The organism is Candidatus Microbacterium colombiense (assembly GCA_029203165.1).
Lineage (GTDB): Bacteria > Actinomycetota > Actinomycetes > Actinomycetales > Microbacteriaceae > Microbacterium > Microbacterium colombiense.
In genome coordinates this window covers 1-57,344 of record CP119308.1, presented here as the reverse complement: position 1 = coordinate 57,344, position 57,344 = coordinate 1, and the positions used below count along the sequence as shown (strand labels likewise).

Sequence of the window (57,344 nt, the reverse complement as noted above, 5' to 3'; positions counted from 1 at the left end):
GAACCAGCCCCAGCACTACTTCAACTGGGGCGAGGGTGTCGAGGAGGCCATCGGCACTCCCGGCGAGCGCTTCAACCCGCTGGGCGAGTTCGAGCGGGCCGGCGTGCCGATCACGATCTCGTCGGATGCTCCGGTCGCCGAGCCCATCCCGCTCGAGGCCATCCAGGCCGCGGTCACCCGTGTCACCCGGCGCGGGCACACGCTCGGCCCGGACGATCTGCGGATCTCGGCGCTCGCCGCCCTGCGCGCGCACACCATCGAGGGCGCGATCTCGATCGGCCGCGAAGACGACCTCGGTTCGCTCGAGGTCGGCAAGTACGCCGACTTCGCGGTGCTGTCAGACGACCCGCTCGCGGTGCCGGCGGAGGACATCTCCGCGATCAGCGTGCGCGAGACCTGGGTAGACGGGGAGCGCCGATACCGTGTCTGAGCCCCTGACGACGGAGTCCCTAGAGACGGAGCAGTACGCCGACACCGCAGGGCGGGCCGTGCTGGAGACCATCCGCGCCTACGGCGTGACGGCGGTCTTCGGCATCCCCGGCACACACAATCTCGAGCTCTACCGCCCGCTCGCAGGTCTCGGCATCCGCGCGGTGACGAATCGGCACGAGCAGGGTTCCGGGTACGGCGCCGACGGCTGGGCGCAGCAGACCGGCCTGCCCGGCGTGGTCATCACCACCTCCGGTCCGGGCCTGCAGAACGCCATGAGTGCGATCGGCACCGCGTTCTGCGAATCGCGGCCGATGATCGTGCTCTCGCCTGGCGTCCCGCTGGGCGCGGAGTTCGCCGATGTCGGCACGCTGCACGAGACGAAGGATGCGTCGGCCATGGTCGCCGCGATCGCCGAGTGGTCGCGGCGGGTCAGGACCGCCGCCGAGGCCGTGGAAGCCGTGCACGATGCGTTCACGCTGTTCCGCACCGGGCGCCCGCGCCCCGTGCACATCGAGATCCCGCTCGACGTGCTGGAGGCGCCCGCCGGGGTCCCCGCGGAGGAGCGCCGCGCGCGTGCGTTGCCAGCCCCAGCCCCCGGTGATGCCGGCGCGATCGCCGAGGCCGCGCGGCTGCTGACCGCGGCGCGGAACCCGGTGATCGTCGCCGGCGGCGGAGCCACGCGCGCATCCGCCGAGGTCACCGCACTCGCCGAGCGCCTCCGCGCCCCCGTGCTCACGACGCTCAACGGCAAGGGCACGGTGTCGGAGCAGCATCCGCTCTCGCTCGGGTCGAACCTGCGCCTCGGCGCCGCCCGCGCGATCGCGGAGGATGCCGACGCGCTGCTCGTGATCGGCTCGAAGCTCGGCGAGGCCGAGCTGTGGGCGCCGCGGCTCGAGGCGCGCGGGGCGGTCGTGCGCATCGACATCTCGGCCGCACAGCTCGACAAGAACCTCGCGTCGACCGTGGGGATCCGGGGCGATGCGACCGCGGTCACCGCCGCGCTGCTCTCCGCCCTCGGCGAAGAGCCCTCGCGGCAGGCGCACGACCTCGATGCCGCCCGCGCCGCGATCGACGAAGAGATGCGCGCTACCGCACCCGAGACCGTGGCGCTCGCCGAGATCATCGCCGAGGGACTGCCCGACGACGCGATCGTCGCGGGCGACTCCTCCCAGATCGTCTACATGGCGCTCGGAAGCGTGCTGCGACAGCGGCATCCACACTCCCTGCTCTACACGCCCACCTACGCGACCCTCGGCTACGGCCTGCCGGCCGCGATCGGTGCCCGCGTGGCGCAGACCGACCGCCCGGTCGTCACCGTGATCGGCGACGGTGCGCTCATGTTCTGCGTGAACGAGCTGGTCACGGCGGTCGAACAGCGTCTCGACGTGACGGTCGTGTGCGTCGACAACGGCGGCTACGCCGAGATCCGCCAGAACGAGATCGACCGCGGCATGCCGCCGATCGGCGTCGACCTCGTGCAGCCCGACTGGGCCGCCCTCGCCACGGCGTTCGGTGGCGTCGGTCGCCGGGTCGATCGACGCGACGACATCGCGTCGAGCATCCGCGACGCGATCGCCGAGGGCGGCGTGCAGCTCGTGCACATCCCCCAGACGGCGCTCTGACCTCCGATCTCCGCACGACAGAAGGACTGATGATGACTGACACCGTGGGCCCCATCGACGCCTCCGTGAACCCCCGCTACTCGGGGATCGCGACCTTCGCGCGACTGCCGCGCATCGAAGACGTGCCGCGTGCCGACATCGCCGTCGTCGGCATCCCCTTCGATTCCGGCGTGAGCTACCGGCCCGGCACCCGCTTCGGTCCGTCGCACGTGCGCGAGGCGTCGCGTCTGCTTCGCCCGTACAACCCGGCGCAGGACGTCTCGCCGTTCGCGATCGCGCAGGTGGTGGATGCCGGCGACATCCCCGTCAACCCCTTCGACCTGACCGAGGCGGTGACCGAGGTCGAGCGCGCGGCGCTGGCCCTCGGCGAGCAGGTGCAGCGCATCGTCACGATCGGCGGCGACCACACGGTCGCCCTCCCGCTCCTGCGCGCCATCGCGGCGAAGCACGGGCCGGTCGCGGTGCTGCACTTCGACGCGCACCTCGACACGTGGGACACCTACTTCGGCGCCCCGATCACGCACGGCACGCCCTTCCGCCGCGCCAGTGAGGAGGGTCTGATCGACCTCACCGCCAGCTGCCACGTGGGCACCCGCGGACCGCTGTACTCCAAGCAGGACCTGGAAGACGATGCGCGTCTCGGCTTCTCGATCGTGTCGAGCGAGTACATCGAGGAACACGGCGTCGAATCCGCGATCGAACGCATCCTGCAGCGCATCGGCGACAAGCCGCTGTACGTCTCGATCGACATCGACGTGCTCGACCCCGCGCACGCCCCAGGCACCGGAACCCCCGAGGCGGGAGGGCTCACGAGCCGCGAGCTGCTGCGCATCCTGCGGGCGCTGAGCGCGCAGAACATCGTGGGGGCCGACGTCGTGGAGGTCTCACCCGCCTACGACCACGCGCAGATGACCGGCATCGCTGCGAGCCACGTGGTGTACGAGCTGGTGACGCTGCTCGCCGCGCGCCTGGCTCGGTAGCGCGCCGCACCCCTGCTCCGACCGGAGCGGGTACGAACGCGGGCGGACGAATGGTCGGATGCCGCGGACGGCTGGTCGGGCGGCGGCATCCGCGCCCTGCGAGGCTGGGAGCATGACAACCACCGCTCCCATTCCGACGGCCGTTCCTTCACGCCCGGACCGCATCCGTTACGGAGCGCTCACCGTCCTGATGCTGATGGGCTTCCTGCTGGTGACGGCGGAGTTCCTGCCCAACGGCGTGCTCACCGAGATGGCGGAAGCACTCGATGTGACCCCGGGGCAGGCCGGTCAGACCGTGACCGTGACCGCCTTGGTCGGACTGATCGTCGCGCCGACCATCGGCCTGATGTTCCCGCGACTCGACCGCCGCTCGCTGCTGGTGTGGATGGCGCTCGCCGCCGCAGTATCGAACCTCATCGTGGCGGTCTCGCCGAACCTCATCATCATCCTGCTCGCGCGCTTCCTGCTGGGCGCGGCGATCAGCGCGTTCTGGGCGATGTCGATCACGGTCGCCGTGCGCCTGGCCGGACCCGAGAACCTGGGGCGCGGTGTCATGTTCACCTCGGCCGGTGTCTCGCTCGCCACGGTCGCCGGGGTGCCGCTGGGCGTGATGCTCAGCGAACTCGTCGACTGGCGCATGGTGTTCGCGATCGCCGGCGGATTGATGGTGCTGCTCGCCGTGGCGCTGCGGGCGCTGCTCCCGTCGGTGCCCGCCGCACAGGCGTCGAGTCTGCGCCTGCTGGTCGACACGGTGCGTCGCCCCGGCGCCGCGCTCGGACTGATCGGGCACGTCTTCGTGGTGCTCGGCCACTTCTCGGCCTACACGTACGTGCGGCTGGCGCTCGAGCGCATCCCCGATGTCGACGCCTCCACGATCGTCGTGCTGCTGGCGCTGTTCGGCCTCGGCGGTCTCGCCGGCAACATCACGATCGGTCTTGTGATCGACCGCACCTTCACGTTCTTCTCCGTCTTCGCGCCGCTCGTGATCGCCGCATCCGTGCTCTCGATGATCCTGTTCTCGGGGTCGATCATCGGCGTCGCCGTGGTGGTGCTGGTGTGGGGCTTCTTCTTCTCATCGTGGTTGATCGTCGCGAACACGTGGGTGGGGCACCGGATGCCGGATCGCCTCGAAGCCGGCGGAAGCCTGGTCGTCGTCGGATTCCAGGCGGCCATCATGATCGCGGCAGGGGTCGGGGGCGTGCTCGTCGACACGCTCAGCGTCGAACTCGTCTACGTCATCGGCGCGGTCTCGCTCGTGATCGGCGCCGTGCTGTTCGGAGCATCCAACCGCGTGCGGGCCTGACCCGTTCGCCGCGTCGTCGGGCTCCGCGTGCACAGTTTCGGAGCCCGGCGCCGGCGCGCCGGTGGATCGCCGAGTTCGGCCGCGTGTCGTCCGGGGGCTCCGAAGTCGTGCCCGGGCGGATGCCGAGGGGACGGATGCCGAGGGGCGGATGCCGAGGGGGCGGATGCCGCGGGCGGGTCAGGCGGGGACGGGCGCGCGGCGCCAGGATGACGGGGTCATGCCCGTGCGGCGCCGGAAGGCGCGGCTGAACCCCTCGTCCGAGGCGTAGCCCAGTTCGCGCGAGGTCTCCGACACCGACCGACCGGCTTCCAGCATCCGCTTCGCGGCGTCGATGCGCACTTCGGTCACGTAGTCGGCGGGGGAGCGGCCGACCGCGGTGCGAAAACGCTCGGCGAAGGCCGATCGCGACATCGCGCCGACGTTCGCGAGACGCTCGACGGTCCATTCGCGACCCGGCTGCTCGTGGATCGCGTCGACCACGCGGTCGAGGAACGGATCCTTCGACATCGACGGCCAGCCCGCGGGGGCGCACCCGTTCGCGGCCCACGCGCGGATCACCGAGAGCAGCACGGTCGTCGTCATCATGCGGCAGATGAGTGGATCGCCCTGGCGCACCGGGCAGGCGGCCGGATCGACCAGGCCCATGTTGGCGGCGAGTGCGGCGGCGGCGGGTTCGAGGGCGTCGAAGCCGGTCACCGTGATGACGTCGGGGAGCACGGCGCTCAGGCGCGAGGTCGCATCCGAGAGCACCAGGTCGAACACCAGCACGCTCGCGCCGGCATCCGCCTGGAGCAGGAACGGGGTGCCGCCGAGGGTGAGGAACGCGTCGCCGGTGACCAGACGGTCTGCTCCGGCGCTGACCGCGACCCGGCGCGACGTGCGATCGACATCGAGCGCGCACCCGGCGGCGAAGGGCGGATGCCCCTGCACGCTACCGCCCGTGACGTACACCAGAGTGGTGGCGCCCTCCGCGAGCGGGAGCAGGGCTCCGGCGCTCAGCGTCACGCGTCGCGCGATGCCGACCTGGAGGTCGACGGCGCTCAGCACCTGCGAGAGTGCGTCCGCGTTCACTGTCACCATTCCTTCGGAAACGCTGAGCGGTGGTCGGCTATTCCGGCGTCGACGGCGGGCGGCCGGATTCGGGGCCTGCGGCAGCCGCGGATACGCTGGAAGGACGCCACCCGAGGAGTCCCGTGTTCCGTTCACCCGACCGCCTGTTCCGCACTCTCGCGATCGCGGAGGCGATCACCTGGACCATCCTGATCGCCGCGATCATCGCCCGGGCGGTGGGAGCTCCGGGCATCGTCGTCACGATCGGCGGCGGCATCCACGGTTTCGTGTTCCTCGCCTATGCCGCGACCGCGGTGCTCGTGGCGCTGAACCAGCGGTGGCACATCGGTGTGGCGGCGCTCGCCGTGGTCAGCGCGGTCGTGCCGTACGCCACCATCCCGACCGAGATCTGGTTGCAGCGCACGCGCCGCCTCGAGGGGGAGTGGCGCCTCGACGCGACCGATGATCCGCGCGATCACCGCTGGTACGACCGGCTGATGCGCTGGTTCCTGCGACGCCCCTGGGTACTGGCGGTGCTGCTCGCGGTCGGCATCGTCGCGCTCTACGTGATCCTGCTGCTGGTGGGCCCGCCCGGCAAATGAGCCGGTCCCGGCGGCACGCTCTCAGGGCGTGACGACGACCGCGTTGTTCTCGACGACCTCGGCCAGCACCGCGTCGGCGTCGCCGTTCGTGCAGTCGATGATCACGTACAGCCCGACGCCGGTCGCGGTGAAGGCCCGTGTCGCGATGATCCAGGTGCGGTCGGCTTCGGCTCCCGAGACCTGCCGATTCTCGACCCCGCCGGTCCCGCCGACCTGGTAGCTGAACTCCCCGGTGGTCGCCAGCGGCGTGACCTCCGCCGTCGTCGAGTCCAGGAGGGCCGCGAGGATCGCGTCCGACGACGCGCTGTCATCGCCGGCGACGACTGGCACGTCAGAGGTGAGGCCCTGCCAGAACTGCGCCGTGCACGTGCCGTCGACCGTGCCGTAGATCCAGCCGCCGTTGCCGTCGTCGGGCGACACGGTCTCCCATCCGTCGGCGGTCATGAACCCGTCGCCCCACTCGATGTACGCCGTGCCCGGCAGCTCGGCGCCTGCGGCGAAGGTCAGCTCGGTGGGAAGCGTGCCGTCGGGCTCGTCGATCGGCGCATCGGATTCGGTCGGCGTCGGCTCCTCGGCCGCCGGCGGATCCGCCGGGATCTGCGCGTAGAGGCATCCGCTGAGCGGGATGACCGCCACCGCGACGAGCGCGGTCGCGGCGAGGCGGAGCAGCGGTCGGGCGGATCGAGGGCGCGTCATGCCGGTCAGCCTAGTCCTCGGGATGCCGCGTCTCGATGGGGAGTTCTGCCCTGGTCGGCGCCCGTCGGCGCGGCGCTGTCGACGCGGGGTCCGTACCGATCAGTGCGCGGTCGCGACACCCACGGTGTCGTGCACGATCACGGCCGCCACGCGTGCGCCCGCGCCTGCGGCGACGATCAGCTGCTGCGGTCCGGGGATCGCGGCGTCGCCCGCCGCGTAGAGGCCCGGCACGTCGGTGCGGCCGGAGCGATCGGTGACGAGGTTGCCGTCGCCGTCGATCGCGGGGTCGATGCCGTCGAGGAACGACAGCTCGGTCTGCCACTCCGGGCGCACGAAGCCCCCGTCGAGCGCGATCGTCGTGCCGTCTGACAGCCGTACGGCCTCCAGGTGCCCGCGTTCGCCCACCAGCTCGGTGATCGGATGCCGCTGCACCGACACCCCTGCCGCCTCGAGTGCCGTCTGCTCGGCCGTCGTCAGTGCGTCGGATCCGTTCGTGAAGACGGTGAGACTCTCCGTCCACCGGGCGATCAGGCGGGCGCGGTCGGCCAGGTCGTCGGACTCGCCGATCAGCGCCAGGCGGCGATCGCGCAGCTCCCACGCGTCACAGGCGGCGCAGCTGAACAGGCTGATGCCGTAGAAGCCGCGCAGATTGGGCACGTCGGGAAGGGTCTCGCGCAGTCCGGTCGCGACCAGGACGGCGCGCGCGGTGACCGTGTCGGAGGCCTCGCGGCGTCCGATGTCCGCGACGAAGACGGCATCCGGGGATGCGGCATCCGATGATGTCGCATCCGATGATCCGCCATCTGGGCGGCGCAGCGAGAAGACCCGGGTGCGGGTGCGCACCTCGATGTTCGGGTAGGCCGCGAGTTCCTCGCGGGCGAGGCGACGCAGCTCGTGGGGTGGGACGCCGTCGCGGGTGAGGAAGCCATGCGACAGAAGAGTGGCGGCGTTGCGTGGACGGTCGGCGTCGACGACGAGCACCCGCATCAGGGAGCGGCCGAGGTTGAGGGCGGCGGAGAGACCGGCGGGGCCTCCGCCGATGATCAGCACGTCGTAGGCCGTCTCGGTCATGCGCATCCTCCTGTGGGACGGAGGGCGTCGGCCCGATCGCGCCGCAGCGCCGATCGTGGCGACGCCGCCCGGCGAGACCAACGGGAGTAAGGCTCGCCTTACCCCTATCCTGCCAGTTCGTCGGCGAGGGTGGGCGCGGGGGCAGGGGCGGGCGCGGGCGGGCTGAACTCCGGCGTGTGCAGCGAGACGACATCGCCGACCACGATGACCGCCGGTGAGCGCACCTGGCGGGCGGCGGCGAGCGCCGTGATGGTCCTGAGCGTGCCGACGGTCACGCGCTGGCGCTCGCCGTATCCGTCCTCGATGATCGCGACGGGGCATTCGAGCCCGCGCCCACCGGCGGCGAGCACGGTGGCCGAGTGTCCGAGCGTGTTCACTCCCATCAGCAGCACGACCGTGTGGTCGCGCCCTCCGGCGAGTGCCGTGATCTGCTCGTGGCCGGTCACGACCGTGAACGCGGTGGCCACGCCGACGTGGGTGAGCGGGATGCCGGCGACCGCGGGCACCGAGATCGCGCTCGTGATGCCGGGCACGACGTCGACCCGTATGCCGGCGGCCTCGCAGAACAGTTGCTCCTCGCGCCCGCGGCCGAAGATGAACGGGTCGCCGCCCTTGAGCCGCGCGACGATCCTGCCGTCGCCGGCGAGCTGCACCAGCAGGGCGTTGATGGCGTCCTGCGGCACGGGGTGGTGGCCGGGCAGCTTGCCGACGTCGATCACCTCGGTCGACAGGTGGATGCCGTCGGCCTCGAGCTGCGCGAGCACGCGGCGGGCACCGAGCCGATCGGCCACGATGACATCGGCCTGCTGCAGGGCGCGGAGCCCGCGCAGGGTGAGGAGCCCCGCGTCGCCGGGGCCCGCGCCGATCAGGGTGACGCGGCCGGTCATGGATTCTCGAGGAGTGTGGAGGCTGGGGTGGTGGAGGCTGCGGTGGCCGGGTCTGGGGTGGCGGATGGGAACAGTGATGACTCCGCGGTCTCGTATCGTGCCACGACGAGGTCGACCAGCAGGTCGGGCACGACAGTGCCGTTGAGCAGGGGAAGGGTGAGGCTGCGACCGTCGGCGCGCAGTACCGCGAGATCGAAGAAGTACCCCCGCGCCAGGAGGTACGTCGAGACGACGGCGTGCGGGTGTGCGATGAGGGCTGTCGGCAGATCCGGCTCGCGGGCGGCGAGATAGGCCAGGTGCACCGGGCGGCCGATGCGGGCGCGCAGCATCTCGGCCATACCCTCGGCATCCGTCAGCGACCGCGGGTCGCGTGAGCCCGCGACCGCGAGGATCACGGGGCGGTCGGGGGCCGCGGCCAAGCGCTGGGCGAGTACGTCGGCGAGGCGCGGATCGGGTCCGAGCGGGTCGGCGACGACGGCATCCGGGCGGTCCGAGACCATGCCGTGCAGGTCGTGGTGCACGTGGAATCCCGACGACAGCAGCAGCGGCACCACCACGACCGGGCCGTCGATCGCGGCGAGGGCATCGACGGCATCCGGCTGCTGCACGTCGACGAACGCGCTGCGCACCTCGACGTCGGGCAGGCGCGCGGCGACGTGGGCGACCAGGTCGGCGATCGCGCGGGCGCCGGCCGCATCGTCGGTGCCGTGCGAGACGGCGAGGAGCGTGGGGCGGGCCATGGGGCTGACTGTAGGCGTCGTCTGTGACCGGCATGTTTCCGGCAGGTGAGGGGTTGATGCGGTCGGCGCGTCGTTCACAACTCCTCAGAAACAGGAGACGTCTCCCGGGGCACCCTCGAGTTTCCGGGGCCACCTGTCGCGGTGCGGATTTTCGGACACCGTTCTTGAGGAGTTATGAACGAAAATCAAAGTTGAGCCGATTCATATCAAGTTTGTTTGACAGTATCCGGACGTCGAGGTACAGTTGAGTCATCGCGACTCAGGTTTCCCTGGTCGCCGCAGGTTTCTGTACCGATCAACCGTCCTCAACAAAGGAGAAAACACATGGCACGTGCTGTGGGAATCGACCTCGGAACGACGAACTCCGTCGTCAGCGTCCTCGAGGGTGGCGAGCCGAAGGTCATCGCCAACGCCGAGGGCTTCCGCACGACCCCGTCTGTGGTCGCATTCACGAAGGACGGCGAGGTGCTCGTCGGTGAGACCGCGAAGCGCCAGGCCGTCACCAACGTCGACCGCACCATCTCGTCGGTCAAGCGTCACATGGGCACCGACTGGGGCTTCGACGTCGACGGCAAGAAGTGGACGCCGCAGGAGATCTCCGCGCGCATCCTCATGAAGCTCAAGCGCGACGCCGAGTCGTACCTCGGTGACACCGTCACCGACGCCGTCATCACGGTTCCCGCGTACTTCAACGACGCCGAGCGTCAGGCCACGAAGGAAGCCGGCGAGATCGCCGGTCTCAACGTGCTCCGCATCATCAACGAGCCGACCGCCGCAGCTCTCGCCTACGGCCTCGACCGCGGCAAGGAGGACGAGCTCATCCTCGTCTTCGACCTCGGTGGCGGAACGTTCGACGTCTCGCTGCTCGAGGTGGGCAAGGACGACGACTTCTCGACGATCCAGGTGCGCTCCACGGCCGGTGACAACCGCCTCGGTGGAGACGACTGGGACCAGCGTCTCGTCGACTTCCTGATCAAGCAGTTCAAGGAGACCACGGGCGTCGACGTCTCGGGTGACAAGATCGCCCTGCAGCGTCTGAAGGAAGCGGCCGAGCAGGCGAAGAAGGAGCTCTCGTCCTCGACGAGCACCAGCATCAACCTGCCCTACCTGTCGCTCACCGACTCGGGACCCGTGTCGCTCAGCGAGACGATCACCCGCGCGAAGTTCGAGGACCTCACCAAGGACCTGCTCGACCGCACCAAGAAGCCGTTCGAGGATGTCATCCGCGAAGCCGGCATCAAGGTGTCCGAGATCGACCACATCGTGCTCGTGGGTGGATCGACCCGTATGCCCGCCGTCGCCGAGCTCGTCAAGCGCGAGACCGGCAAGGACGCGAACAAGGGCGTCAACCCGGATGAGGTCGTCGCCGTCGGCGCCGCTCTCCAGGCCGGTGTCCTCAAGGGCGAGCGCAAGGACGTCCTTCTCATCGACGTCACCCCGCTGAGCCTCGGCATCGAGACCAAGGGCGGCATGATGACGAAGCTCATCGACCGCAACACCGCGATCCCGACCAAGCGCAGCGAGACCTTCACCACGGCCGACGACAACCAGCCGTCCGTCGCGATCCAGGTCTTCCAGGGCGAGCGCGAGTTCACCCGCGACAACAAGCCCCTGGGAACGTTCGAGCTGACCGGTATCGCGCCGGCTCCGCGCGGCATCCCGCAGGTCGAGGTCACCTTCGACATCGACGCGAACGGCATCGTGCACGTGTCCGCCAAGGACAAGGGCACCGGCAAGGAGCAGTCGATGACGATCACGGGTGGCTCCTCGCTGTCCAAGGACGACATCGAGCGAATGGTGCGCGAGGCCGAGGAGAACGCGGCCGAGGACAAGAAGCGCCGGGAGGCCGCCGAGATCCGCAACCAGGCCGAGACGCTCGCGTACTCGATCGACAAGCTGATCAAGGACAACGACGACAAGCTCCCCGCTGATGTGAAGGAGTCGGTCCAGGCCGATGTCGACGCCCTCAAGACGGCTCTCGCCGGCGAGGACGACGACGCCGTCAAGACCGCGTTCGACAAGCTCAACGAGTCGCAGGGCAAGCTGGGCGAAGCGATCTACGCGCAGTCGCAGGCGGATGCCGCAGCCGGCGCCCCCGCCGACGGCGAGGCCCCGACCGCCGATGACGCCTCCTCCGATGAGGACGTCATCGACGCCGAGGTCGTCGACGACGAAGAAGACAAGAAGTAATCATGGTTGAGAAGAACTTCGACGAGAATCCTGACAAGGATCGGGCCGAGGTTCACGGTGAGGGGTCGGATGCTCAGGCATCCGGCCCCGCGCCGCAGAACCAGGACTCCACCGAGGCCGCAGCCGCCGAGGGCTCTGACGACGACTTCACGGTCGACGACATCCTCGGCACCGCGCAGACGGGGGAGGCCGCTGCGGAGGACGCCGTGCTCGCCGACCTCGAGTCGACGCTGCTGAACGACCTCAAGCGTCTCCAGGCCGAGTACGCCAACTACCGTCGTCGCACCGAGGACCAGCGTCAGCTGGAGATCGAGCGCGCGAAGGGCGAGGCCGCGAAGGGTCTCGTGCCGGTGCTCGACGATCTCGACCGTGCCGCTCAGCACGGCGACCTCGTGGAGGGCACCCCCTTCGCGGCGATCGCCGACAAGGTGCGTGCGGTCGTGGAGCGTCTCGGTGTCGTCTCGTACGGCGAGAAGGGCGAGGAATTCGACCCGCAGCGCCACGAGGCGATCTTCCAGCAACCCACGCCGGGGGCCGACAAGACCACGGTGCTCGAGGTCGTCGAGGTGGGCTACCGCCTCGGTGATGTCGAGCTGCGTCCCGCGAAGGTCGTCGTCGCCGTCCCGGCCGAGTAGGCAGGGTGATCGATGGCTAGCCAGGATTGGTTCGACAAGGACTTCTACAAGACCCTCGGGGTCTCGAAGGACGTCAGCGGGGCCGACCTCAAGAAGGCCTACCGCAAGCTCGCGCGCAAGTACCACCCCGACTCCAATCAGGGTGATGCCAAGGCTGAGGCGACCTTCAAGGAGATCAGCGAGGCGTACTCGGTGCTCTCCGACACCGAGCAGCGCAAGGAGTACGACGAGATCCGCGCCATGGGCTCGGGCGCTCGCTTCACGGCGGGCGGCTCGGGCGCCGGCGGGTTCGAAGACGTCTTCAGCCGCTACGGCCAGAGTCGTGGCGCTCAGACCGCGGACTTCGAGGACATCTTCGCGATGTTCAACCAGGGTCAGGGCGGGGGCTTCGGCTCCGGTCGGTTCGGCCAGACCACGGGAGGATTCCGCGGCGCCGGCGGCCCGCAGCGCGGTGCTGACGTCACGGCACGCACCACGATCGACTTCGTCACCGCCGTGCAGGGCGAGACCATCTCGCTGCAGGGTGAGGACGGGCGTCCCTTCAAGGTGAAGATCCCTGCCGGTGTCGCCGATGGGCAGAAGATCCGTCTGCGCGGCCGCGGTCGTCCCTCGCCAGACGGCGGGGAGAGCGGCGACATCGTCGTGCAGATCGCGGTGCGGCCGCATCCGGTGTTCACCCGCGACGGACTGAACCTGCGCGTGACCGTTCCGGTGACCTTCACCGAGGCCACGCTCGGGGCGACGATCGAGGTGCCGACGCTCGGCGGCGATCCCGTGAAGCTGCGGGTCGCGCCGGGCACCCCCTCCGGTCGGGTGCTGCGGGTCAAGGGGCGTGGGGTCACGACCGCCAAGGGCACGGGCGATCTGCTCGCCGAGCTCCAGGTCGCGGTGCCGTCGCACCTCGACGACGCGGCGCGCGAGGCACTGGAGAAGTTCCAGGCGCTCGAACCGGCCGAGAATCCTCGTGCCGACCTGATGGCGAAGGCCCGTCGATGATGAGCCCACTGGGCGTAGGCGAATCCGCCGGGGTAGGACGTTTCCACGCGAAGCGGCCTACCCCGGCGGATTCGCCTACCTCCGTGATGGGGATGGGGGTGGACGGCGATGCCTGAGTTGGATGCCGACACCCCGGTGTTCGCGATCGCTGCGGCGGCCGAGCTCGCCGGCATGCACCCGCAGACCCTGCGCCAGTACGACCGCATCGGCCTGGTCGTGCCCGGTCGCACGTCGGGAGGATCGCGCCGGTACTCCCGCCGCAACATCGAACAACTGCGCGAGGTCGCCCAGCTCTCGTCGCAGGGCGTGAGCCTGCCCGCGATCGCGCGCCTGCTCGACCTCGAAGACGAGAACCGGATGCTGCGTCGCCGCGTTGCCGAGCTCGAATCGGCCGTGCGGGCCGAGCGCGAGAACCGTCCGGGCGTGCGCGTCTTCGCCGCCGGATCTGCGGGGGTCGTGCCGATGCCCGGTGGCCGTCGTCTTCGCCGGTCGACGGAGATCGTGCTGTGGAACCCGCGGGACGGCCGCTGAACCTCCGGCACCGCTCGGCCTGACCACGCATCAGCGCATGGTGTGTATCCTGTCAACAGTTAACAGGAGGTCGCCATGCCGCAGACGGTCACGCGAGGAGAATCGCTCGGAGCCCAGGTGGCCCGCGTGCTCAGACAGCGCATCGTGCGCGGTGAACTCGCGCCCGGCGCCCGCATCACCGAAGAGGCGCTCGCCGAGGAGTTCGCGGTGAGCCGCGGCCCGATCCGCGACGCCCTCACGCAGCTCAGCTTCGAGAAGCTCGTCGAGGTGCAGCGGCCGCGCGGCGTCTACATCGTCGGCCTCACACAGGACGACGTCGATCAGCTCTACAGCTTGCGCGGTGCGCTCGAGCAGCTCGCCCTCTCGCGGGCGATGCGCGTCGACGATGCCGCCCGCTGGGCGCCCATGGCTGCGGCCGTCGGGCGGATGGGGGCCGCGGCGGATGCCGGAGATCACACGGCCTTCGTCGCCGCCGACCTGGAGTTCCACTCGCAGATCTACGCTCTGGCCGATCATCCGCGTCTCGAGGGTGCGTGGGCGCAGTACCTCCCGACCTTCACCGCGCTGCTCGAGGTGACCATCAACCACGACGAGGACCTGCACGAGTCCTCCGGTGATCACGTGAAGCTCATGGGCGTGATGCGCAGCGGCACGCCCGAGCAGGCGGCCGAGGTGCTCACCGCCCACCTCGACGGTGCGCGCGAGCGGATGCTGAGTGAGATCTCAGACCGCCCCTGAGGTCTCTCGGGCAGGCGATCCGCCCAGTGTTGACTGTTAACAGTCAACACTGCTAACCTCACGATGTCGACAACACGGTCGACCCACGTAGAGGAGCAAAGATGCCCCGCAAGCGCATCACCCGGGCGGCCGCCGCGATCGCCGCCCTCGCAGCCACCGCTCTCATCGTCTCGGCCTGCACCAAGGTCGAAGAGGGCGAAGACGCAGGCTCGGCATTCCCCGAGAACGACATCCGCCTGATCATCCAGGCCAACCCCGGTGGTGGCTCCGACCTCTCGTCGCGTGCCCTCGCGACCGAGCTCGAGAAGATCCTCGGCGTCAGCATCATCCCCGAGAACATGCCCGGCGCCGCCGGCGCTCTCGCGATGGAGTACGTCGGCGCGCAGGACCCCGACGGCTACGTGATCGGCTTCGCACCGGTCGAGATCGCGATGCTGAACACCACGCAGGGCGCGAACGTGCTGCCGGAGGACTTCGACCTGCTCGGCCAGATCATGCTCGCCCCCGGCGTCATCACCGTCGGCGCGAACAGCGGCATCGAGTCGCTCGAAGACCTCGTCGCGCAGGCGAAGTCCGGTGCCGTCACGGTCGCCAACTCCGGCGCCGGCTCGATCTGGGAAGCCGCGACCATCGGTCTCGGCAACGCGACCGATGCGACCTTCACCCCGGTTCCCTACGACGGTGGAGCGACCGCGGTCGCCGCCGCGGCATCCGGCGAGACCGTCGCCGCGGTCTCCGGACTCGGCGAGGCTCTCGCGCAGGGCGAGGCCGTGCGCATCCTCGGCGTCATGAACGACGAGCGCCACCCCGACGCGGAAGACGTGCCCACGGTCGACGAGGCCATCGGCGAAGACGTCGTGTTCGGCGGCTGGGGCGGCATCTACGCCCCGAAGGGTCTGCCGGACGACGTGAAGAGCGAGCTCGAAGCGGCCGTCAAGGAAGCCGTCGAGTCCGACACGTACCAGACCTTCCAGAAGGATGCCGGAAACCTGGTCGTCTACCGCGACTCCGCCGAGTGGACCGGATTCGTCGACGAGCAGTTCACGCTGTTCAAGGATCTCCTGGGCTGAGCGGCCTGCGGGCCGGCCCTCCGGTCGGCCCGCAGCCCCGTCCCTCGAAGGAGGAGCATGATGTCCACCCCCGACACCTCGACCCCCGACACCTCGTCCGCCGACACCGCCGTCGCGGACGGCGACTACCAGGGCGCACCGGCCTCGCGCCCGCTGGAGATCGTCTTCGGCATCGTCGCCTTGGCGTTCTCCGCCGGCTACCTGTTCCTCACCACGCAGATCTCCCTGCGCCGTGAGGCCGCCCCCGGGCAGATCGACGCGCGCTTCTGGCCGATGGTGATCGCCGTCACCGCCGTCGTCATCGCCGTCGCGCTGCTCGCCATCGCGCTCACCCGGCCGGCCCCGACCCGCGAAGATCTCGAGCGCATCCAGCCGGGCGGCTACCTCCGCGTCATCGCCACGCTCGCCATCACCGGCGCCTTCATCGCCGTGTGGTCGCTCAGCACCGTCATCCTCTTCGGCTACCGCATCGAGGTCTTCCCGATCGCCGCCGCCGTGCTGATGGCCGCCCTCATGCTCCTCTACGGTCACCGCCGCTGGCTGAGCCTGATCATCTACTCCGCCTCCGTCACGGCGTTCGTCTACGTCGTGTTCGGGATGCTCCTGAGGATTCCCCTGTGAACGCGCTCATGGAGGGGCTGAACTCGCTCCTCGACATCTCGATCCTGCTCTACATGCTCGTCGGCCTCCTGCTCGGCTTCATGGTCGGCGCCTTCCCCGGCATCACCGCGACCATGGCGGTCGCCCTGGCCGCCGGATTCACGATGACTCTCGAGCCCGTCCAGGGCCTCGCGGTGCTGCTGACCATCTACGTCGCCGCGAATTTCGGGGACCGGGTGCCGTCGATCCTCATCAACACTCCGGGCACACCGGCGTCCATCGCCACGACGCTCGACGGCTATCCCATGGCCAAACAGGGCCGCGCCGGTCTGGCGCTCACGATCTCCGCGATCGTCTCGGCGGTCGGCATCCTCGCCTCGCTCGTGCTGTTCGCCGTCGCCGCCGTGCCGATCGCGAGCTTCGCCCGCGACTACTTCCGCTCGCCCGAGCTGTTCGCGCTCGTCGTGTTCGGCATCTCGATCATGATCGGCATCTCGTCGAAGTCGATGCTCAAGGGCATCCTGGCCGGACTCTTCGGCCTCATGCTCGGCACGGTCGGCACCTATGCCGCGACCGCGGACCAGCGCTTCACCTTCGGGGTGCTCGAGCTCGTCGAGGGTGTCAACTTCATCGCCGTGATCATCGGGCTCTTCGGCATCGCCGAGCTGTTCGACCAGCTGCTCACGTACCGCACCTCGAACGTGCGCCCCATCTCGAGCCTCGGCCGCTGGTGGCCGAACAGATCTGAACTGAAGCAGAGCGGCCGGGCCACCGCGGTCGGCGGCGCCGTCGGACTCGGCGTCGGACTCATCCCCGCGGCGGGCGGCGACATCGCCGGTCTCATCGGTTGGGAGCGGGCGCGCAAGGCGTCGAAGCACCCCGAGATGTTCGGCAAGGGCTCGATCGAGGGCGTCGCCGCCTCCGACACCGCCTCCAGCGCGACCCTCGGCGGATCGCTCACCACGACCATGGCGCTCGGCATCCCCGGGGACTCGGTGATGGCGGTCATGATCGGCTCGATGATCATCTGGGGCATCACGCCAGGCCCCACCCTGTTCACCAACCGCCCCGACCTGGTCGTCTCGATCGTGGGCATCATGCTCATCGCCACGATCCTGTCGCTGGGCCTGAGCCTGGTGCGCATGAAGGGCATGGTGAAGCTGCTCGATGTGCCGCAGCCGTACCTGTGGAGCGGCATCCTGATCTTCTGCATCATCGGCACCTACGCCACCTCGAACAGCCTCTCGACCGTCGTCACCATGCTGGTGTTCGGTGTCGTGGGTGTGCTGCTCAAGCGCATGCAGGTGCCGGCCGGTCCCGTGGTGCTCGGTCTTCTGCTCGGCCCGCTCGCCGAGGAGAACCTGGCCCGCACGCTCGCGATCCTCCCCACGCGTCCGTTCTTCGAGGTCGTCAGCCCGATCGCCATCGTGCTGCTCGCGCTTGCGGTGCTGTCGATCGTGATGCCGGCGATCCGCGCCGCCCGCAAGCCCCGCGCCCAGCGCGCCTCGCTCGAGGACTCGATCCTGCACGACGAGAGCATCGTGCAGATCGAGAAGGCGCACGATGAGCTCGCCGCACAGCCCGACCTGCTGACCTCCACGGTCCGCAACGTCGACACATCTGCCCGCGCGACCCGCAAGGCGCGCAAGAACTCCAAGGAGAACGAGAAGTGACCCGCTACGACATCCTGACCGCCGTCCCCACCGCGTTCCACCGCGACGGCACCCTCGACCTGGAGGGCTCACGGGCGATCTTCCGCTTCGTGGGGGAGTCGGGCAACGAGGGCGCCTTCATCCTCGGCACCACGGGGGAGTTCCCCGCGGTGGATGCCGTCGAGTTCTCCTCGATCGTCGAGGCGGCGCTCGCGGAGCTGGGGGATCGGATGCGCGTGATCGTGCACGTCGGCCAGCCCAGCACCTTCGAGGCCGTCCGCCTCACCCGCATCGCGCGGGAGCTGGGGGCGACCGAGTTCGCCGCCCTCACGCCGTACTACCTGAAGTCGACCGACGACTCGATCTTCGAGTACTACCGCGCGTTGTCCGAGGCCGTGGGTGACGGGCGGCTCTACGTCTACATCTATCCGGCGCGCAGCGGCAACCCGGTCTCGCCCGCGCTGCTCGTGCGCCTCTCCGCGCTGCCGAACATCGTCGGCGCCAAGGTCAGCGAACTGTCGCTCGACGAGATCGCGGCATACCGCGCCGTGGTGCCGGAGGACTTCGATCTGTACACGGGCGCCGACCGCGACCTGATCGCCGCGGTCGATGCGGGCGCGCAGGGCGTCGTGTCGGGTGTCTCGTCGGTCACCCCGAAGCCCTTCCGCGCCCTCGCGGATGCCGGTCGCACGGGCGATCAGGCCGCGATCGCGAGCGCGCAGGCCGCGGTCGACGCCGTCGTGTCACTGATCGGGGGAGACATGGCGCGCATGAAAGAGGCGTACCGCGTGCTCGACGTGGTCGACACCTACTGCCGCATGGCGATCGCCGAGCCGACGGATGCCGAGCGCACCGCCGTCGCCGAGGTCGTGGCCGCGCACCGCTGACACGCAGGAACGCCGGGGGGAATGACGAAGGGTGGTGCGGCTCGGCCGCACCACCCTTCGTCCTGTCGCGATGATCAGTCGCTGACCCTCTTCCAGACGCCGCATCCCGACGACGTGAACCCCTTGTCGTCGGGATAGATCCGCACGTACTGAGGGCCCGCCGCGGTCACGTAGTCGTTCTCGATGATCTCGTCGAACGTGCCACCGAAGCTCGACACGATCTCCCAGTAGCATCCGGACTTCGCCGTGGTGGTGAGGTACACGCCGGGTGCGAGGTGCATGCCCACCATGTAGGTGCCGTTGCCGGCGGTGCTGGCCATCGTGCCGACCAGCTTGGTCCAGCGGCCGCACTTCGCGTTGGTCATGAAGAACCGGTCGGTCTTCGAGATCGTCACGATCACGCGCCCCGTGGTGGAGCGGTAGTCGTTGGCGATGATGCCGCTGAAGCTGCTGCCGGCCGACGAGCGGCGTTCCCAGTAGCAGCCCGGCTGCGCGCTCGCGTAGTAGGTGCCGGCGGCGATGCCCGAGCCCACGCGGTAGGTTCCGGCCCGCGTGATCGAGGGAGCGGGGGCGGCGGTCTTCGCGGTGGCGGCGCTCGTGCTGCCGGTCGCCGCGTAGCCGGTGGCGCGCCCGGTCACCGTCACGGTGATCGACTTGTAGTAGTCGTTCGCCGTCAGGCGGTAGGTGCGCGCGGTGGCGCCGGGGATCGCGACCCCGTTGCGCTTCCACTGGTACGAGAACGACGCCTTCGGCGACCAGGCCGACAGGCTCGCGGTCAGCGTCGCGCCGACGCGCACGGTTCCCGTCACACGAGGGCGAGGGGCCTTGGTGAAGGGCTTGACCACGGCGGCGGTCGGGGCGCTCACGGCCTTGGTGGTGGTGTACCCGGCCGAGACCGCGGTCACCTCGAGGGTGATCCGCGTCTTCCAGTCCGCTGCCACGAGCTTGTAGGTCGAGGCGGTCGCACCGCGGATGGCGGCACCGTTGCGCAGCCAGCGGTAGGTGAACTTGGCCGACGGGCTCCAGGTGCCCGGTGATGCCTTGAGCGCGATTCCGACCTTCGCGGTTCCGACGATGGCGGGAGTGGGCGCGCTGCTGAAGGCGCCGCTGCCCACGACCGTCTCGACCGTGGTGGATTCCACGGAGATGTAGCCGTCACGGCTCGCGGTGACCGCGAGGGACAGCTTCTTGCCGAGGTCTGCCGTGCGGGGCGTGAAGGTGAGGCCGGTGCCGACCACCAGGCCATCGACGACCCAGGAGTAGGCGGCGGACGTCGCATCGGGATCGGTCACCGGTGCGACCACCGCGAGCTCGGTGCCCACGCGCACCACGCCGCTGATGGAGACGGCCTGGTTCAACACGAGGGTGCCGATGAGGGGCTGTGTCTCGCTCGGCACGGCGAGTTCGTCGTAGTCGGCGTGACGCGCGATCACGGTGACCCCGACGGTGCGACCGACATCGGCGGCCGAGAAGGTGAACGTCGGGCTGTCCTGCTCGGGGGCGGGGATGCCGTCGACCGTGAAGAGGTACGAGAGGGTGGTGCCGACCGGCCAGGTGCCTGCGTCGGCCGTCACGGGCTGCCCGGCGACCACGATGGTGGGCAGCAGCGGGATCACCGGCGACGGGAACGCGACGCCGTCCGCGGCCTGATCGCTCGTGCCGGTGCCGGTGTCGTCCGACACGATGACGGTGTCGTCTGCGAAGGCGGCGCCCCCCGCGACGGTGGACAGCGTCAGGCTGGCCACCGCGATGATGCTCACGGTGAGCGCGCGGAAATGGCGCGCTCGTTCCCCTCGGACTCGCGTCACGATCGATCTCCCCCAGATTGGTCGCCACGGAGTTCTTCGACCGCGGTCCGACACTGCGCAACGATGCGCTCTCCGCGCAGTATATCGATCGAACGGACAGATGCATCCGTCGGATCGGCGAGGAACGGGCACAGGAGATGGATATGTCGATTTCCTAGCGTGGGAGCAGGGAACGACCCTGCTCCGCGCCCGGCGCGCGGGTGTCCTGCCACGAAGGAAGAACTCCTCATGACGAACACCACAGCCCCCACTCCCGCCACGTCGCTCGGACTCCTCGTCCTGCGCGTCGTCGTCGGTGCCGTCTTCGCCGCACACGGTGCACAGAAGATCTTCGAGTTCACGATCCCCGGCACCGTCGGCAGCTTCGCCGACATGGGCGTGCCGATGGCCGAGATCGCCGCGCCCGTCGTCGCCTTCATCGAGCTGATCGGCGGCATCCTCCTGATCCTCGGATTCCTCACCCGGCCGGTGAGCATCCTGTTGGCGATCGACATGGCCGTCGCCCTCGTGCTCGTGCATCTCCCCGCCGGGCTCTGGGTCGGTGACGGCGGATACGAGTTCGTCGCCGTGCTCGGCGTCGTCGCCCTCGCGCTCGCCTTCACGGGTGCCGGACGCTTCTCGGTCGACGGAGCGTTCCTGCGTGGACGAGCACCGGCCTGGCTCAGCTGACACCCACCCGCGCGCCTATCGCGCGGACACGATTTCGGATGCCGCGGGGGACACCCCGCGGCATCCGTCGTTTGCGCGGGGTGTCGAGGGCGAACTCCGAAGCTGTGCCCGCACCGCGGTTCCGACGAGTGTTGCGGAAGGGAAACTGCGATGTCGCGCCATTGCGGCCTCCGACGCGTGTGTGACTTTCGCTTCCGCAAAGCAAAGCGTGCGAAAACACAAAAGGAGAAAGACTTTCTCCGAGCTTCCCTGTATTCCTGGTCTTTAATACGCAAATAAACCTAAACTGAGCGCAGCCGGCATCCGCCGCGGACTTTACAGCGAAGTAAGGGGATTGCAGATGAAGCTCAAGAGGAGCCTGGCAGGGGTGGCCACGGTCATCACTGCCCTCGGGGTCACCGCCTGTGCAGGTGGCGCCGCACCGGTCGCGTCGGGGAACGCATCCGGAGACACGATCACGTTCCGATCCTGGAGCCCGATCGAGCAGACGACGCGCCAGATGATCGACGCCTTCCAGGCCGAGAACGAGGGCTCGAAGATCGATGCCACGATCTTCAACTACCCGGAGTACCTCGTCGACCTGCAGAGCCGCGCCAGCTCGAACACCATGCCCGACGTGCTGGGTCTGCAGCCCGGAGCGCTCACGCAGCAGTACCGCGAGAACCTGATGCCGCTGCAGGACTGCGCCGCCGAGACCTGGGGCGACGACTGGCAGAGCAAGTTCTACCCGATCGGCATCGAGCAGGCCCGCATGGGCAACCCCGAGGGCGACGACAACTTCTACTCGCTGCCGATCCTCACCCAGACCGTCAACCTCTGGGCCAACTCGGAGATCTTCGACGACGCCGGCCTGAGCGTGCCGAAGACGTGGGACGAGCTCGTGCAGACCACGAAGGATCTCAGCGGCGGAGATGCCGCGCCGTTCCTGCTGCCGGCGAAGGACTCCTGGCTGCGCAACGTGGTCTTCCTGCAGATCGCCAACAACGTCTCGCCCGGCACCGTCTACGAAGCCGAGGCCGGTAGCAAGGACTGGACCGACCCCGCGATCGTGAAGGCCTTCGACTACTGGAGCAAGCTCTTCTCCGACGGCATCGCGCAGGACGGGGCGATCGGACTCGACGCCTACCCCTCGGCCGTGAACCAGTTCGAGGCCGGCAATGCGGCGATGATCCCGCTCGGTGCCTGGTGGATCCAGCAGTCCGACCCGACCAAGACCGACATCCCCCCGCTGTCCGAGGGCATGTCAGGCTACGAGCCCTTCCTGTTCCCGACCATCCCCGGAGGGGCTGCCGAGTCGCAGTTCGTCGGCGGCATCGACGTGAGCCTCGGCATCTCCAAGAACACCGCCAACCCCGACCTGGCATGCAAGGTGCTCACCGACTTCATCGCCGGTTCCGCGGCGCAGAAGCTCGTCAACACGATGAACGACGTGCCCGCCGTCACCGGACTCGCCCCCGAGAAGTTCACCAGCGAGAAGCAGGAGCAGATCTGGAACCTGTTCGTCGACGAGTGGCTGCCGCAGGTGAAGTGGTCGCGGTACTTCGAATCTCCCAAGCTCGATCAGGCGGTGGCCGACGCGCTCGCCGCGATCGCGACAGGGGATGCCACTCCGCAGGAAGCCGCGGAATCGGTGCAGGCTGTCCAGGACACCCTGTAACAACCGGATTCGTGCAGGGTTCGGGGCGTCATCCCCGAACCCTGCCTGAGAGGAGCGCGCATGAAGATCCTGACAAGAGAGAGGCTGGTGGGACTGGCCTTCCTGGCCCCGACTCTCATCCTCTTCGGCGTCTTCGTCGTCTATCCCATCTTCTACAACGTGCAGGCGAGCACGCTGCAGTGGGATGGTGTGAACGTCGGGACCGCCGTCGGGATCGACAACTACCTGGAGCTCTTCCAGGACCCGACGTTCCTCATCACCCTGCGCAACTCCGCCTTCTGGATCGTGCTGACGATCATTCCGCAGGGGGTGATCGGCTTCCTCCTCGCCGTGGCGCTGAACCAGGGACTGCGCGGCAGCACGATCTATCGGGCGATCTTCTTCATCCCGGCGATCCTCTCGCCGGTCGTGGTGGGCATCGTCTGGCAGCGCATCCTCGACCCGTTCAACGGGGTGCTCACGGAGATCGGCAAGGCGACCGGGCTCACCTTCCTCGGCGGCAACTATCTGGCCGACCCGCAGACGGCGATCTTCGCGGTGATCTTCGTGAACGTGTGGATGTGGACCGGGTTCTCGATGCTCTTCTACCTCGCCGGTTTGCAGCTGATCGACCCGAGCCTCATGGAGGCCGCGCGCATCGACGGCGCGAGCGGCTTCCAGACCATGGTGCGCATCACGTTCCCGCTGCTGAAGACGACGACACTCTCACTCGTGCTGCTCGGGATCATCGGCTCGCTCAAGACCTTCGAGCTCGTGTACGTGCTCACGCAGGGCGGTCCCAACCACGCCTCGGAGATGCTGCCGACCTTCGCGTTCCTCGAAGCGTTCCAGTTGCAGAACGTGGGCTACGCCTCGGCGATCAGCGTGGTGCTGCTCGTGATCGCGGTCGTGAGCTCGCTCTCGATGGTGCGGGTCTTCGGTGCCGGATTCATCACAGGAGACGAGAAATGACCGCGATGAACGAGACCCGCAACCTGATCGTCCCGAAGGAAGCGGCGAAGACCCGCTCGCGTCATGGCGCACCGGGCCGCCGCGTGGGCTGGCTGCACTTCGTGCTCGTGCCACTCTCCGTGCTCTGGCTGGTGCCGATCATCATGACCATCGGGCTGTCGATGATGCCGTCGAACAACCCGAGCACGCAGCTGTTCGGCATCTTCCCCGAAGAGTTCAGCCTCAAGAACTACCTGACGATCTGGGATCAGAATCCGATCCTGCTGCATCTCCTCAACAGCCTGCTGATCACCGTGCCCTCCGTGCTGCTCGTGTGCCTTCTCGGATCGATGACCGCCTTCGCACTGGCCCGGTTGCGGGTGCCGCTCAAGGCGCTCATCTTCGGCATCCTGATCCTGGCGTTGATCCTTCCGATGTCGAGCATCGTCGTGGCGACGTTCCGCATCCTGCAGTCGATGCAGCTGTACAACAACCTGCTCGGACTCGTGCTGGTGTACACCGCGCTCGGGCTGCCGTTCGCCGTGATCATCATCCGCACCTCGTACCTCGCGATCCCGCTCGAGACCTACGAGGCCGCGCGCCTCGACGGAGCGAGCGCGTGGCAGATCTTCTGGCGCATCTACCTGCCGTTGGGTAAACCGGCCCTCGCGGTGGTCGCGGTGTGGCAGACGATGATGAGCTGGAACGACTTCCTGCTGCCGCTCGTGACGCTCGGCGACAACGCGCTCAAGCCGCTCACCCTCGTGCCGCTCGCGTATCGCGGAATGTACCTCTCGCAACCAGGCGCACTCTTCGCGATCCTGGTGCTGATCTCGATCCCCGTCGTGCTGCTGTTCCTCTTCATCCAGAAGTATCTGGTGAACGGCCTCTCGGGGGCGATCAAATGAGCGTCATCGGGCTGGACCTCGGTACCAGCGGCGTGCGGGCTGTCGCGTTCGCGGTCGACGGCACGGTGCGCGGAGCGGCCTCGGCGCCGCTGACGCTGCTGCGCGACGGACACGGTCGGGTGGAGCTCGAGGCGGAGGAGATCATCCTCGCGGCAGAAGATGTGGTGCGTCGCGCCGCCCGCGAGGCACTCGCCGCGGGCGACCCCGTGCAGGCGATCGGCTTCAGCGTGCTCGGGGAGGCCGTCGTGCCGATCGATGCCGCCGGCGAGCCGCTCGCCCGCGTCGTCGTGAGCATGGACACCCGCGGCGCGCAGCCCGCCGCGCGCCTGGGGGAGGTGCTGGGCGACGGCCGCTTCACGGCGATCACCGGGCAGCCGCTGCACGGCATGTTCTCCCTCTTCAAGATCATGGCAGGCGACGACGCCTGGGCTGTCGCCTCCGGCTACCGCTGCGTCGGAGATCTGGTGGCCGAGCGGTGGAGCGGGATCGCCGCGATCGATCTCGGGCAGGCCGCCCGCACCGGCATCCTCGACGTCGAGCACGGCGAGTGGAGCACGGAGATCATCGATGCGGCCGCGGCATCCGCCCCCTGGGTACGGATCGACGCTCTGCCTGTGCCCGTCGCATCCGGCAGTGTGATCGGCGCGCTGACGGCGGATGCGGCGACGCGCCTCGGCATCGCCCAGGGGACGCCGCTCGTCGCCGGAACCCACGACCAGGCCGCTGCCTTCCTCGGCGCGGGAGGCGAGGCCGGCGTGCGTGCGGTGATCGCACTCGGCTCGAGTGACTGCCTCACGGTCGGCACCCCACGGCGACCCGACGGGCTCGGCTCCACCGGGTTCGCGAGCTATCGCGTCGACGACGATCTGTGGGTGACGCTCGCCGGCACCGCCGCGGGCGGGTGGGCGCTGGAATGGCTCGCCGGTCTGCTCGGGCGGGGCGTCGGCGAGGTGTTCGCGGCGCTCGCCGAGACGCCGCCCGCGCTGCTCGTGCTGCCGTACCTGGCCGGCTCCGGCACGCTCGACAACGACCCCTCCGCGCGCGGCACCATCCACGGACTGACGCTCGACACCACGGTGCCCGAACTCGCCCGCGCGGTGGTCGAGGCGGCGGGCTTCGAGTTCCACAAGATCATCGCCGCGTTCAGCGCGCACGGCGTCGACGTGCCCGACCTGCGCGTCACCGGAGCCGGGGCCGACAACACCGCAGCGCTCGCCGCGAGGGCGGCGGCGGCGGGCGCGCGGCTCACCCCCGTCGGACGCGATGCCTCCGCTCGCGGGGCCGCGATGCTCGCGCTCCGCGGGATCGGCGGGGACCCGCGCGCGCTCAGGCTCGAGCCCGGCATCCCGACGCCCGCCATCGATGAGTCCTTCGCCGACTGGTACTCCGGCCAGCGCTCCGCCTATGTCGCCCTGTACGAGGCGACGCGCGCCCTCAACCCGCACCTGACCTCACGACCTCAGCCACAACACGACCCCAGCCCTCACGACCCCAGCCACATCAGAAGGAGAACATGACATGACCGAGACCACGCTGCAGGTCGACTTCGATCTCGCCACCGCGAAGCAGGAGATCCTCGACTACTGCCTGCGATCGATGGAGTACGGCCTCAACTTCAACACGCAGGGCAACATCAGCATCCGCGTGCCCGGCGTCGAGGACCGATTCCTGATCACCCCGACCGACCTCGAGTACGACAAGATGACGGCCGACGACATCGTGCTGGTCAACGGCGACAGTGAGCTGATCGACGGGCGCCTCGGACCGTCCAGCGAGGTCACGGTGCACATGGCCGTGTACAAGCGCCGCCCCGACGTCAACGCGATCGTGCACTCCGAGCCCGTCTACTCCAACGTGTGGGGCGTCGTGGGATCGCCGATCCTGGGCACGCTGGTCAACATGGTGATCTACACCAAGGGCGACGTGCCGATCATGCCGTTCGAGCTCAGCAACAACACCGAGTTCGGCGAGCACATGTGCGACGCGATGGGCGACCTGAACGCCGTCGTCTGGGCGAACCACGGCCTGCTCACGGTCGGTCCGAATCTGCGCGACGCCTTCAAGACGAGCGTCGCCGTGGAGTCCGCTGCGAAGGTGCAGGCGTACGCCCGTGCCCTCACCGACACCCCGATCGTGCTCGACTACGACACGCTCGGCATCACCGAGTCGCTCTGAGGTCGGCCATGGCACTTCAGACACTGCGGGCCGCGCTCGCCGATGCGGAAGCCGGCGGATACGCCGTCGGCGCGTTCAACGTCTCGAGCATCGACCAGGCCATCGCGGTGCTGGATGCGGCCGAGGCGGAGAGATCGCCCGTGATCGTGCAGTCGATCGCCGGGATGTCGGCCTACGACGACGAGTCGCGCTGGTGGACGAGACTCCGCGGCATCGTCGAGGAGTACACCGATGTCCCGACCGTGCTGCATCTCGACCACGGGCGCACCTACGGCGACTGCGTGCGAGCGATCGACCACGGCTTCACGAGCGTCATGATCGACGCGAGCCGGGCGACCGACACCGACGAACCCGCGTCGTTCGATGACAACGTGGCCCTGACCCGTCGCGTCGTCGACACCGCGACCCCGGCCGGCGTGAGCGTCGAGGGAGAACTGGGCACGATCGGCGGGGCCGAGGCCGGAGTCAGCGGCATCCTCGAGGAGATCGTGTTCGCCGACCCCGATCAGGCGGTCGCGTTCGTCGGCCAGACCGGGGTCGACGCTCTCGCGGTGGCGGTCGGCACGAGCCACGGTTCGGTCAAGTTCACGGATGCCGCGGGCGGACAGCGCCTGCGCCTCGAACTCATCGCCGAGATCAAGAGTCGCCTGCCCGAGACGTTCCTGGTGCTGCACGGGTCGTCGTCCGTGCCGGCGGAGGCTGTGACCGTGATCAACGCGCATGGGGGAGAGGTGCGCCCGTCGTACGGCATCTCGCCCGAGCAGAAGTCGCACGGCGTCGCCGCCGGCATCCGCAAGATCAATCAGGGCACCGATTCGCACCTGGCGTGGAGTGCGGCGCTGCGGCGATTCCTGCAGGAGAACCCGGCCGTGGTCGAGCCCAGTGAGCAGCTGCGCCCGGCGATCGGCGGATTCCGCGACATGGTCGCGCTGCGCATGCACGAGTTCGGTTCGGCAGGGCGCGCGTGAGCCGTCGCCCGCTCTGATCCCGGTCAGGCGAGCTCGATCGTCAGACCGGCCTCTCGAAGCGCCTCCAGCTCGGCTGGGGGCGCTTCGATGCCTGTCACGAGGGTGTCGATGCGATCGAGCGGCGCGACCTGGATCATCTGGCTCTTGCCGATCTTGGAGCTGTCGGCGAGCACGATCCGTCGCGCGGCCGAGTCCAGGTAGCGCCGCTTCATCGTGACCTCGGGCAGGCTCGAGTTCGTGAAGCCGGTGACCGAGACGCCGTTGCATCCGATGAAGCACAGGTCGCTGTGCACCGATCCGAGGAACATGTCGCCGAGCGGATCGATCAGCGACCGCTGCTTGTAGCTCACGGTGCCCCCGGTGACCACGACCGTGATGTGGTGGGGCTCGGACACCCCGAGCTCGAGCGCGATCGTGAGCGAGTTCGTGAACACCACGACGCCGCGCAGATCCTCGCGCGCCCGCAGTGCGCGCGCGAGCGCGAGCGTGGTCGTGCCGGCATCGAGCAGGATCGCCATCTCGCTCTCGACGAGGGCCGCCGCCGCATTGCCGATGCGCCGCTTCTCGGTGACCGCGCGGGTGAGAGCGCGCTCGTAGTCGGGGGAATGCGCGGTCGACTTGATGCCCGACATCGCCCCGCCGTGCACGCGCTGGATGATGTTCTCCTCGGCGAGCAGATCGAGGTCGCTGCGCACCGTGACCTCGGAGACGCTGAGCGCACGGCTCAGCTCCTGCACGCGCGCGAACCCCTGGCGCTCGATGATCGAGACGATCTGCTCACGCCGCACCGCGGCGGGGACCGTCTGCGACCACTCTGGCATCCCCTCAGCGTAGTCCCGCGGTGGGTCAGTGCTCGGGATCCGCGCTCGGCAGATCCTCCGCTCGTCGGCCCCTTCCCCGGGCTCGCGCGACGGCGCCGTCCACGAACAGGCTCCCCGCCCAGATCGCGGCGACGAGTCCCGGGACGAGCGCGGTGAGGCGACCGGCCACGAGTCCGGCGACCGCGAATCCGACAAGGGCCAGGACCCCGACGAGGGACGCGACCAGCCACACGCGCGGATGGCGGTGACGGAACCCCACCACCGGAGGGTTGAAGGGATCGGGCATGCCGCCCATCCCGTCGCGGAACTGTTGTCGCACGGTGCGAGGGCGGATCACCTCCGGTTCGTCGTCGGGAGCCAGATCGTCTTCACTCAGCTCGAGGCACGTCGGGTCGAGGGCGAGGGTCTCGAACAGCTCCGCGAGGATGTTCGCGTGCGCCTCACGGCGGAACAATGCCCGCAGGCGGCTGGCCGCGACAGCGTCGAGGCGGAAGCGCGCGATCCAGGCGTCGGCATCACCGTTCGGCGGAATCACCTCCTCCAGCCATGCATGCACGAGAGCGCCGTCGATCGATTGACCGGGCTTGCTCGGGTCCACCCGCACCCACGGTCGCTGCCAGGTCACGAGATGCGCGCGGTTCCGGCGTGCGACGAACGAGGCGGCATGCTCCTGCCCGCGGCGCCACACCGCGATTCCGTCGGTCATCGCCCACAGCCCGAGTTCGAGAGCGCGGTCCCGGTCCGCATCGAGGTGCGGACGTAGCGCCCTCCCGCGCTCGCCGGCATCGACCGCGTCGAAGCTCATGTCGAAGTGTGCACCGACCAACGCGATCACGCCGGTGTCCTCCCGCGTGGTCCAGGCGATGGCGTCGAGCGGGGCCGTGGGCACCACGCCGGTCTCGGCGTCATCGGCGTCATCGGCGTCGTCGAACTCGTCGCCCATTTCGTCGTCGAACTCGGGAAGCGGTTCGTCGAGGTCGACCGGATCCACGTCGAACACGTCGCTGCCGACAGGCTCGCCATCGAGGCTCACCCCGTAGCCGAATCGCTCCGTCAATGCCGACACGACCGCCTCGATCGGGACTCGGTCCCAGGTGAGGGTGGGCGCGTACTCGTCGGGGACGGACAGAAGTGACGTGAGGCCGTCATACGGAATCAACGCGAGCGTGCCCGTGTCGAGCAGGGTGCGGTGCTGCACCGCCGCAGGAATGCGGAGGTGCAGGAGGAATCCGGCGAGCTCGTCCGTCTGGTCCGCGTCGGACGGGGGAAGCCGGAGCGTGAGCCACAGGACCCCGGGCGATGCGCGCATCCGCACATCGTATCGTCGCGATCCGGTCTCTCCACGCGCCGGCGGTGCCTCGGAGATCTGCGCTCTCTCGGATGCTTTCGGCCTCTTGCATCCGCAATCGTGCAGATCTCCGATCCAGGGCGGGAGGGGGTCGCCGGAACCGTCCCGAGTTCGTCCATCGAGTTTCAGGAATCAATTTTAGGTTACGTAACCATTTTCGCTTGACTCCGCTCAAACAGGAGGGTTACGGTAGCGAAATCGGTTTCACGAATCCCGTCGGAGAGATCGACTGCATCGTCGCAAAGAACTTGCTGCCCAAAGGAGTGAACAGTGAAGTTGAACCACGCACACCCGTCCCGCCGTGCACGCGCGCTGCGGATCACCGGCATCGCCGCCGTGGCCGCCATCGCGCTCGCCGGGTGCTCGGCATCCGGAGACGCGGGCGCCGGGGGAGACGCCGGCGGAGAACTCACGTTCTCGAACTGGCAGTTCCTCGAAGACGGCAAGGGCCCGATCATCTGGGATGCCGTCAAGGACTACACCGGCCCCAACGACAACATCGAGCTCACCAAGGTCGAGATCCCCTTCGCCAACTACGCCGACAAGCTCAGCACCGAGCTCGGCGCGGGCGGCGGGCCCGACGTGATGGTGCTGCAGGACAGCCAGTTCGCCTCGCTGGTGGATGCCGGAGTTCTGGAGCCGCTCGACGACATCGCCGACGAACTCGGCGACTCGCTCAACAACACCAACGAGGCGGGCTTCTTCCAGGACGGCCAGTACGGCTTCAACTGGGAGCGCCCGACCTACAACACGGTCATCTACAACAAGGACGTCTTCGCCGAGCTCGGCCTCGAGGTGCCGACCACGTTCGATGAGTTCCTCACCACGGCCGAGACGATCAAGAGCGAGCTCGGGATCGCCGGCTTCGCGGGCCGTCACCAGACCGCAGAGATCGACGGCTGGACGCTCGAGATGGCGAACTGGATCTACGGATTCGGCGGCGAGCTCAGCGACGGCAAGAAGCTGACCATCGACAAGGCCGAGAACGTCGAGGCCGTCGAGGCCTTCCTCGAGACGTTCGAGTCGGGTGTCGCGCCGATCGGCGATGACGCCTCCACCTTCCGCGCCAAGTTCGGTCAGGGGCAGGTCGGGATGATGTTCGAGAACTCGGGCGTCGCGACCACGATCACCAGCAACCCGGACAACGTCGTGAACGGCGAGAACATGGGCGCGGCCCCGCTTCCGCTCGCGAACGCCGGGTCGAACTCGCAGCTCATCATCGCCGTCAACGCGAACAGCAAGAACAAGGAAGCGGCGAAGGACTTCGTCCGCTGGGTGCTGGGCGAGGAAGGACAGACCGCGATCCGCGCCGGTCTCGGAGCCTCCGCCATGGCCACCGACGTCGAGCCCGACGCCGACTTCCTGGCGAAGAACCCGTGGGCCACGCAGTTCCTCGAGGCCGCCAAGACCTCGAAGTCGACGCTGGTCGAAGGCTTCGAGACCGAGAGCAAGCCGATCTGGCGCGAGGTGCTGACCGCGGTCGAGGATCTGCGGGTCAACGGCGGCGATGTGAAGAGCAAGCTCGCCGACGTGCAGAAGACGCTCGAAGCCGAACTCGGCTGACACCCCGAGGGGCGGGAACCCCCGTCCCGCCCCTCGACTCCCCGTACCTGAAAGGACCTGAGCATGGCCACCAGCACTCTCGAGGCGCCGCGATCGACGCCTCGCGCTGCGCCACCGAAGAAGCCGCGAGGCAGTGGAGCGGTCTCACGCTTCATCGAGCGCAACGGCGCCTACCTCTTCCTCTTCCCCGCGATCGTGTACCTCGCGATCTTCACCGTCTTCCCGCTCATTCGCGGACTCCTGCTCTCGTTCACCGCGACCAAGCTCGTGAACCCGGCCGGTGGCCGACCGGTCGGTGTCGAGAACTACGAATACCTGCTCTCGAGCGACAAGTTCTGGACCTCGGTCGCCACGACCCTGCTCTACACGCTGTTCACCGTGGTCTTCTCGGTGAGCATCGGCACCGCGGGCGCCCTGCTGCTGAACACCGCGTTCAAGGGGCGCGGCATCATCCGCGCGATCGCCACGATCCCGTGGGCCGTGCCGACCGTGGCCGCCGCCCTGATCTTCGTCTGGATCTACAACAACGAGCAGGGCATCCTCAACCGCACCACCTCCGCGCTCGGCATGGGCCAGCACGGCTGGTTGGTGGATCCGCAGTACGGACTGTTCGCCGTGACGCTCGCCACCGTGTGGAAGCTCACCCCGCTCGTGATGCTCGTCATGCTGAGCGCCCTGCAGAGCGTGCCGCAGGAGCTGCGCGAGGCGACCTGGGTCGACGGCGCCACGCGGTTCCAGTCCTTCCTCGCGGTCACCCTGCCGCACCTGATGCCCACCGTGCGCGTGATCACCCTGCTCATGACCATCTGGTCGATCCGCCGCTTCGAGATCATCTTCCTCATCACCGGCGGTGGTCCGCTGGATGTGACCAACACGCTCGTCGTCAACGTGTATCGCACCGCCTTCCAGGATCAGAACCTGGGTCGCGCGGCCGCGATCGGCGCCCTCGGGCTCGTGCTGTCGCTGTTGGTCACGGTCGTCTACTTCATCGTCGAGCAGATCCAGGAACGTCAGGAGAGCCAGCGATGACCACGGAACGCATCACCATCGATCTCCCGCGTCGCCGCGGGATCGCCGCCAGGGTCGGCAGCCTCGGCAAGGCCGCACTGATCACGCTGCTGGTCGTGTTCGCCGGCTTCCCCGTGTACTGGATGCTGTCGACCTCGCTCGGCACCGAGTCGTCGCTGTACGGCGGCAGCCAGCCGCTGGTCCCGGAGCTCCAGAACATCGGGCAGTGGGGCGGGTTCCTCGCCGACATCCCGATCTTCCGCTGGCTCGGTAACTCGTTCGTGATCGCGGCGGGCACCACGATCCTGAGCCTGGTGCTCGCGACCATGGCCGCGTACGCGCTCAGCCGCTACCGGTTCCACGGTCGCGGTGTCGCCGGATTCATCTTCTTCAGCACGCAGATGCTGCCCGAGGCGCTCATCATCGTGCCGCTGTACGCGATCTTCGCCGGCGCCGGGTTGCTGAACAGCCACTGGGGTCTCGTGCTCGCCGACACCGCGTTCGTGATGCCGGTCGCGATGTTCATCATCAAGAGCGGTATCGACAAGATCCCCTACGAGATCGAGGAGTCGGCCCGCATCGACGGATGCTCTCGCCTGCGCATCCTCACCACGATCGTGCTGCCGCTCATCATGCCGAGCATCGCGGCCGCCGCCGTCATCGCGTTCTTCGACGGCTGGAACGAGTTCATGTTCGCGAACACGTTCATCTCGTCGTCGGATCTGTGGCCGGCATCCGTGGGGCTGTCGTCGTTCCTCGGCCAGTTCTACACGCCCATGAACGTCGTGATGTTCTGTGCGCTGCTGTTCGCCCTCCCCGCGATCATCTTCTTCCTGTGGGCGCAGCGGGGCATCGTCTCCGGCCTCACCGCAGGATCCGTCAAGGGCTGACCGCCCTGCAATCTGGAGTATCCCCACACATGTCTGAAGTACTCGATCCGCTGTTCTCCGTGCGCGACAAGGTGGTCGTCGTGACCGGCGGCTTCGGCCAGATCGGCGCGGAGTTCGTCCGCTCGCTGCACGCACGCGGCGCACGCGTGGCCATCACCTCCCGCAGCGAGGTGGCCGACCCGGCCGCGCGGCTGGGGCTGGACGACCCTGAGGGCCGGCTGCTCGCGGTCGCGATGGACATCACCGACCAGGCGAGTGTGGATGCCGGCTTCGATCAGGTCATCGCGACCTGGGGCGTACCGACCGTGGTCGTGAACAACGCCGGGCTCGACACGCAGCCCAGCGCGCCGCCCGAGGTCTCCGGCCCCTTCGAGGAGTTCCCTGTCGAGGTGTTCCGCGAGGTCGTCGACACCAACCTCGTCGGCACCTTCCTCGTCACGCAGGCCGCGGGACGGCGGATGCGGGACGCCGGGGTCGGGGGATCGATCGTGAACGTGGGCTCGATCTACGGCATGGTCTCGCCGGTGCAGGACATCTACGCGTACAAAGCCGAGGACACCGGCATCCCGTTCATCAAGCCGGTCGCGTACTCCGCGGCCAAGTCGGGTCTGTACAACCTCACCCGGTACTGCGCCACCTACTGGGGGCGCGCCGGCATCCGCGTCAACACGCTCACTCCCTCCGGCGTGCGCCGTGACACGCAGGACGCGAAGTTCCAGGCGAACTACATCGAGCGCATGCCGATCGGCCGAATGGCGGAGGCCGACGAGTACAACGGCGCGCTGGTGTTCCTCGCCTCCGACGCCTCGGCGTACATGACCGGGTCGAACGTGGTCGTCGACGGAGGGTGGACCGCATGGTGAACTCCACGGGTTCCGTCCTCGGCGAGCGGCTGTTCACCGCTGCGGTCACCCCGATGCACGCAGACGAGAGCGTCGACCACACCGCGCTCTCCGCCATGCTCGACGGCGACATCCGCCGCGGAGTCGAAGGGCTCTACGTGTGCGGGTCATCGGGCGAGGGCGTGCTGCTCTCCGAGGCCGAGCGCATCGCCGTCGCCGAGACCGCGGTGGCGGCATCTGCCGGGCGCGTGCCCGTGGTCGCTCACGTCGGGGCCATGTCGACGGGCGAGGCGATCCGCATCGCCGCGGCGGCGAAGGACGCAGGAGTCGGCGCGATCTCGATGATCCCGCCGCTGTACTACGGCTACTCGACGCCCGACGTGGTGCGGCACTTCCGCGCCGTGATCGACGCGGTCGACCTGCCGTTCGTGCTCTACAACATCCCGCAGTTCACCGGGCGCGACATCTCCGAGGGCGGCTTCGACGAGCTGCTCGCGCTGCCGCAGGTCGTGGGCGTCAAGCACACCTCGCGCAACCTCTACGGGGCCGAACGCATCATCCGCCGCTACCCCGAGGTCACACTCGTGAACGGCTTCGACGAGTTCTATCTGCCGGCGCTGTCGATCGGCGCGCGCGGGGCGATCGGCACGACGGTGAGCCTGCAGATCGAGCTGTTCCTCTCGCTGCGGCGTCGATTCGCCGCCGGTGACCTCGACGGGGCGCGTGCGGTGCAGGTGCGCATCAACGACACGGTCGAGGGCATGGTCGAGGTGGGTGTCTTCGGTGCGGCCAAGTATCTCGGCGGACGCCTGTCCGTGCCGTTGGGAGACTGCCGCGCCCCACTGCCCGCGCTGGATGCCGACGGGTGCGCGCGCCTCGACGACGTGTTCGCCCGACTGCATGAGCACATCGCTGTGACGGCCGAGGAGGATGCTCGCGCCGCCTGATCCGGGGCCGATGCGGTGAAGCCCGGCGTGCTCGTCGCGCGGGAGGGCGAGCGCGTCAGTTGGCGTCGAGGTGCGACTCCCACGTCCAGACGGCGTCGGGCTGAGTGGAGACGCGGGCCGTGCTGGCCTGGATCTCACGGACGTACGCGGGCACGGAGATCGGGATCGGCGTGTCGAACACGGTCTGCGCGGTCAGCCGGGTGTCCAGGGATTCGAGGGCGCCCGCGACGGCGGCGAGCACCTCGGCGAGGAGTTCGAGCGCGTCGACGGTCGTCGTCGTGGTCATCGTCGTGATGCCGCTGCCGTGACCGATGAGGACGTCGGAATCACCCTCACCCGCCGCGCTCGAGATCTCCCAGCGCGCATCGGTGAGGCGGGTGTGCAGCGAGACGAGCACGCGCAGGCAGTCGGCGATGTCGCTCTGCGCCTCAGCGCGGAGGATGCCGTCGAGGTCGGTCCGTGAGAACACGTCGACGCGGCGCCACAGCGGCTGATTCGCCGGGGTCGGCGTGCCGGTCGACGCGATGATGCTGCCCAGAGCGTTCGTGATCTGCATCGCCGACGACGCCGCGGAGTTCTGTGCTCTCGACAGTCGTGCCTTGGCGTCGCCCAGTGAGGCGTGCGACTCCGGTTCCATGGCTCAAGCATGGCAGATCCGATGACCGCCACGGGCGTCTGAAATCGGTTACAGTGAGTGCCCATGACGACGATCTACGATGTCGCAGAACGTGCGGGCGTCTCGCCGGCGACGGTCTCGCGGGTGTTCAACGGCACCAGCGTCTCGGCCGAGAAGGTCGCCGCGGTGCGAAAAGCCGCTGCGGATCTGAACTTCACGCCGAACCGCACGGCGCGGTCACTGCGCACGCAGAGCTCCGAGGTCATCGCGCTCGTCATCCCCGACATCGAGAACCCCTACTTCACCGAGATGGCGCGCGGGGTGGAAGACGTCGCCTCCGAGGCCGGCTACTCGGTCGTGCTGTGCAACTCCGACTCGCAGACCGAGAAGGAGGCGACGTACCTGCAGATCGCGATCGCGGAACACATGTCGGGCGTGATCATCGCGACGGCGTCCGAGGCGACGAGTCTCGACAGCATCCTCTCCACCGGTCGGCCCGTCGTGGCGGTCGACCGCGCCACCCGCTATGACGTCGACGGCGTCGTGATCGCGAACCGCGCGGCGGGCATCGCGGCGACCGAGTCGCTGATCGACGCGGGGTATCGGCGCATCGCGTACATCGGTGGACCGGAAGACATCGACACCGCCGCCGACCGTGCTGCGGGGTGGCGGGCCGCGCTCGCCGCGGCCGAGACGCAGACCGACATCAGCCTGCTCCAGCGCTTTGCGACGTTCCGCGTCGACGGCGCGCGCACCGCGATGGAGGAGCTGCTCGACCTCCCGGAACCGCCCGACGCCGTCGTCGCCGGTAACAACCTCATCGGCGTCGGTGCGATCCAGGTGCTCACCGAGCGCGGGCTCACCCCGCCGCAGATCGGGGTCGCCGTCGTCGGCTCGCTCCCGTTCACCACGCTGTCGCCCACCGCGGTCACGATGGTGCGCCTGCCCGCGCGGCACATGGGTGTCACGGCGGCGCGGATGCTGCTCGAGCGCATCGGCGGAGACGCCCAGCCCGCCCGCACCGTGGTGCTGCGCGGCGAGGTGCAGCACGCCAGCGCCGTGCGCGGCTGAGCCGGGCGTGCTCCACAACTCCGGAGAATCTGCCTCGTAGAAGCCGTGGGGGTGCTGCAGCCCGGTTTCGGTGAAGAAGATCCGGAGTTGTGAATCGAGGGCCCCGGCGTCGCATCTGCACTTGCGGCATGAAATCGATTTCAGATATTCTGGCGACAGGTCAGCGCGATCAAGGAGGACGCCATGCGATGCACTCTCGGAGTGGATGTCGGCACGTCGAGCACCAAGGGCGTGCTCGTCACCGGCGACGGGGCGATCCTCGCCACGGCCACCCGTGCGCATGACGTCTCCCGCCCGCGCACCGGGTGGGTCGAGATGGATGCCGCGATCTGGTGGGACGAGTTCGTCTCGATCACCCGCGAACTGCTGAGCGCACATCCCGACGCCGAGGTGGCTGCGGTCGGTGTCAGCGGAATGGGGCCCTGCATCCTGCTCGCGGATGAAGACGACGAGCCCGTGCGACCGGCCATCCTGTACGGCGTCGACACCCGCGCCGGCGCGCAGATCGAGCGGATGACCGCCGAGCTCGGCGCCGCGGAGATCACGCGCGTCGGCGGCTCGACCCTGACCTCGCAGGCCGGCGGGCCGAAGATCGCCTGGGTCGCCGACGAGGAGCCGGATGCCTGGGCCCGAGCGCGTCGGCTGTTCATGCCCGCGTCGTGGCTCGCCCGTAAGCTCACCGGCGCCTACGTGCTCGATCATCAGTCGGCCAGCCAGGTCTCGCCGCTCTACGACATCGAGAACGAGCAGTGGCACCCCCCGTTCTGGGAGCGGTACGCCGCGTCGATCGAGCAGCCCGCGCTCGCCTGGGCCGGCGACGTCGCCGGTGTCGTGACCGCGGATGCTGCGGCGCTCACCGGACTCGCCATCGGAACCCCCGTGATCACCGGCACGATCGACGCCTGGACCGAGGCCGTGAGCGTCGGTGCGCACGAGGTCGGCGACCTCATGCTCATGTACGGCACGACGATGTTTCTCGTCGCCACCGGTGCGCAGACACTCCGCACTCCGTCGATGTGGACCACGGCTGGTGCGTTCCCCGGCACCCGCAACCTCGCGGGCGGGCTCTCGACCTCGGGCGCGCTGACCGCCTGGCTCAAGGACCTGACGGATGCCGACTACCCGCAGCTGCTCGCCGAAGCTGAGGCATCAGGTCCCGGCGCGCGCGGCCTGTTGATGCTGCCGTACTTCGCCGGGGAGCGGACGCCGATCCAGGATCCGGACGCGCGTGGTGTCATCGCCGGCCTCACGCTCGAGCACACTCGCGGTGACCTCTACCGGGCAGCGCTCGAGGCCACGGCCCTGGGCGTGCGGCACAACGTCGAGACCATGCGTGCGGCGGGCGCCGACATCCACCGCATCGTCGCGGTCGGCGGCGGAACCCAGGGGCAGCTCTGGCTCCAGGTCGTCTCCGACGTCACCGGTCTCGTGCAGGAAGTTCCGGCGACCACGATCGGCGCGAGCTACGGTGCCGCGTTCCTCGCCGCGGTCGCCACGGCCGACACCACCGCCACGGCCGACACCACCGACGAGGGGCCGCTCATCACCGACTGGAACCCGGTCGCGCAGACGATCACCCCGAACCCCGAACTGCGCGCGCAGTACGACACGCTCTTCGACCGGTACGTGCGCCTGTACACGGCGACGGCCGACGTGATCCACGAACTCGCCGCCGACCAGCGCGGCGCCACCCGCCCCACGACATCACCCACGACCTCATCCACCCCCGCATCGGAGGAATCATGACCTACACCCTGCCGACCCCGGCATCCCGCCCCGCATCCGCCCCGAAGACCGCCTACCTGATCGCCTCGGGCGACCTGCGCGAAGCCGCCAACACCGGCGGCTGGCCCGTGCAGGTCGAGCTCGAAGCCGGCGTCACCGGTGTCTTCAACGACCTCGGTTGGAGCGTCATCCGCGCCAACGACGTCGACCCGGAGACCGGGCACGGCTTCATCTCGAGCCAGCGCATGGGCCTCGAGGTGTTCAAGAACATCCCCGTCGATGCGCCGCTCATCGTCGCCGAGGCCGTGTGGCAGTACTCGCACCACGTGCTCGCCGGGCTCCGCACGCACGAGGGCCCGATCCTCACGGTCGCGAACTTCGCGGGCGACTGGCCCGGACTGGTCGGACTGCTCGGCCTGAACGCCGGCCTGACCAAGATGGACAAGCCGTACGCCTCGATCTGGTCGGTCGACTTCACCGACGAGTGGTTCACGAACGGCATCAAGGAGTGGACCGAGACCGGCGCCATCACCCACGACGCCTCGCACGTGCGTGCGCTGCCCACGCTTCCCGACAGCCCCGAGAAGGCCGCTGGGCGAGGCGCTCGCCGCCGAGCTGCTCGCCGAGAAGGCCATCATCGGCGTCTTCGACGAGGGCTGCATGGGCATGTACAACGCGATCTTCGACGACGAGCTGCTGAACAAGACCGGCATCTACAAGGAGCGCCTGTCGCAGTCGGCGCTGTACGCCGAGATGCTGAACGTCACCGAAGACGAGGCGGATGCCGCCTACGACTGGCTGATCGACGCCGGCATGACCTTCATCTACGGCGAGGATGCCGCGACCGAGCTCACGCGCGAGCAGGTGCAGTGGCAGCTGAAGATGTACATCGCCGCCCTCCGCATCGCCGACGACTTCGGGCTCGACGCGGTCGGCATCCAGTACCAGCAGGGTCTGAAGGACCTGGTGCCGGCATCCGACCTGGCCGAGGGCATCCTGAACTCCACCGAGCGTCCGCCCGTCACCTCGCGCGACGGCTCGCGCGTGCTGCACGAGGGTCGCGCGTTCCCGCACTTCAACGAGGCCGACGAGGGCGTCGCGGTCGACGCGCTCGTGACCGACCGCGTGTGGCGCGCCATGGGCCTGGTGCCCGACAACACCCTGCACGACGTGCGCTGGGGCGAGGACTACGACGGCCAGTTCGTGTGGGTCTACGAGATCTCGGGCTCGGTGCCGGCCTCACACCTGGGCGGATGGCAGAACGCCGAGGGATGGCGCCAGGGGCACGTGTTCTTCCCGGCGGGCGGCGCCACGATCAACGGCGTCTCCAAGCCCGGCGAGCTCGTGCTGTCGCGTGTGTTCATCGCCGACGGCATCCTGCAGGCCGACATCTTCCGGGCATCCGTCGTCGAGCTGCCGGCCGAGGAGACCCAGCGCCGCAAGGACGCGACGAACCCGGAGTGGCCGATCGCCCACGTGGTGCTGCACGGCATCTCGCGCGACCAGTTCATGGCCCGCCACAAGGCCAACCACGCCCAGACGGTCTACGCGCCCGACGCCGAGACCGCCGACAAGGCCCTGATCGCCAAGGCCGCGATGTTCGCCGGCATGGGCATCAAGGTCAACCTGGTGGGAGACGTCGCGGTCTGAGCCCGCCGCCGCCCGCCGCTGTGCTCGGGGGTAGGCGAATACCCGGAGGTAGGTCGATCCTGTGCAGATCGGCCTACCTCCGGGTGATCGCCTACCGCCCGGCGGGGTGGGGCATCAGCCGCTCGCTACAGTGAGGGGATGCCCCCGGTGAAGCGCGTCACGATCACCGATATCGCGCGCCTCGCGGGTGTCTCTCCCGGAGCGGTGTCGTTCGCGTTGAACGGTCGGCCCGGCGTGAGCGAGCAGACGCGGCAGCGCATCCTCGCGATCGCCGCGGAGCATGAATGGATGCCGAGTTCCACGGCCCGCGCGCTCACGGGAGCCCGTGCCGGGGTCATCGGCTTCGCCGTGAACCGCCCCGCCCGCACCCTCGGCGCCGAGGCGTTCTTCACCGATCTGATCGCCGGGGTGCAGTCGGCGCTCTCCCCGCTCGGGATCGCCCTGCAGACCGTGCTCGTGACGTCGGTCGACGAGGAGATCACGACCTACCGTCGGTGGCGCAACGCACATCAGGTCGACGGCGTCATCGTGATCGACCCCCGCGACGACGATCCGCGGTTGCGGGCGCTGCGCGAACTCGGGCTCCCCGCGGTCGTGATCGGCAGCGTCGCCTCGCGCGAGACCGACCCGGCCACCCTCTGGATCGACGATCGTCAGGTCGCCCGCGCCGTGTTCGCCCATCTCGCGGGGTTCGGCCACCGGTCCATCGCGTATGTGGCGGGGCCGGGGGAGTTCCAGCACACCCGCCTGCGTGCCGACGAGCTCGCCGCACTCGCGGATCGCGGGGTCGTCGGTGAGGTCATCCCGACCGACTCGTCACCGGCTGCAGCATCCGCAGCCCTGCACCGGCTGCTCGACAGCGCGGAACCGCCGACCGCGGTCGTCTTCGACAACGACGTGATGGCGATCGCCGGGTTGCGTGCTGCGCAGGAGCGAGGCGTGGTCGTGCCGGGAGAGCTCTCGCTGGCGTCGTTCGACGACTCGGTGGTCGCGGCGCTCGTGCATCCGTCGATCACGTGCGCCACCCGCGACACGTTCGGGCTGGGAGGGGATGCTGCGCAGTTCCTACTCGCGCAGATCGAATCGCCTGAGGTGCTGCCCGACCGCGCCGCCGCCGTTCCCACGCTCACGGTGCGCGACAGTACGGCAGCGCCCTCGAGCGCTCCGAGCGCTTGACCGCCGAGCCCGACCGGAGCGGGGTGGAGCACCGACCGGAGCGGGCTAGACCGCGCGGTGCTCGACGATCGTGTTCTGCGAGGCGTAGTCCCAGGGCTCGACGACCGGGCGCACGAGCTCGCTGATGCCGCGGGCGGCGAGCGCGTCAGGGTTCGCCGCATCCTTCGACGTCACGAATGCGGCATCCGCCCCCGCCTCGCACGCGTCGACCCATGCCTGGAAGATGGCGCCGCCCGGGCTCATCGCGCCGCGGCTGATCGGGGTCTCGGCCTCATCGACCTCGACCACGATGCCGAGCGACCGGGCAGGTGCAGGCTGCCGCTCCCGCAACTCGGGGATGAGTTCGGCGAAGCGGCGGCCGATCGGCTTCGCCTCACCGGTCTGGTCCACGAGGCCGAGCGTGTACTCCAACTCGGGGAAGTCGGCGAGGCTGCGGCTGACGTCGTGCGAGCACCACCAGGTGACGCCCCACAGGTTCTCGGTGCGCGCGACAGAGCGCAGTGTGGCCTCGAGGAACTCGGGCGTCTGCTCCGGCGTCAGACAGTTCGAGGGAGCGCCGACCTCCTGCAACCAGATCGGGTGGTTCGGGTCGATCGCGAACGCGCGGGCGAGCTCGATCATGTACTCGGCGTGCCGGTCGGATGCCGCCGAGCGCCCGCCGTAGCGCTGCGCGGTGCCGTTGAAGATCCACGAGTGCACGGTGGTGATGTCGCCCAGACGGGAGGCGAGGGCGGGAGTGAAGCCGTGCCCGTCCATGTACCAGGCGGCGTCGTACTCGGCGTGCACGTGCTGCTGCGCGGGGGCGGCGGCGTGCGCGGCGTCGAGCAGCGTCGTGATCCAGTTGGACGCCTCCGCCTCGGTGACCGGCCACGGGGAGGGGTGTGTCTGGGCCGAGAACTGGTTCGTCTCATTGCCGAGCGTGAAGCCGAGGAAGTTCGACGCGTCGCCGAGGCGCTGCCCCAGGCGCGTGACCAGCTCGGCCTGCCCGCTGAGCGCATCCGGGTGCGTGAACATGTTCTTGTCGTGCCAGGTGAACAGCCACGAGGGGATGAAGTCGAAGCTCGACAGATGCCCTTGGATCACGTCGACGCTCGCATCGAGCCCGAACTCGGCGGCCACGTCGACCACGGCGCGCACGTCGTCGACCGCCTCGTCGCGGATCAGCGTGCGGTTCGGCTGCAGCACCGTCCACAGCGGGAAGAGTCGCAGGTGGTCGAGGCCGAGGTCGGCGAGGGCGGCGAAGTCACGGCGCACCTCGTCGAGGTCGAGCGACATCCAGGCGTGCATCCACTGGGAACGCGGGGTGTAGTTGGCGCCGAATCGCAACGGTGCAGCGGTGCTGGTCATGGGGATCCCTTCCGGTGACTGGCGCCAACTATACCGGTTTAGTCGCCTCGGCCCCGATCAGTTCTGTGCCGCGCGGAACGCCTCGAAGTCGCCCAGCGAGATCTCGGCGTAGGCACGTGCCCACGCGAGCAGCGCCTGCCCCACCACGCGCCCACTGCCGATGTAGCCCGCGACATCCGATGCGGTCACGCACTGGCTGTGGGCCCGGGAGATCGTCGCGGCGCAGGCCTGCGCGTAAGTGATGAACGGGCCGTCCTCGAGTTCCTCGACCTCGATGCTGCCCTTCATGTCATGGAACTGCCGCACATAGAAGTCGGCGTTCGGGCCGCGCAGGTGCCCGAGGAACGGATCCGACAGTGCCTGGAGGATGCGCTGCATCGCGACCACGCGGGCACCCTCGCCCGACGCCTCGATCACGGACTGCAGCGCAGGCGGCTGCTCGACCTTGCCGTATTCGACGAGCACGCTGCGCGAGGCCTGCTTCGGCTGCATGAGCACGGTGCTCCCCTCGCCGTCCTGGAACAACACCAGATAGCAGCGGGTGCCCACGCTGCCCACGCCGACCACGCGCCGGGCCACGTCGCTCACCGAGAAATGCTCGAAGAGCAGGGCGATGTCGGGGCTCGCGTTGTGCCGGTACTGCGCGACCAGGTCGTGCACGAGATCCAGCACCTCGGGACCGACAGCGGTGGTGGTCGGTTCCTGATGGAGGAAGCGTCGTCGGCCGGTGGCATCCACCTCGGTCAACTTGCGCACCGCGCGCTCGCCGGTTCGCCGGGAAGCCTGCTTGACCGCCCCGCGGATGGCCTTCTGCGACGCCTTGTCGAGCAGACCCTTCGCCGATTCCACGTCGAAATGCGTGAAGTAGCGGGCGGTGGGGCTGAGCTCGGTCGCCCGCGCGATGCCGCGCGCGTACGCGGCGACGGCGGCGAGCACGGCGGCGTCGATCACGGCATCCGGTCGGCCCGAAGCCTGCCCGCCCACGACGATGCTCGCCACGAGCCGCTTGACGTCCCATTCCCACGGCGCCCAGGCGGCCTCGTCGAAGTCGTTGAGGTCGAACATCAGGCTGCGCTGGGCGGAGGCGTAGAACCCGAAGTTCGAGACGTGCGCGTCGCCGCAGGAGGCGACGAGGATGCCGCTGTGCGGAGCATCCGCGAGGTCCGCGGCCATGAGCGCTGCGGTTCCCCGATAGAAGGCGAAGGGGCTCGCCGACATGCGTTCGGCCCGCAGCGGCACGAGCTCGGGGATGCGGTCGCGGTTCTGTGCGGCGAGGATCCCGAGCGGATCGCGGGTGCTGCCCGGCAGCTCGGCGAGGGCGCGACGCGGCGTGCGCTTGCGGGCGGCGATGCCGCGATCGAGGAGGTCGCTGTGAGACGCGGGCGGCGTCCAATCCGGGGTCATGGGGTCATTGTGGCAGGTGCCCGGCGGGAGGACGATGGGCGGATGGCGACGATCGATGACGTGCGCAGGATCGCCCTCGCGCTGCCCGGTGCACAGGAGCGTGTGGGAGGGCACACGGGTGAGCCCGCGTGGCGGGTGATGAGCGGGCAGTTCGCCTGGATGCGGGGACCCCGCGCGACGGATCTGCGCCAGCTCTCCGAGCTCGGGCGGTCATGGCCCGATGGTCCTGTGCTGGCGGTGCGGGTCGGCAGCGTGGAGGAGAAGGAAGCGCTGCTCGCCGCCGCGCCCGAGGTGTACTTCTCGATCCCGCATTTCGACGGCTTCCCCGGCATCCTCGTGCGGGTGGATGCCGTGGATGACGCGCAACTGCAGGAGATCGTCGCCGATGCCTGGCTCGTCCGTGCGCCGGCGAAGGTCGCGGGGGAATGGCTCGCGGAGCACGGACTCGGCTGAGGGCACCGCGGTGGGGTCGCCGGCGCTCAGGCGGGTGGGAGGCGCAGCACGTCGGGGGATTCCCCGCCGGTGAGTTCATCGGCGATGCGGATGCTGCGCGCGAGCTCGTCGAGCGCCCCGATCACGGTGCCGAACCGCTCGCGGTCGCTGCACACCGCGGTCAGGGTCACCAGATGCGTGCCGGTATCCCAGGTGTAGGTCGCGAACGGGGGCGCGGTCGGCGACTCCGGGAGTGGCACGACCAGCTTCTCGCCGACGCCGAGACGCGTGGGGAACGACACCGTGTCGTCGTACTCCATCGGCATCGACGCCCGCGCGATGCGCACCTCGGGGGTGAGTTCCTGAGCGGTCGCCATGGCCACGATCAGCTCGGGCTCCGCCTTCCACGTCCACACCAGCACGCGCCCGTCGGCCTGACGCATCATGAAGGGAGCGGCCTGACTCATCGCCCACGCACCGAAGCGCGAGCCCGGACGCTCGGTGGCGCCCAGCGCCGTGTTCGCCTGCCCGAGCAGCATCCTGATCGCCGCCTTGCGATGGCGGCGGCCCCGCCACCCGAGGGAATCCGTCACGGGGATCCACAGCGCGGGGTCGGTGTCAGCTGTCAGTCGCATGATTCCACGCTAGGGGGTCAGGCTGGAGGATGCCGGTATGCCTGAGCCGCCTGCGCAGACCCCTCGGGTAGAGTGGCCAGCGCCCCGACCAGGGCCCTCCTTGGCCGCCGTACCGTAAGGCAGCATGTCTTCCACCTCCTCCAGATCCGAGTGCTCCCGACAACGGGAAGCGCCCCCTGCGCATCCTGATCGGATGCGACACCTTCGCCCCCGACATCAACGGAGCCGCCCGCTTCGCCGAGCGCCTCGCCGCCGGCCTCGTGCAGCGCGGCCACGACGTGCACGTCGTCGCGCCGAACCAGGCCTACCGCCGGGCGCAGCCGCGCACCGAGGTCATCGAGGGCGAGCCGATGACGCTGCACCGTCTGCCGTCGGTGCGCTGGGCGCCGCACGACTGGCTGCGTTTCGTGTGGCCGTGGCGCAGCAAGCACTACGCGCGCAAGATCCTCGATCAGGTGCAGCCCGACATCGTGCACATCCAGTCGCACATCGTGATCGGCCGCGGTCTGGCGTACATCGCCCACGAGCGCGGCATCCCGGTGATCGCGACGAACCACGTCATGGCCGAGAACATCCTCGACCACAGCACGTTCCCGAAGTTCATCGACGACCGGATCCTGAAGTGGGCCTGGGGTGACGCCAAGCGCACGTTCGACCTGACCCGGGCGATCACGACCCCGACGCGCCGCGCCGCCGACTTCCTCGAGGGCTCGATCGACGTCTCCGGCGTCGTGCCGGTCAGCTGCGGCATCGACGCGTCGCAGTACACGCCTGTGAGGGGCCCGCGCGAGAAGAATCGCATCATCTTCGTCGGTCGCCTCACCGCCGAGAAGCAGGTCGAGGTCATCCTGCAGGCGATGACGAAGCTCGACCCCGCGCTCGGCACGACGTTCGACATCGTGGGCGGCGGCGACCAGCGCAAGCAGCTCGAGTCGCTCACGGCGAAGCTCGGCCTCGCCGACCGCGTGACCTTCCACGGCCGCACGACCGATGAGGAGCTGCGCGCCCTGCTGTCGCGCGCGAGCCTGTTCGTGATCGCCTCGATCGCCGAGCTGCAGTCGATCGCGACCATGGAGGCCATGGCCTCCGCGCTCCCGATCGTCGCGGCCGACGCCGTCGCCCTGCCGCACCTCGTGCACGACGGGGAGAACGGCTACCTGTTCCCTCCCGGTGATGCGGATGTTCTCGCGGCCCGTCTGACCGACGTGCTGACGGCCGAGCCCGCGGAGTTCGAGCGGATGCAGCAGGCCTCCCTCGACGGTGTGGCGATCCACGACATCAACCGCACCCTCGACACCTTCGAGGCGCTGTACCGCGACGAGCCTCTGCCCGCGTGACGATGCACATCGTCTTCTTCGGCGATCAGCACCTCGACTCCCTCGGGGGCGCCCAGGTGTCGATGCGGCTGCAGCGCGAGTACCTGGAGCGCGCCGGCCACACGGTGACCGTCGTGGCGCCGAGGATGCACGGGCCGCATGCCGCTGCGGCGACGGTGAACCGGCCCGGAAACGTCGATCTTCCGTCGGTGCCGATCACGACCGACCGCGAGTACTCGATGAGCTGGCCGGGCCGTGCGACCGACCGCTACCTCGACCGTGCCATGACGCACCGCCCGCCGGTCGACATCGTCCACGTGCAGGCGGACTTCTGGGGCGCGTTCATCGGCCACCGGTACGCGCAGCGCCACGGCATCCCCGTCGTGCACACCATGCACAACCGTGTCGACGTCGGCATCGCCGCGGTGACCCCGCTGCACCGCCCGGTGCTCGCGGTGCTGAACGCCTGGCGTCGCGTCGCGATGCGCGGCATCGGAGCGCCGGTCGCCGGCGCCGACGGCTGGGCGTTCCTGCGCGGCCTCGCCGCCGGAGCATCCGCCGTCACGGCGCCGTCCACACATTTCGCCCGCAGGCTCGAGGGGCACGGGGTGTTCGAGCCGGTCGACGTCATCTGGAACGGCATCGACGATGAGGTGCGCGACGCCACGCTCGCCGCCGCACCGACCGAGCGTGAGCCCGGTCGCCCGCGCTTCGTGTGGCTCGGTCGCATGAGTCCCGAGAAGCGGCTCCTCCCGTTCCTGCAGGCGTTCGTCGCGTCAGGGGTGGATGCTGATCTCGAGATCATCGGCGGCGGAGCACAGCGGGCCGCGGCCGAGAAGATCGTCGCGGGGAATCCTCGCGTGCACTTCGCCGGTCGCCTCACCTACCCGCAGACGCTCGCCCGCATCGCCGCCGCCGATGCGCTGGTGCAGACGTCGATCGGCTTCGAGACGCAGGGGATGACGCCGTTCGAGGCCGCGACGCTGGGCACCCCGTCCGTGATCTGCGACCCCGATATCGCCGCCGAGCTCGGGGGCGGACTCTGGGCGGTCGAGGAGTCGTCGGCATCGCCGGGTTCGCGGGAGCAGGAGGCCGAGCGCACCTCTGCGCTCGCCGCCGCGCTGCGTGCCGCAGCATCCGACATCGCCGCCGGCACCGCGCCGACACCGGTGCCCGCTGTGGTCGAGGGCTTCCGCCAGTCGTCGCGCACCGCCGCGATGGTCGCGGTCTACGAGCGCGTTCGCGCCGAGCTCTCGCTCTAAAGGGACTCTCGCTCAGAGGAACCGGTAGAGAGCGGACGACGCCCACTCGATCGCGAGCGACAGCAGGTACGCAGCGGAGAGGCCGATCGCGATGCCTGCCCACAGGCGGGATCCGGGGCGGCGGGCGGCGATCACGCCGAGCGCGAGCGCCGCGATGTATCCGGCAAGGGCGATCGCCGTGGAGCCGAACGTGAAGACGGCGATCATCCGGTCGGAGCCGGGATAGACGAGCGGGTACAAAAGCGTGGTGAGCAGACGCATCCCGACCGCGAGCAGCGCGATGGTGAGCGCCAGGCGTCCGAGAGCGTTGCCCGCGGGTGCCGGACGGAGATCGAGCGGCGACGATGGCGAGGATGCGGACGGCGGGGTGCTCGCCGGGTACGGGGCGATCGCCGGATGCTGGGGACTCACGGGGTACTGTGCGCTCGCCGGATACTGCGGGTTCGCGGGGAGCGCCGTTGCGGCGGGCGGTGCGGCCGAAGCTCCGGAGGCGGAGCTCGGAACGGGTGGCTGCTGCGGCTCGCTCATGAGGTCGAGCGTAACCGCGGGCGCTGGGGGAGGGGAACCGTCGACTCAGCGGTAGACGTGTGTGGCTTCGGGGCGCTGCGACAGGTCGTGTTCGGCGACCCGGCTCCAGTCGGTGGGAGTGGGGCGGTAGCCGTCGCGGCGGAGCTCGACCACGGTCGCGACAACGGCCCAGATGGCCAGGACGGCGAGTGCGATGAGAATGATCATGGCAGAAACACTACGATTGGCTCAGATCTGCCACGAGTGGCAGATGAGACTGCTAACGTATGAAAACTGCCAAACCCAGGAGTGCGCATGAAGACGGTCGCCTGCATCATCCAGGACGGGTTCGCCCCGTTCGAATTCGGAGTCGCCTGCGAGGCGTTCGGTCTCGACCGATCCGACGACGGTGTGCCGAACTTCGACTTCCGCATCGTGACGCCGCATCCGGGTGTCGTGGCATCGAAGATCGGCTTCTCGGTCAACGTCGAGCACGACCTCTCCTTCGCGTACGAGGCCGATCTGGTCGTGTTCTGCCCTGTCCCGCGTTCGCACTGGGACCGGATCGACCCGCTGCTGCTCGATGTCGCGCGCGATGCGGTGGACCGCGGCGCCTGGGTCATGAGCGTGTGCAGCGGATCGTTCATCCTCGGGGCGGCGGGCGTGCTCGACGGGCGACGGGCGACGACGCACTGGATGTACTCCGATGTGATGGCCGAGATGTACCCCGATATCGATATCGACCCCGACGTGCTGTTCGTGCAGGACGGCAAGATCATCACGAGTGCCGGCACCGCCGCCGGCATCGATGCCTGCCTGCACCTGCTGCGCCAGGAGCTCGGCGCCGAGATGACGAACCGCATCGCGCGGCGTATGGTCGTACCTCCCCAGCGCGACGGCGGCCAGGCGCAGTTCATCGATCGACCGATCCCGGTCGTGCCGAGCGACTCGCTCGCGGCGGTGGCCGATTGGGCGGTCGTGCACCTGCGCGACGATCTCGGCGTGGAGCAACTCGCGGCCCGCGCCCTGATGTCGCCGCGCACCTTCGCCCGCCGGTTCAAGGCGGAGTACGGTGCGACGCCGGCCGCCTGGCTCGCCCGTCAGCGCATCATCCACGCGCAGCGGATGCTGGAGCGCACCGAGCTGCCGCTGGAACAGATCGCCGACGAATGCGGCTTCGGCTCCGCGGCGGTGCTGCGGCAGAACTTCGCGCGGGTGCTCGGCCTCACGCCCACGGCGTACCGTGCCCGGTTCTCCTGCGCGGAGGAGACGGCCGCCTGAGGGCGCGCCGACCCGCGGCTCAGCGGGCGCGGGTGGTCGAGCGCTCCACCAGGGTGCACGGCAGCACCAGGTGCACGCGCTCCTGCTCCGGCTCGGCGAGCAGGTCGAGCACGATCTCGACCGCGCCGCGCGCCATCTCGAGGATCGGCTGCCGCACGGTCGTGAGGTCGAAGGCCTGCCACGACGACATCGCCACGTCGTCGAATCCGAGGATCGACACGTCATCCGGCACCGCGACACCGAGAGCCTTCGCGGCGTTGAGCGCTCCGAACGCGACGAGGTCGTTGTGGCAGAACAGCGCGGTCGGCGGCTCCGGCAGCTGCAGCAGACGGGTCGCCGCGTCGAACGCCCGCGTGTAGTCGAGGTCTGCCACCTCGAGCAGCGCATCGTCGAAGGCGACATCCGCCTCGGCCAACTCGCGCAGGAAGCCGTCGTGACGGTCGCGGACGGATGCTGCGCCGAGCGGCCCCGCGATCACGCCGATGCGTCGATGCCCGAGAGAGAGCAGATGACGCCCGGCGATGCGTCCGCCTTCGAGGTTGTCGGGCGAGATCGTCGCCGTCTCCGGCGCTGCGCCCGGGCCCATCGTCACCGACGGCACCCCGAGCGACACGATCCGGCCTTCGTCATCGGCGGGCAGCAGTGTCGTGGTGAGGATCACGGCGTCGACGTTCGTCTCCCACAGCGTGCGGGCGAGGTCTTCCGTGGTGTCGGCGCGACCGCTCAGGATGAGAGCCCGGTATCCGGCGCGGTTGAGCTCGTCACTGATCGTGTGCAGGAGTTCGGCGTAGTAGCTGTTGCGGGGATCGCCCAGCACGACGCCGATCGTCTGCGTGCGGCTGGTCACGAGACTCCGCGCACTCAGGTTCGGACGGTATCCGAGTTGCTGGATCGCGTTCTCGACCTTGGCGCGCACCCGGTCCGACACACCTTCATGGCCGTTGACGATGCGTGACACGGTGGTCTGCGACACACCGGCGGCCTTGGCGACGTCGATGCTCGTCACTCCGCGTGATCTCGGGGGCATGCGGCGTCCTCCTCCGGCCGGAATCTCCATCGTAGACGCGCGCGGCCGGAGGATGACTACGCAGTCGTCATGAGTTCCAGTGCGCGGGCGACGGCAGTGCGTGGTCGCGCACGTCGAGGCCGTCGGGTGTGATGGATGCCGTGGCGTACAGCAGAGACTGCGTGGGATAGCCGTGCGGACGGTTGTCACGGATGATCGCGCGGTCGTCTTCGGGTGAGAGCAGAGCGGACTCGGCAAGGAGGGAGATCCACTCCGTCGCCCAGTCGTCGTGCTCTCCGGTCGGGCCGAGCGCACGGAAACGGGGCAGCCAGGCCTGGATGCGCGGGGTGATCGGATCGTCGAGGTCGTCGTGCGCGATCATGTGGGTGCCGTGAGGGATGGGCGCTCGGCTGAGCGTCACGCCGTCCCACGAGATGACCCGTGCGCCGTCCGGTCCGACCTCGAGCAGGTTGAACCCGTGCATCGGCAACGCGCCCTGTGGTGATCGCCCGCTGACCGACTCGAGAGCGAGCGAACCGCGTGAGAGTGCGCGCGTCTCGTCGAGGTCGGTCACGTCGGCACGGTTGAGGAGTACGGCAAGGCGTCGCTCCTGTCGGTTCACCGCGAGCCAGGCTCCGCCGGCGCGACGATCACGGATGCCTTCGACGCCGGGGTACTGCGCAGGCCACCAGGGACCCAGCCCGTCCCACGCGCGATCGGGATCTTCGTCGCGCACGGCGAGCAATCGTGCGGATCCGGCATCTTCGACATCGATCACGACTGTGCACACGGTGTCCAGTGTAGAAGCGGGTAGCGGTGCGGGCCCTGCCGGGGCGCACGGTGCGACACGCCCGGCTGTTCGCCACGATTTGCCCGAAGCCCGGGATCCACGTAAATTCTTACTTGTTCGCCCCACAGGGAAGCGGAGAGGCCGAGAGCTTCACCCCCCTCAAGCGGAGAACCACCTCCACTCGATCAGCTCCTCGGAGCGAGTCGCAGACATACTTCTGTCTGACGTGGAGCATCCACACCGGGGCCGCGGTCAATTTGACAGCGAGGCCGGAACGGATAAGCTAGTGAAGTTGCCTCGGAGGCCTTGAGCCCCGAGCTGCAGATCTGGTTCTGAGCCTCACGGCGTGTCGATTTGACAGCCTGAATGGCACGGATAAGATAGAGAAGTTGCCCTGCGGGCCTGGTTGTGATGACTGGGTCGTGGGAGCATCCGATCCTTGAGAACTCAACAGCGTGCACTTGTCAAATGCCAAATTATCCTCGTCTAGCTTCGGCTGGGTGAGAATTCCTTTGGATCAAAGACCAGCTCCTTTCGGGGGGTTGGCAATGGATGAAGTCAGCAATGAATTTGTCTCTTTGGTCAGCATCAAACTCGCTGCGTCACCGTTTTCCCGGTGGGGTATGCATTTCTTTTTTACGGAGAGTTTGATCCTGGCTCAGGATGAACGCTGGCGGCGTGCTTAACACATGCAAGTCGAACGGTGAAGCTCAGCTTGCTGGGTGGATCAGTGGCGAACGGGTGAGTAACACGTGAGCAACCTGCCCCTGACTCTGGGATAAGCGCTGGAAACGGCGTCTAATACTGGATATGTGATGTGACCGCATGGTCTGCATCTGGAAAGAATTTCGGTTGGGGATGGGCTCGCGGCCTATCAGCTTGTTGGTGAGGTAATGGCTCACCAAGGCGTCGACGGGTAGCCGGCCTGAGAGGGTGACCGGCCACACTGGGACTGAGACACGGCCCAGACTCCTACGGGAGGCAGCAGTGGGGAATATTGCACAATGGGCGCAAGCCTGATGCAGCAACGCCGCGTGAGGGATGACGGCCTTCGGGTTGTAAACCTCTTTTAGCAGGGAAGAAGCGAAAGTGACGGTACCTGCAGAAAAAGCACCGGCTAACTACGTGCCAGCAGCCGCGGTAATACGTAGGGTGCAAGCGTTATCCGGAATTATTGGGCGTAAAGAGCTCGTAGGCGGTTTGTCGCGTCTGCTGTGAAATCCGGAGGCTCAACCTCCGGCCTGCAGTGGGTACGGGCAGACTAGAGTGCGGTAGGGGAGATTGGAATTCCTGGTGTAGCGGTGGAATGCGCAGATATCAGGAGGAACACCGATGGCGAAGGCAGATCTCTGGGCCGTTACTGACGCTGAGGAGCGAAAGGGTGGGGAGCAAACAGGCTTAGATACCCTGGTAGTCCACCCCGTAAACGTTGGGAACTAGTTGTGGGGTCCATTCCACGGATTCCGTGACGCAGCTAACGCATTAAGTTCCCCGCCTGGGGAGTACGGCCGCAAGGCTAAAACTCAAAGGAATTGACGGGGACCCGCACAAGCGGCGGAGCATGCGGATTAATTCGATGCAACGCGAAGAACCTTACCAAGGCTTGACATATACGAGAACGGGCCAGAAATGGTCAACTCTTTGGACACTCGTAAACAGGTGGTGCATGGTTGTCGTCAGCTCGTGTCGTGAGATGTTGGGTTAAGTCCCGCAACGAGCGCAACCCTCGTTCTATGTTGCCAGCACGTAATGGTGGGAACTCATGGGATACTGCCGGGGTCAACTCGGAGGAAGGTGGGGATGACGTCAAATCATCATGCCCCTTATGTCTTGGGCTTCACGCATGCTACAATGGCCGGTACAAAGGGCTGCAATACCGCGAGGTGGAGCGAATCCCAAAAAGCCGGTCCCAGTTCGGATTGAGGTCTGCAACTCGACCTCATGAAGTCGGAGTCGCTAGTAATCGCAGATCAGCAACGCTGCGGTGAATACGTTCCCGGGTCTTGTACACACCGCCCGTCAAGTCATGAAAGTCGGTAACACCTGAAGCCGGTGGCCTAACCCTTGTGGAGGGAGCCGTCGAAGGTGGGATTGGTAATTAGGACTAAGTCGTAACAAGGTAGCCGTACCGGAAGGTGCGGCTGGATCACCTCCTTTCTAAGGAGCATCTGACTCTTCGGAGTCCAGAACCCAGTTCGGGAACGTTCGTTTCTCGCTGGGAGCTCATGGGTGGAACATTTGACATGGCATCGAGATCTGATCTCGGAATTAGTACGCCGCTTGCGGTTGGAAGGTTCTGGGTGAGGGGATCGGTGTCTGCACGCTGTTGGGTCCTGAGGGACCGGATGCGCTTTGACCTTCGGGTTGGAAGCATTTGGTTACTCTGGGCCTCTTTCTGTTTCCCTTTGGGGTTGTGGATGGGGGTACCGCCCGTACTTTGAGAACTACACAGTGGACGCGAGCATCTTGCAACAGCCTTCGGGTTGTTGCACAAGATGATCTTAAAGATCATTAGTCAATTTCAGCCGGACCTTTCGGGGTCTGGTTCGATTCTGATTCAAACTCATGTGATTTCAAGTCTTTAAGAGCAAACGGTGGATGCCTTGGCATCTGGAGCCGAAGAAGGACGTAGCAATCTGCGATAAGCCTCGGGGAACTGATAAGCAAGTTTTGATCCGAGGGTGTCCGAATGGGGAAACCCCGCTGGGCGGCGTGCCGACCTAGTGACTCCCGCCTGAATATATAGGGCGGGTAGAGGGAACGTGGGGAAGTGAAACATCTCAGTACCCACAGGAAGAGAAAGCAACCGCGATTCCGTTAGTAGTGGCGAGCGAAACCGGAACAGGCTAAACCTAGCGTGTGTGATAGCCGGCAGGCGTTGCACGTTGGGGGTTGTGGGACTTTTCAGTCATCTCTGCCGAGGTGGCGGCGTTACAAGAAGGTATAGACGAACGGTCTTGAAAGGCCGGTCATAGAGGGTGCCAACCCCGTAGTCGAAATGCCTCTCTTGGCGCGAAGAGTATCCCAAGTAGCACGGGGCCCGTGAAATCCCGTGTGAATCTGTCAGGACCACCTGATAAGCCTAAATACTCCCAGATGACCGATAGCGGACAAGTACCGTGAGGGAAAGGTGAAAAGTACCCCGGGAGGGGAGTGAAATAGTACCTGAAACCGTTTGCTTACAAACCGTTGGAGCCTCCTTAGTAGGGGTGACAGCGTGCCTTTTGAAGAATGAGCCTGCGAGTTAGCGATATGTGGCGAGGTTAACCCGTGTGGGGTAGCCGTAGCGAAAGCGAGTCTGAATAGGGCGATTCAGTCGCATGTCCTAGACCCGAAGCGAAGTGATCTATCCATGGCCAGGTTGAAGCGACGGTAAGACGTCGTGGAGGACCGAACCCACTTAGGTTGAAAACTGAGGGGATGAGCTGTGGATAGGGGTGAAAGGCCAATCAAACTTCGTGATAGCTGGTTCTCTCCGAAATGCATTTAGGTGCAGCGTTGCGTGTTTCTTGCCGGAGGTAGAGCTACTGGATGGCCGATGGGCCCTACAAGGTTACTGACGTCAGCCAAACTCCGAATGCCGGTAAGTGAGAGCGCAGCAGTGAGACTGTGGGGGATAAGCTTCATAGTCGAGAGGGAAACAACCCAGACCACCAACTAAGGTCCCAAAGCGCGTGCTAAGTGGGAAAGGATGTGGAGTTGCTGTGACAACCAGGAGGTTGGCTTAGAAGCAGCCACCCTTGAAAGAGTGCGTAATAGCTCACTGGTCAAGTGATTCCGCGCCGACAATGTAACGGGGCTCAAGCACGCCACCGAAGTTGTGGCATTGACATTTTTGGTAGGCCTTCGTGGTCCAGCCGTGTTGATGGGTAGGAGAGCGTCGTGTGGCCAGCGAAGCGGCGGTGTAAACCAGCCGTGGAGGCTACACGAGTGAGAATGCAGGCATGAGTAGCGAATGACGTGTGAGAAACACGTCCTCCGAAAGACCAAGGGTTCCAGGGTCAAGCTAATCTTCCCTGGGTAAGTCGGGACCTAAGGCGAGGCCGACAGGCGTAGTCGATGGACAACGGGTTGATATTCCCGTACCGGCGAAGAACCGCCCAAGCTAATCCAGTAGTGCTAAGTGTCTGAATCCCAGTGACTGATCCCTTCGGGGTGACGCTCTGGGCCTAGCGCACGACCCCATTCTGGTGCGGTTAGCGTATTAACAGGTGTGACGCAGGAAGGTAGCCCAAGCCAGGCGATGGTTGTCCGGGTGCAAGTGCGTAGGCCGAGTCGATAGGCAAATCCGTCGACTCATACAGGCTGAGACACGATGCGGATAAAAAGTGGGTGATCCTATGCTGCCAAGAAAAGCATCGACGCGAGGTTCTAGCCGCCCGTACCCCAAACCGACTCAGGTGGTCAGGTAGAGAATACCAAGGAGATCGAGAGAATCGTGGTTAAGGAACTCGGCAAAATGCCCCCGTAACTTCGGGAGAAGGGGGGCCTTCGGCGTATAGGGACTTGCTCCGAAAAGCGTTTGGAGGCCGCAGAGACTAGTGGGTAGCGACTGTTTACTAAAAACACAGGTCCGTGCCAAGTCGCAAGACGATGTATACGGACTGACGCCTGCCCGGTGCTGGAAGGTTAAGAGGACCGGTTAGCCGCAAGGCGAAGCTGAGAATTTAAGCCCCAGTAAACGGCGGTGGTAACTATAACCATCCTAAGGTAGCGAAATTCCTTGTCGGGTAAGTTCCGACCTGCACGAATGGCGTAACGACTTCCCAACTGTCTCAACCGCGAACTCGGCGAAATTGCATTACGAGTAAAGATGCTCGTTACGCGCAGCAGGACGGAAAGACCCCGTGACCTTTACTATAGCTTTGTATTGGTGTTCGGTGTGGCTTGTGTAGGATAGGTGGGAGACTTTGAAGCAGGGACGCCAGTTCTTGTGGAGTCATTGTTGAAATACCACTCTGGTCACTCTGGATATCTAACTTCGAACCGTAATCCGGTTCAGGGACAGTGCATGGTGGGTAGTTTAACTGGGGCGGTTGCCTCCCAAAAAGTAACGGAGGCGCCCAAAGGTTCCCTCAACCTGGTTGGCAATCAGGTGTCGAGTGTAAGTGCACAAGGGAGCTTGACTGTGAGACTGACAGGTCGAGCAGGGACGAAAGTCGGGACTAGTGATCCGGCAGTGGCTTGTGGAAGCGCTGTCGCTCAACGGATAAAAGGTACCTCGGGGATAACAGGCTGATCTTGCCCAAGAGTCCATATCGACGGCATGGTTTGGCACCTCGATGTCGGCTCGTCGCATCCTGGGGCTGGAGTAGGTCCCAAGGGTTGGGCTGTTCGCCCATTAAAGCGGTACGCGAGCTGGGTTTAGAACGTCGTGAGACAGTTCGGTCCCTATCCGCTGCGCGCGTAGGAAGTTTGAGAGGATCTGACCCTAGTACGAGAGGACCGGGTTGGACGAACCTCTGGTGTGTCAGTTGTTCCGCCAGGAGCACCGCTGATTAGCTACGTTCGGGATGGATAACCGCTGAAAGCATCTAAGCGGGAAGCCGGCCTCAAGATGAGACTTCCATACCTTCGGGTGAGAGGCTCCCAGCCAGACTACTGGGTTGATAGGCCAGATGTGGAAGTGCAGTAATGCATGCAGCTGACTGGTACTAATAAGCCGATGACTTGATAACACACCGTTTGTTGGTGCTACGCGTCCACTGAGTGGTTCTCGATGTACGGTCGAGAACCGCATAACAACAATGACTTTGTTATGTGTTTGATTGAAACATCAATAGTGTTTCGGCGGCCATAGCGTGAGGGAAACGCCCGGTTACATTCCGAACCCGGAAGCTAAGCCTCACAGCGCCGATGGTACTGCAGGGGGGACCCTGTGGGAGAGTAGGACACCGCCGGACTTCTTTT

General features: G+C 67.6%; 50 protein-coding genes and 3 rRNA genes (1 of these 53 running past the window's edge). 37 read left to right on the top strand and 16 right to left on the bottom strand.

Annotated features, from left to right (window positions below):
• The 4 genes from P0Y60_00265 to P0Y60_00250 all read left to right on the top strand — a co-directional run.
• On the top strand, positions 1–430 hold the 3' portion of the coding sequence (locus P0Y60_00265) for an amidohydrolase (GenBank protein ID WEK61227.1). 1,238 nt of this gene lie to the left of the window's left edge; the window shows 430 of its 1,668 coding nt (coding positions 1,239–1,668); its start codon lies beyond the left edge, outside the window; the stop codon is at positions 428–430.
• On the top strand, positions 423–2,054 hold the full coding sequence (locus P0Y60_00260; protein ID WEK61226.1) for a thiamine pyrophosphate-binding protein: 1,632 nt from the start codon (positions 423–425) through the stop codon (positions 2,052–2,054). Before P0Y60_00265 ends, P0Y60_00260 begins: the two co-directional genes overlap by 8 nt.
• Before the next feature lie 32 nt (positions 2,055–2,086).
• A complete protein-coding gene (gene speB, locus P0Y60_00255; GenBank protein ID WEK61225.1) occupies positions 2,087–3,034 on the top strand; it encodes an agmatinase in 948 nt (315 codons plus the stop codon).
• Between the two features lie 112 nt (positions 3,035–3,146).
• The gene (locus tag P0Y60_00250) at positions 3,147–4,337 is read left to right on the top strand and encodes an MFS transporter (protein ID WEK61224.1); all 1,191 of its coding nucleotides are present in this window, start codon (positions 3,147–3,149) and stop codon (positions 4,335–4,337) included.
• Between the two features lie 177 nt (positions 4,338–4,514).
• Here P0Y60_00250 and P0Y60_00245 read toward each other — a convergent pair whose 3' ends face one another.
• Positions 4,515–5,417: an AraC family transcriptional regulator gene (locus tag P0Y60_00245; protein ID WEK61223.1), complete on the bottom strand. Its 903-nt coding sequence runs from the start codon at positions 5,415–5,417 to the stop codon at positions 4,515–4,517.
• A 113-nt stretch (positions 5,418–5,530) separates the two neighbouring features.
• Here P0Y60_00245 and P0Y60_00240 point away from each other — a divergent pair, with 113 nt between their 5' ends.
• Positions 5,531–5,989 carry a DUF3817 domain-containing protein gene (locus P0Y60_00240; GenBank protein WEK61222.1) on the top strand — a complete coding sequence of 153 codons (459 nt, stop codon included), beginning with the start codon at positions 5,531–5,533 and terminating at the stop codon, positions 5,987–5,989.
• Between the two features lie 21 nt (positions 5,990–6,010).
• Here the strand turns inward: P0Y60_00240 and P0Y60_00235 are convergent, their stop codons facing one another.
• The 4 genes from P0Y60_00235 to P0Y60_00220 form a co-directional block, all read right to left on the bottom strand.
• Entirely contained in the window at positions 6,011–6,685 is a 675-nt protein-coding gene (locus tag P0Y60_00235) for a hypothetical protein (protein WEK61221.1), read from the bottom strand.
• Positions 6,686–6,784: 99 nt separating this feature from the next.
• A complete protein-coding gene (locus P0Y60_00230) occupies positions 6,785–7,756 on the bottom strand; it encodes an NAD(P)/FAD-dependent oxidoreductase (protein ID WEK61220.1) in 972 nt (323 codons plus the stop codon).
• Between the two features lie 104 nt (positions 7,757–7,860).
• Positions 7,861–8,643: a uroporphyrinogen-III C-methyltransferase gene (gene cobA / locus P0Y60_00225; GenBank protein ID WEK61219.1), complete on the bottom strand. Its 783-nt coding sequence runs from the start codon at positions 8,641–8,643 to the stop codon at positions 7,861–7,863.
• Complete coding sequence (locus tag P0Y60_00220; GenBank protein WEK61218.1) at positions 8,640–9,383, bottom strand: CbiX/SirB N-terminal domain-containing protein; 744 nt, start codon at positions 9,381–9,383, stop codon at positions 8,640–8,642. The genes cobA and P0Y60_00220 overlap by 4 nt, the downstream gene beginning before the upstream one ends.
• Positions 9,384–9,707: 324 nt before the next feature.
• On the opposite strand from P0Y60_00220, the gene dnaK reads away from it, so the two are divergent.
• The 9 genes from dnaK (at position 9,708) to P0Y60_00175 (ending at position 18,682) form a co-directional block, all read left to right on the top strand.
• A complete protein-coding gene (gene dnaK, locus P0Y60_00215) occupies positions 9,708–11,573 on the top strand; it encodes a molecular chaperone DnaK (protein WEK61217.1) in 1,866 nt (621 codons plus the stop codon).
• 2 nt (positions 11,574–11,575) lie between these two features.
• Positions 11,576–12,208 carry a nucleotide exchange factor GrpE gene (locus tag P0Y60_00210; protein WEK61216.1) on the top strand — a complete coding sequence of 211 codons (633 nt, stop codon included), beginning with the start codon at positions 11,576–11,578 and terminating at the stop codon, positions 12,206–12,208.
• A 12-nt stretch (positions 12,209–12,220) separates the two neighbouring features.
• Complete coding sequence (locus P0Y60_00205; GenBank protein WEK61215.1) at positions 12,221–13,204, top strand: DnaJ C-terminal domain-containing protein; 984 nt, start codon at positions 12,221–12,223, stop codon at positions 13,202–13,204.
• Between the two features lie 108 nt (positions 13,205–13,312).
• A complete protein-coding gene (locus tag P0Y60_00200; GenBank protein ID WEK61214.1) occupies positions 13,313–13,735 on the top strand; it encodes a MerR family transcriptional regulator in 423 nt (140 codons plus the stop codon).
• Between the two features lie 75 nt (positions 13,736–13,810).
• Positions 13,811–14,473, top strand: coding sequence for a GntR family transcriptional regulator (locus tag P0Y60_00195; GenBank protein WEK61213.1), 663 nt, complete (start codon positions 13,811–13,813; stop codon positions 14,471–14,473).
• Positions 14,474–14,574: 101 nt separating this feature from the next.
• On the top strand, positions 14,575–15,543 hold the full coding sequence (locus P0Y60_00190; protein ID WEK61212.1) for a tripartite tricarboxylate transporter substrate binding protein: 969 nt from the start codon (positions 14,575–14,577) through the stop codon (positions 15,541–15,543).
• Positions 15,544–15,600: 57 nt separating this feature from the next.
• On the top strand, positions 15,601–16,164 hold the full coding sequence (locus P0Y60_00185; protein ID WEK61211.1) for a tripartite tricarboxylate transporter TctB family protein: 564 nt from the start codon (positions 15,601–15,603) through the stop codon (positions 16,162–16,164).
• Positions 16,161–17,816 carry a tripartite tricarboxylate transporter permease gene (locus P0Y60_00180; protein ID WEK61210.1) on the top strand — a complete coding sequence of 552 codons (1,656 nt, stop codon included), beginning with the start codon at positions 16,161–16,163 and terminating at the stop codon, positions 17,814–17,816. Before P0Y60_00185 ends, P0Y60_00180 begins: the two co-directional genes overlap by 4 nt.
• Entirely contained in the window at positions 17,813–18,682 is an 870-nt protein-coding gene (locus P0Y60_00175) for a dihydrodipicolinate synthase family protein (GenBank protein WEK61209.1), read from the top strand. The genes P0Y60_00180 and P0Y60_00175 overlap by 4 nt, the downstream gene beginning before the upstream one ends.
• 74 nt (positions 18,683–18,756) lie before the next feature.
• Here P0Y60_00175 and P0Y60_00170 read toward each other — a convergent pair whose 3' ends face one another.
• On the bottom strand, positions 18,757–20,490 hold the full coding sequence (locus tag P0Y60_00170; protein ID WEK61208.1) for a hypothetical protein: 1,734 nt from the start codon (positions 20,488–20,490) through the stop codon (positions 18,757–18,759).
• Positions 20,491–20,718: 228 nt separating this feature from the next.
• Between P0Y60_00170 and P0Y60_00165 the strand changes: the two genes are divergently transcribed.
• The 7 genes from P0Y60_00165 (at position 20,719) to P0Y60_00135 (ending at position 27,797) form a co-directional block, all read left to right on the top strand.
• Complete coding sequence (locus tag P0Y60_00165; protein ID WEK61207.1) at positions 20,719–21,159, top strand: DoxX family protein; 441 nt, start codon at positions 20,719–20,721, stop codon at positions 21,157–21,159.
• A gap of 340 nt (positions 21,160–21,499) precedes the next feature.
• Positions 21,500–22,816 (top strand): extracellular solute-binding protein, encoded by a 1,317-nt coding sequence (locus P0Y60_00160; protein ID WEK61206.1) that lies wholly within the window; start codon positions 21,500–21,502, stop codon positions 22,814–22,816.
• A 60-nt stretch (positions 22,817–22,876) separates the two neighbouring features.
• Positions 22,877–23,767: a sugar ABC transporter permease gene (locus P0Y60_00155; protein ID WEK61205.1), complete on the top strand. Its 891-nt coding sequence runs from the start codon at positions 22,877–22,879 to the stop codon at positions 23,765–23,767.
• Positions 23,764–24,654: a carbohydrate ABC transporter permease gene (locus P0Y60_00150; protein ID WEK61204.1), complete on the top strand. Its 891-nt coding sequence runs from the start codon at positions 23,764–23,766 to the stop codon at positions 24,652–24,654. Before P0Y60_00155 ends, P0Y60_00150 begins: the two co-directional genes overlap by 4 nt.
• A complete protein-coding gene (locus tag P0Y60_00145) occupies positions 24,651–26,171 on the top strand; it encodes an FGGY family carbohydrate kinase (protein ID WEK61203.1) in 1,521 nt (506 codons plus the stop codon). Before P0Y60_00150 ends, P0Y60_00145 begins: the two co-directional genes overlap by 4 nt.
• A 1-nt stretch (position 26,172) precedes the next feature.
• Positions 26,173–26,829 (top strand): class II aldolase/adducin family protein, encoded by a 657-nt coding sequence (locus P0Y60_00140; GenBank protein WEK61202.1) that lies wholly within the window; start codon positions 26,173–26,175, stop codon positions 26,827–26,829.
• An 8-nt stretch (positions 26,830–26,837) separates the two neighbouring features.
• Complete coding sequence (locus P0Y60_00135; GenBank protein ID WEK61201.1) at positions 26,838–27,797, top strand: ketose-bisphosphate aldolase; 960 nt, start codon at positions 26,838–26,840, stop codon at positions 27,795–27,797.
• A gap of 23 nt (positions 27,798–27,820) precedes the next feature.
• On the opposite strand, the gene P0Y60_00130 is transcribed toward P0Y60_00135, so the two are convergent.
• Both P0Y60_00130 and P0Y60_00125 read right to left on the bottom strand, forming a co-directional pair.
• Entirely contained in the window at positions 27,821–28,618 is a 798-nt protein-coding gene (locus P0Y60_00130; protein WEK61200.1) for a DeoR/GlpR family DNA-binding transcription regulator, read from the bottom strand.
• A gap of 25 nt (positions 28,619–28,643) precedes the next feature.
• On the bottom strand, positions 28,644–29,927 hold the full coding sequence (locus P0Y60_00125; protein WEK61199.1) for a hypothetical protein: 1,284 nt from the start codon (positions 29,925–29,927) through the stop codon (positions 28,644–28,646).
• Positions 29,928–30,236: 309 nt separating this feature from the next.
• On the opposite strand from P0Y60_00125, the gene P0Y60_00120 reads away from it, so the two are divergent.
• The 5 genes from P0Y60_00120 to P0Y60_00100 all read left to right on the top strand — a co-directional run bounded on the left by P0Y60_00120 (position 30,237) and on the right by P0Y60_00100 (position 35,216).
• Positions 30,237–31,529: a sugar ABC transporter substrate-binding protein gene (locus tag P0Y60_00120; protein ID WEK61198.1), complete on the top strand. Its 1,293-nt coding sequence runs from the start codon at positions 30,237–30,239 to the stop codon at positions 31,527–31,529.
• 63 nt (positions 31,530–31,592) lie between these two features.
• Positions 31,593–32,558 carry a sugar ABC transporter permease gene (locus P0Y60_00115; protein WEK61197.1) on the top strand — a complete coding sequence of 322 codons (966 nt, stop codon included), beginning with the start codon at positions 31,593–31,595 and terminating at the stop codon, positions 32,556–32,558.
• Positions 32,555–33,427 (top strand): carbohydrate ABC transporter permease, encoded by an 873-nt coding sequence (locus P0Y60_00110; GenBank protein WEK61196.1) that lies wholly within the window; start codon positions 32,555–32,557, stop codon positions 33,425–33,427. The genes P0Y60_00115 and P0Y60_00110 overlap by 4 nt, the downstream gene beginning before the upstream one ends.
• A gap of 29 nt (positions 33,428–33,456) precedes the next feature.
• Positions 33,457–34,290: an SDR family oxidoreductase gene (locus P0Y60_00105; GenBank protein ID WEK61195.1), complete on the top strand. Its 834-nt coding sequence runs from the start codon at positions 33,457–33,459 to the stop codon at positions 34,288–34,290.
• Positions 34,284–35,216, top strand: coding sequence for a dihydrodipicolinate synthase family protein (locus P0Y60_00100; protein WEK61194.1), 933 nt, complete (start codon positions 34,284–34,286; stop codon positions 35,214–35,216). The genes P0Y60_00105 and P0Y60_00100 overlap by 7 nt, the downstream gene beginning before the upstream one ends.
• 55 nt (positions 35,217–35,271) lie before the next feature.
• On the opposite strand, the gene P0Y60_00095 is transcribed toward P0Y60_00100, so the two are convergent.
• Positions 35,272–35,853 carry a hypothetical protein gene (locus P0Y60_00095; GenBank protein WEK61193.1) on the bottom strand — a complete coding sequence of 194 codons (582 nt, stop codon included), beginning with the start codon at positions 35,851–35,853 and terminating at the stop codon, positions 35,272–35,274.
• 63 nt (positions 35,854–35,916) lie between these two features.
• On the opposite strand from P0Y60_00095, the gene P0Y60_00090 reads away from it, so the two are divergent.
• The 4 genes from P0Y60_00090 (at position 35,917) to P0Y60_00075 (ending at position 41,454) form a co-directional block, all read left to right on the top strand.
• On the top strand, positions 35,917–36,903 hold the full coding sequence (locus tag P0Y60_00090; protein WEK61192.1) for a LacI family DNA-binding transcriptional regulator: 987 nt from the start codon (positions 35,917–35,919) through the stop codon (positions 36,901–36,903).
• Positions 36,904–37,086: 183 nt separating this feature from the next.
• Entirely contained in the window at positions 37,087–38,649 is a 1,563-nt protein-coding gene (locus tag P0Y60_00085; protein WEK61191.1) for an FGGY family carbohydrate kinase, read from the top strand.
• 531 nt (positions 38,650–39,180) lie between these two features.
• Entirely contained in the window at positions 39,181–40,278 is a 1,098-nt protein-coding gene (locus tag P0Y60_00080) for a hypothetical protein (GenBank protein WEK61190.1), read from the top strand.
• A gap of 138 nt (positions 40,279–40,416) precedes the next feature.
• Entirely contained in the window at positions 40,417–41,454 is a 1,038-nt protein-coding gene (locus P0Y60_00075; protein WEK61189.1) for a LacI family DNA-binding transcriptional regulator, read from the top strand.
• Between the two features lie 45 nt (positions 41,455–41,499).
• Here P0Y60_00075 and P0Y60_00070 read toward each other — a convergent pair whose 3' ends face one another.
• Together P0Y60_00070 and P0Y60_00065 are read right to left on the bottom strand one after the other, a co-directional pair.
• The gene (locus P0Y60_00070; GenBank protein ID WEK61188.1) at positions 41,500–42,801 is read right to left on the bottom strand and encodes a glycosyl hydrolase; all 1,302 of its coding nucleotides are present in this window, start codon (positions 42,799–42,801) and stop codon (positions 41,500–41,502) included.
• A gap of 57 nt (positions 42,802–42,858) precedes the next feature.
• Positions 42,859–44,205, bottom strand: coding sequence for a DUF2252 domain-containing protein (locus P0Y60_00065; protein WEK61187.1), 1,347 nt, complete (start codon positions 44,203–44,205; stop codon positions 42,859–42,861).
• 42 nt (positions 44,206–44,247) lie between these two features.
• Between P0Y60_00065 and P0Y60_00060 the strand changes: the two genes are divergently transcribed.
• Positions 44,248–44,658, top strand: coding sequence for an MmcQ/YjbR family DNA-binding protein (locus tag P0Y60_00060; GenBank protein ID WEK61186.1), 411 nt, complete (start codon positions 44,248–44,250; stop codon positions 44,656–44,658).
• A 26-nt stretch (positions 44,659–44,684) separates the two neighbouring features.
• Here the strand turns inward: P0Y60_00060 and P0Y60_00055 are convergent, their stop codons facing one another.
• Positions 44,685–45,272, bottom strand: coding sequence for a hypothetical protein (locus P0Y60_00055; GenBank protein ID WEK61185.1), 588 nt, complete (start codon positions 45,270–45,272; stop codon positions 44,685–44,687).
• A gap of 176 nt (positions 45,273–45,448) precedes the next feature.
• Between P0Y60_00055 and P0Y60_00050 the strand changes: the two genes are divergently transcribed.
• Together P0Y60_00050 and P0Y60_00045 are read left to right on the top strand one after the other, a co-directional pair.
• On the top strand, positions 45,449–46,609 hold the full coding sequence (locus P0Y60_00050) for a glycosyltransferase (protein WEK62831.1): 1,161 nt from the start codon (positions 45,449–45,451) through the stop codon (positions 46,607–46,609).
• A gap of 2 nt (positions 46,610–46,611) precedes the next feature.
• Positions 46,612–47,850, top strand: coding sequence for a glycosyltransferase (locus P0Y60_00045; GenBank protein WEK62830.1), 1,239 nt, complete (start codon positions 46,612–46,614; stop codon positions 47,848–47,850).
• 12 nt (positions 47,851–47,862) lie between these two features.
• Here P0Y60_00045 and P0Y60_00040 read toward each other — a convergent pair whose 3' ends face one another.
• A complete protein-coding gene (locus tag P0Y60_00040) occupies positions 47,863–48,378 on the bottom strand; it encodes a hypothetical protein (GenBank protein ID WEK61184.1) in 516 nt (171 codons plus the stop codon).
• A gap of 45 nt (positions 48,379–48,423) precedes the next feature.
• Complete coding sequence (locus tag P0Y60_00035; protein ID WEK61183.1) at positions 48,424–48,585, bottom strand: hypothetical protein; 162 nt, start codon at positions 48,583–48,585, stop codon at positions 48,424–48,426.
• 87 nt (positions 48,586–48,672) lie between these two features.
• On the opposite strand from P0Y60_00035, the gene P0Y60_00030 reads away from it, so the two are divergent.
• On the top strand, positions 48,673–49,638 hold the full coding sequence (locus tag P0Y60_00030; GenBank protein ID WEK61182.1) for a helix-turn-helix domain-containing protein: 966 nt from the start codon (positions 48,673–48,675) through the stop codon (positions 49,636–49,638).
• A 19-nt stretch (positions 49,639–49,657) separates the two neighbouring features.
• Here the strand turns inward: P0Y60_00030 and P0Y60_00025 are convergent, their stop codons facing one another.
• Positions 49,658–50,665, bottom strand: coding sequence for a LacI family DNA-binding transcriptional regulator (locus P0Y60_00025; GenBank protein WEK61181.1), 1,008 nt, complete (start codon positions 50,663–50,665; stop codon positions 49,658–49,660).
• A gap of 67 nt (positions 50,666–50,732) precedes the next feature.
• Positions 50,733–51,434: an NRDE family protein gene (locus P0Y60_00020; GenBank protein ID WEK61180.1), complete on the bottom strand. Its 702-nt coding sequence runs from the start codon at positions 51,432–51,434 to the stop codon at positions 50,733–50,735.
• A 635-nt stretch (positions 51,435–52,069) separates the two neighbouring features.
• On the opposite strand from P0Y60_00020, the gene P0Y60_00015 reads away from it, so the two are divergent.
• The 3 genes from P0Y60_00015 (at position 52,070) to rrf (ending at position 57,337) form a co-directional block, all read left to right on the top strand.
• Positions 52,070–53,591, top strand: a 16S ribosomal RNA gene (locus P0Y60_00015).
• A gap of 414 nt (positions 53,592–54,005) precedes the next feature.
• A 23S ribosomal RNA gene (locus tag P0Y60_00010) occupies positions 54,006–57,112 on the top strand.
• A gap of 108 nt (positions 57,113–57,220) precedes the next feature.
• Positions 57,221–57,337 (top strand): 5S ribosomal RNA (gene rrf, locus P0Y60_00005).
• Together the 16S, 23S and 5S rRNA genes form the textbook arrangement of a ribosomal RNA operon.
• Positions 57,338–57,344 lie beyond the last annotated feature (7 nt).

Excerpts from the sequence above, each read along its gene's own strand:
- P0Y60_00140 (WEK61202.1), top strand. The coding sequence starts at position 26,173 with ATGACCGAGACCACGCTGCAGGTCGACTTCGATCTCGCCACCGCGAAG.
- P0Y60_00135 (WEK61201.1), top strand. The coding sequence starts at position 26,838 with ATGGCACTTCAGACACTGCGGGCCGCGCTCGCCGATGCGGAAGCCGGC.
- P0Y60_00245 (WEK61223.1), bottom strand. The coding sequence starts at position 5,417 with ATGGTGACAGTGAACGCGGACGCACTCTCGCAGGTGCTGAGCGCCGTC.
- dnaK (WEK61217.1), top strand. The coding sequence starts at position 9,708 with ATGGCACGTGCTGTGGGAATCGACCTCGGAACGACGAACTCCGTCGTC.
- P0Y60_00075 (WEK61189.1), top strand. The coding sequence starts at position 40,417 with ATGCCCCCGGTGAAGCGCGTCACGATCACCGATATCGCGCGCCTCGCG.
- P0Y60_00040 (WEK61184.1), bottom strand. The coding sequence starts at position 48,378 with ATGAGCGAGCCGCAGCAGCCACCCGTTCCGAGCTCCGCCTCCGGAGCT.
- P0Y60_00060 (WEK61186.1), top strand. The coding sequence starts at position 44,248 with ATGGCGACGATCGATGACGTGCGCAGGATCGCCCTCGCGCTGCCCGGT.
- P0Y60_00085 (WEK61191.1), top strand. The coding sequence starts at position 37,087 with ATGCGATGCACTCTCGGAGTGGATGTCGGCACGTCGAGCACCAAGGGC.
- P0Y60_00035 (WEK61183.1), bottom strand. The coding sequence starts at position 48,585 with ATGATCATTCTCATCGCACTCGCCGTCCTGGCCATCTGGGCCGTTGTC.
- P0Y60_00235 (WEK61221.1), bottom strand. The coding sequence starts at position 6,685 with ATGACGCGCCCTCGATCCGCCCGACCGCTGCTCCGCCTCGCCGCGACC.
- P0Y60_00220 (WEK61218.1), bottom strand. The coding sequence starts at position 9,383 with ATGGCCCGCCCCACGCTCCTCGCCGTCTCGCACGGCACCGACGATGCG.
- P0Y60_00065 (WEK61187.1), bottom strand. The coding sequence starts at position 44,205 with ATGACCCCGGATTGGACGCCGCCCGCGTCTCACAGCGACCTCCTCGAT.
- P0Y60_00115 (WEK61197.1), top strand. The coding sequence starts at position 31,593 with ATGGCCACCAGCACTCTCGAGGCGCCGCGATCGACGCCTCGCGCTGCG.
- P0Y60_00055 (WEK61185.1), bottom strand. The coding sequence starts at position 45,272 with ATGCGACTGACAGCTGACACCGACCCCGCGCTGTGGATCCCCGTGACG.
- P0Y60_00210 (WEK61216.1), top strand. The coding sequence starts at position 11,576 with ATGGTTGAGAAGAACTTCGACGAGAATCCTGACAAGGATCGGGCCGAG.
- P0Y60_00130 (WEK61200.1), bottom strand. The coding sequence starts at position 28,618 with ATGCCAGAGTGGTCGCAGACGGTCCCCGCCGCGGTGCGGCGTGAGCAG.
- cobA (WEK61219.1), bottom strand. The coding sequence starts at position 8,643 with ATGACCGGCCGCGTCACCCTGATCGGCGCGGGCCCCGGCGACGCGGGG.
- P0Y60_00195 (WEK61213.1), top strand. The coding sequence starts at position 13,811 with ATGCCGCAGACGGTCACGCGAGGAGAATCGCTCGGAGCCCAGGTGGCC.
- P0Y60_00110 (WEK61196.1), top strand. The coding sequence starts at position 32,555 with ATGACCACGGAACGCATCACCATCGATCTCCCGCGTCGCCGCGGGATC.
- P0Y60_00185 (WEK61211.1), top strand. The coding sequence starts at position 15,601 with ATGATGTCCACCCCCGACACCTCGACCCCCGACACCTCGTCCGCCGAC.
- P0Y60_00095 (WEK61193.1), bottom strand. The coding sequence starts at position 35,853 with ATGGAACCGGAGTCGCACGCCTCACTGGGCGACGCCAAGGCACGACTG.
- P0Y60_00165 (WEK61207.1), top strand. The coding sequence starts at position 20,719 with ATGACGAACACCACAGCCCCCACTCCCGCCACGTCGCTCGGACTCCTC.
- P0Y60_00160 (WEK61206.1), top strand. The coding sequence starts at position 21,500 with ATGAAGCTCAAGAGGAGCCTGGCAGGGGTGGCCACGGTCATCACTGCC.
- P0Y60_00190 (WEK61212.1), top strand. The coding sequence starts at position 14,575 with ATGCCCCGCAAGCGCATCACCCGGGCGGCCGCCGCGATCGCCGCCCTC.
- P0Y60_00250 (WEK61224.1), top strand. The coding sequence starts at position 3,147 with ATGACAACCACCGCTCCCATTCCGACGGCCGTTCCTTCACGCCCGGAC.
- P0Y60_00200 (WEK61214.1), top strand. The coding sequence starts at position 13,313 with ATGCCTGAGTTGGATGCCGACACCCCGGTGTTCGCGATCGCTGCGGCG.
- P0Y60_00105 (WEK61195.1), top strand. The coding sequence starts at position 33,457 with ATGTCTGAAGTACTCGATCCGCTGTTCTCCGTGCGCGACAAGGTGGTC.
- P0Y60_00030 (WEK61182.1), top strand. The coding sequence starts at position 48,673 with ATGAAGACGGTCGCCTGCATCATCCAGGACGGGTTCGCCCCGTTCGAA.
- P0Y60_00150 (WEK61204.1), top strand. The coding sequence starts at position 23,764 with ATGACCGCGATGAACGAGACCCGCAACCTGATCGTCCCGAAGGAAGCG.
- P0Y60_00045 (WEK62830.1), top strand. The coding sequence starts at position 46,612 with ATGCACATCGTCTTCTTCGGCGATCAGCACCTCGACTCCCTCGGGGGC.
- P0Y60_00070 (WEK61188.1), bottom strand. The coding sequence starts at position 42,801 with ATGACCAGCACCGCTGCACCGTTGCGATTCGGCGCCAACTACACCCCG.
- P0Y60_00145 (WEK61203.1), top strand. The coding sequence starts at position 24,651 with ATGAGCGTCATCGGGCTGGACCTCGGTACCAGCGGCGTGCGGGCTGTC.
- P0Y60_00155 (WEK61205.1), top strand. The coding sequence starts at position 22,877 with ATGAAGATCCTGACAAGAGAGAGGCTGGTGGGACTGGCCTTCCTGGCC.
- P0Y60_00125 (WEK61199.1), bottom strand. The coding sequence starts at position 29,927 with ATGCGCGCATCGCCCGGGGTCCTGTGGCTCACGCTCCGGCTTCCCCCG.
- P0Y60_00100 (WEK61194.1), top strand. The coding sequence starts at position 34,284 with ATGGTGAACTCCACGGGTTCCGTCCTCGGCGAGCGGCTGTTCACCGCT.
- P0Y60_00205 (WEK61215.1), top strand. The coding sequence starts at position 12,221 with ATGGCTAGCCAGGATTGGTTCGACAAGGACTTCTACAAGACCCTCGGG.
- P0Y60_00090 (WEK61192.1), top strand. The coding sequence starts at position 35,917 with ATGACGACGATCTACGATGTCGCAGAACGTGCGGGCGTCTCGCCGGCG.
- P0Y60_00025 (WEK61181.1), bottom strand. The coding sequence starts at position 50,665 with ATGCCCCCGAGATCACGCGGAGTGACGAGCATCGACGTCGCCAAGGCC.
- P0Y60_00230 (WEK61220.1), bottom strand. The coding sequence starts at position 7,756 with ATGACCGAGACGGCCTACGACGTGCTGATCATCGGCGGAGGCCCCGCC.
- speB (WEK61225.1), top strand. The coding sequence starts at position 2,087 with ATGACTGACACCGTGGGCCCCATCGACGCCTCCGTGAACCCCCGCTAC.